This window comes from Labrys miyagiensis, from assembly GCF_030160835.1.
Taxonomy (GTDB): domain Bacteria; phylum Pseudomonadota; class Alphaproteobacteria; order Rhizobiales; family Labraceae; genus Labrys; species Labrys miyagiensis.
Genome location: NZ_BSPC01000052.1, coordinates 1 through 57,671, shown reverse-complemented (window position 1 = coordinate 57,671; position 57,671 = coordinate 1). Strand labels below are relative to the sequence as shown.

Annotated in this window: 49 protein-coding genes (1 of these 49 running past the window's edge); 19 read left to right on the top strand and 30 right to left on the bottom strand. The window is 61.8% G+C overall.

Features of this window, described 5'->3' with window-relative positions:
• A protein-coding gene (locus tag QQL24_RS23085) for a sensor histidine kinase (protein ID WP_284314645.1) crosses the window boundary here: on the bottom strand, nucleotides 1–469 show its 5' portion. The gene continues 899 nt to the left of window position 1, outside the view; 469 of the gene's 1,368 nt are visible here — the first part of the coding sequence; the start codon lies at nucleotides 467–469; the stop codon falls past the left edge of the window.
• 266 nt (nucleotides 470–735) lie between these two features.
• On the opposite strand from QQL24_RS23085, the gene QQL24_RS23080 reads away from it, so the two are divergent.
• From QQL24_RS23080 to tagH, 3 genes are all read left to right on the top strand, one after another.
• Nucleotides 736–2,493 carry a type VI secretion system Vgr family protein gene (locus QQL24_RS23080; protein ID WP_284314644.1) on the top strand — a complete coding sequence of 586 codons (1,758 nt, stop codon included), beginning with the start codon at nucleotides 736–738 and terminating at the stop codon, nucleotides 2,491–2,493.
• A 731-nt stretch (nucleotides 2,494–3,224) separates the two neighbouring features.
• On the top strand, nucleotides 3,225–3,776 hold the full coding sequence (locus QQL24_RS23075) for a DUF6931 family protein (RefSeq protein ID WP_284314643.1): 552 nt from the start codon (nucleotides 3,225–3,227) through the stop codon (nucleotides 3,774–3,776).
• A gap of 42 nt (nucleotides 3,777–3,818) precedes the next feature.
• The gene (tagH, locus tag QQL24_RS23070; RefSeq protein WP_284314642.1) at nucleotides 3,819–5,144 is read left to right on the top strand and encodes a type VI secretion system-associated FHA domain protein TagH; all 1,326 of its coding nucleotides are present in this window, start codon (nucleotides 3,819–3,821) and stop codon (nucleotides 5,142–5,144) included.
• Between the two features lie 127 nt (nucleotides 5,145–5,271).
• Here tagH and QQL24_RS23065 read toward each other — a convergent pair whose 3' ends face one another.
• A complete protein-coding gene (locus QQL24_RS23065) occupies nucleotides 5,272–7,713 on the bottom strand; it encodes a M23 family metallopeptidase (RefSeq protein WP_284314641.1) in 2,442 nt (813 codons plus the stop codon).
• A gap of 131 nt (nucleotides 7,714–7,844) precedes the next feature.
• Nucleotides 7,845–8,306, bottom strand: a complete 462-nt coding sequence (locus QQL24_RS23060; protein WP_284314640.1) for a DUF1036 domain-containing protein — start codon at nucleotides 8,304–8,306, stop codon at nucleotides 7,845–7,847.
• Between the two features lie 277 nt (nucleotides 8,307–8,583).
• Here QQL24_RS23060 and tssK point away from each other — a divergent pair, with 277 nt between their 5' ends.
• The 6 genes from tssK to QQL24_RS23030 all read left to right on the top strand — a co-directional run bounded on the left by tssK (nucleotide 8,584) and on the right by QQL24_RS23030 (nucleotide 19,474).
• Nucleotides 8,584–9,918 (top strand): type VI secretion system baseplate subunit TssK, encoded by a 1,335-nt coding sequence (gene tssK / locus QQL24_RS23055; protein WP_284314639.1) that lies wholly within the window; start codon nucleotides 8,584–8,586, stop codon nucleotides 9,916–9,918.
• A gap of 11 nt (nucleotides 9,919–9,929) precedes the next feature.
• A complete protein-coding gene (gene tssL, locus QQL24_RS23050) occupies nucleotides 9,930–11,405 on the top strand; it encodes a type VI secretion system protein TssL, long form (RefSeq protein WP_284314638.1) in 1,476 nt (491 codons plus the stop codon).
• Nucleotides 11,405–14,965 carry a type VI secretion system membrane subunit TssM gene (tssM, locus tag QQL24_RS23045; RefSeq protein WP_284314637.1) on the top strand — a complete coding sequence of 1,187 codons (3,561 nt, stop codon included), beginning with the start codon at nucleotides 11,405–11,407 and terminating at the stop codon, nucleotides 14,963–14,965. Before tssL ends, tssM begins: the two co-directional genes overlap by 1 nt.
• Nucleotides 14,966–15,077: 112 nt before the next feature.
• Complete coding sequence (tagF, locus tag QQL24_RS23040) at nucleotides 15,078–15,749, top strand: type VI secretion system-associated protein TagF (RefSeq protein ID WP_284314636.1); 672 nt, start codon at nucleotides 15,078–15,080, stop codon at nucleotides 15,747–15,749.
• Nucleotides 15,749–16,516, top strand: a complete 768-nt coding sequence (locus QQL24_RS23035) for a PP2C family protein-serine/threonine phosphatase (RefSeq protein ID WP_284314635.1) — start codon at nucleotides 15,749–15,751, stop codon at nucleotides 16,514–16,516. Before tagF ends, QQL24_RS23035 begins: the two co-directional genes overlap by 1 nt.
• A 123-nt stretch (nucleotides 16,517–16,639) precedes the next feature.
• Nucleotides 16,640–19,474 carry a protein kinase domain-containing protein gene (locus QQL24_RS23030; protein ID WP_348536492.1) on the top strand — a complete coding sequence of 945 codons (2,835 nt, stop codon included), beginning with the start codon at nucleotides 16,640–16,642 and terminating at the stop codon, nucleotides 19,472–19,474.
• 105 nt (nucleotides 19,475–19,579) lie between these two features.
• Here the strand turns inward: QQL24_RS23030 and QQL24_RS23025 are convergent, their stop codons facing one another.
• The 10 genes from QQL24_RS23025 to QQL24_RS22980 all read right to left on the bottom strand — a co-directional run bounded on the left by QQL24_RS23025 (nucleotide 19,580) and on the right by QQL24_RS22980 (nucleotide 31,673).
• Complete coding sequence (locus tag QQL24_RS23025; RefSeq protein WP_284314633.1) at nucleotides 19,580–19,840, bottom strand: PAAR domain-containing protein; 261 nt, start codon at nucleotides 19,838–19,840, stop codon at nucleotides 19,580–19,582.
• Between the two features lie 206 nt (nucleotides 19,841–20,046).
• Entirely contained in the window at nucleotides 20,047–21,126 is a 1,080-nt protein-coding gene (locus tag QQL24_RS23020) for a hypothetical protein (RefSeq protein ID WP_284314632.1), read from the bottom strand.
• Nucleotides 21,127–21,213: 87 nt separating this feature from the next.
• Complete coding sequence (gene tssH / locus QQL24_RS23015; RefSeq protein WP_284314631.1) at nucleotides 21,214–23,847, bottom strand: type VI secretion system ATPase TssH; 2,634 nt, start codon at nucleotides 23,845–23,847, stop codon at nucleotides 21,214–21,216.
• A gap of 29 nt (nucleotides 23,848–23,876) precedes the next feature.
• Entirely contained in the window at nucleotides 23,877–24,881 is a 1,005-nt protein-coding gene (tssG, locus tag QQL24_RS23010; protein ID WP_284314630.1) for a type VI secretion system baseplate subunit TssG, read from the bottom strand.
• The gene (gene tssF, locus QQL24_RS23005) at nucleotides 24,878–26,842 is read right to left on the bottom strand and encodes a type VI secretion system baseplate subunit TssF (RefSeq protein WP_284314629.1); all 1,965 of its coding nucleotides are present in this window, start codon (nucleotides 26,840–26,842) and stop codon (nucleotides 24,878–24,880) included. Before tssF ends, tssG begins: the two co-directional genes overlap by 4 nt.
• Before the next feature lie 4 nt (nucleotides 26,843–26,846).
• Nucleotides 26,847–27,326: a type VI secretion system baseplate subunit TssE gene (gene tssE / locus QQL24_RS23000; protein ID WP_284314628.1), complete on the bottom strand. Its 480-nt coding sequence runs from the start codon at nucleotides 27,324–27,326 to the stop codon at nucleotides 26,847–26,849.
• Between the two features lie 280 nt (nucleotides 27,327–27,606).
• A complete protein-coding gene (locus QQL24_RS22995; RefSeq protein ID WP_284314627.1) occupies nucleotides 27,607–28,095 on the bottom strand; it encodes an Hcp family type VI secretion system effector in 489 nt (162 codons plus the stop codon).
• Between the two features lie 120 nt (nucleotides 28,096–28,215).
• Entirely contained in the window at nucleotides 28,216–29,709 is a 1,494-nt protein-coding gene (gene tssC / locus QQL24_RS22990) for a type VI secretion system contractile sheath large subunit (protein ID WP_284314626.1), read from the bottom strand.
• A 42-nt stretch (nucleotides 29,710–29,751) separates the two neighbouring features.
• On the bottom strand, nucleotides 29,752–30,270 hold the full coding sequence (gene tssB, locus QQL24_RS22985) for a type VI secretion system contractile sheath small subunit (protein WP_431310740.1): 519 nt from the start codon (nucleotides 30,268–30,270) through the stop codon (nucleotides 29,752–29,754).
• 683 nt (nucleotides 30,271–30,953) lie between these two features.
• The gene (locus QQL24_RS22980) at nucleotides 30,954–31,673 is read right to left on the bottom strand and encodes a response regulator (protein WP_284314625.1); all 720 of its coding nucleotides are present in this window, start codon (nucleotides 31,671–31,673) and stop codon (nucleotides 30,954–30,956) included.
• A gap of 545 nt (nucleotides 31,674–32,218) precedes the next feature.
• On the opposite strand from QQL24_RS22980, the gene QQL24_RS22975 reads away from it, so the two are divergent.
• From QQL24_RS22975 to QQL24_RS22965, 3 genes are all read left to right on the top strand, one after another.
• Entirely contained in the window at nucleotides 32,219–32,401 is a 183-nt protein-coding gene (locus tag QQL24_RS22975) for a hypothetical protein (protein WP_284314624.1), read from the top strand.
• A gap of 65 nt (nucleotides 32,402–32,466) precedes the next feature.
• Entirely contained in the window at nucleotides 32,467–32,664 is a 198-nt protein-coding gene (locus QQL24_RS22970) for a hypothetical protein (RefSeq protein ID WP_284314623.1), read from the top strand.
• 187 nt (nucleotides 32,665–32,851) lie between these two features.
• Entirely contained in the window at nucleotides 32,852–33,358 is a 507-nt protein-coding gene (locus QQL24_RS22965; protein WP_284314622.1) for a hypothetical protein, read from the top strand.
• 22 nt (nucleotides 33,359–33,380) lie between these two features.
• Here the strand turns inward: QQL24_RS22965 and QQL24_RS22960 are convergent, their stop codons facing one another.
• Complete coding sequence (locus QQL24_RS22960; protein ID WP_284314621.1) at nucleotides 33,381–33,578, bottom strand: hypothetical protein; 198 nt, start codon at nucleotides 33,576–33,578, stop codon at nucleotides 33,381–33,383.
• Between the two features lie 345 nt (nucleotides 33,579–33,923).
• Here QQL24_RS22960 and QQL24_RS22955 point away from each other — a divergent pair, with 345 nt between their 5' ends.
• Nucleotides 33,924–34,454 (top strand): DUF1269 domain-containing protein, encoded by a 531-nt coding sequence (locus QQL24_RS22955; RefSeq protein WP_284314620.1) that lies wholly within the window; start codon nucleotides 33,924–33,926, stop codon nucleotides 34,452–34,454.
• A 143-nt stretch (nucleotides 34,455–34,597) separates the two neighbouring features.
• Complete coding sequence (locus QQL24_RS22950) at nucleotides 34,598–35,623, top strand: MerR family transcriptional regulator (protein ID WP_284314619.1); 1,026 nt, start codon at nucleotides 34,598–34,600, stop codon at nucleotides 35,621–35,623.
• A gap of 129 nt (nucleotides 35,624–35,752) precedes the next feature.
• Here the strand turns inward: QQL24_RS22950 and QQL24_RS22945 are convergent, their stop codons facing one another.
• A complete protein-coding gene (locus QQL24_RS22945; RefSeq protein WP_284314618.1) occupies nucleotides 35,753–36,016 on the bottom strand; it encodes a hypothetical protein in 264 nt (87 codons plus the stop codon).
• A 122-nt stretch (nucleotides 36,017–36,138) separates the two neighbouring features.
• Nucleotides 36,139–36,642, bottom strand: coding sequence for a class I SAM-dependent methyltransferase (locus QQL24_RS22940; protein WP_284314617.1), 504 nt, complete (start codon nucleotides 36,640–36,642; stop codon nucleotides 36,139–36,141).
• Between the two features lie 166 nt (nucleotides 36,643–36,808).
• Here QQL24_RS22940 and QQL24_RS22935 point away from each other — a divergent pair, with 166 nt between their 5' ends.
• Nucleotides 36,809–37,084 (top strand): DUF982 domain-containing protein, encoded by a 276-nt coding sequence (locus tag QQL24_RS22935; protein WP_284314616.1) that lies wholly within the window; start codon nucleotides 36,809–36,811, stop codon nucleotides 37,082–37,084.
• 218 nt (nucleotides 37,085–37,302) lie between these two features.
• Here the strand turns inward: QQL24_RS22935 and QQL24_RS22930 are convergent, their stop codons facing one another.
• Both QQL24_RS22930 and QQL24_RS22925 read right to left on the bottom strand, forming a co-directional pair.
• Nucleotides 37,303–37,569: a hypothetical protein gene (locus tag QQL24_RS22930; RefSeq protein ID WP_284314615.1), complete on the bottom strand. Its 267-nt coding sequence runs from the start codon at nucleotides 37,567–37,569 to the stop codon at nucleotides 37,303–37,305.
• 435 nt (nucleotides 37,570–38,004) lie between these two features.
• The gene (locus tag QQL24_RS22925; RefSeq protein WP_284314614.1) at nucleotides 38,005–38,847 is read right to left on the bottom strand and encodes a lytic transglycosylase domain-containing protein; all 843 of its coding nucleotides are present in this window, start codon (nucleotides 38,845–38,847) and stop codon (nucleotides 38,005–38,007) included.
• A 164-nt stretch (nucleotides 38,848–39,011) separates the two neighbouring features.
• Here QQL24_RS22925 and QQL24_RS22920 point away from each other — a divergent pair, with 164 nt between their 5' ends.
• Complete coding sequence (locus QQL24_RS22920; protein WP_284314613.1) at nucleotides 39,012–39,638, top strand: DUF4893 domain-containing protein; 627 nt, start codon at nucleotides 39,012–39,014, stop codon at nucleotides 39,636–39,638.
• 57 nt (nucleotides 39,639–39,695) lie between these two features.
• On the opposite strand, the gene QQL24_RS22915 is transcribed toward QQL24_RS22920, so the two are convergent.
• From QQL24_RS22915 to QQL24_RS22895, 5 genes are all read right to left on the bottom strand, one after another.
• Nucleotides 39,696–40,397 (bottom strand): HAD family hydrolase, encoded by a 702-nt coding sequence (locus QQL24_RS22915; protein WP_284314612.1) that lies wholly within the window; start codon nucleotides 40,395–40,397, stop codon nucleotides 39,696–39,698.
• A gap of 131 nt (nucleotides 40,398–40,528) precedes the next feature.
• Nucleotides 40,529–41,920, bottom strand: a complete 1,392-nt coding sequence (gene sthA / locus QQL24_RS22910; RefSeq protein WP_284314696.1) for a Si-specific NAD(P)(+) transhydrogenase — start codon at nucleotides 41,918–41,920, stop codon at nucleotides 40,529–40,531.
• A 481-nt stretch (nucleotides 41,921–42,401) separates the two neighbouring features.
• Entirely contained in the window at nucleotides 42,402–42,533 is a 132-nt protein-coding gene (locus tag QQL24_RS22905) for a hypothetical protein (protein WP_284314611.1), read from the bottom strand.
• A 205-nt stretch (nucleotides 42,534–42,738) separates the two neighbouring features.
• The gene (locus tag QQL24_RS22900; RefSeq protein ID WP_284314610.1) at nucleotides 42,739–43,023 is read right to left on the bottom strand and encodes a hypothetical protein; all 285 of its coding nucleotides are present in this window, start codon (nucleotides 43,021–43,023) and stop codon (nucleotides 42,739–42,741) included.
• A 105-nt stretch (nucleotides 43,024–43,128) separates the two neighbouring features.
• On the bottom strand, nucleotides 43,129–43,407 hold the full coding sequence (locus QQL24_RS22895) for a hypothetical protein (RefSeq protein ID WP_284314609.1): 279 nt from the start codon (nucleotides 43,405–43,407) through the stop codon (nucleotides 43,129–43,131).
• Between the two features lie 512 nt (nucleotides 43,408–43,919).
• On the opposite strand from QQL24_RS22895, the gene QQL24_RS22890 reads away from it, so the two are divergent.
• Entirely contained in the window at nucleotides 43,920–46,712 is a 2,793-nt protein-coding gene (locus tag QQL24_RS22890; RefSeq protein WP_284314608.1) for a metallophosphoesterase, read from the top strand.
• A 1,365-nt stretch (nucleotides 46,713–48,077) separates the two neighbouring features.
• Here the strand turns inward: QQL24_RS22890 and QQL24_RS22885 are convergent.
• The 7 genes from QQL24_RS22885 to QQL24_RS22855 form a co-directional block, all read right to left on the bottom strand.
• Nucleotides 48,078–48,293, bottom strand: a complete 216-nt coding sequence (locus tag QQL24_RS22885) for a tautomerase family protein (RefSeq protein ID WP_284314607.1) — start codon at nucleotides 48,291–48,293, stop codon at nucleotides 48,078–48,080.
• Between the two features lie 119 nt (nucleotides 48,294–48,412).
• The gene (locus QQL24_RS22880) at nucleotides 48,413–49,444 is read right to left on the bottom strand and encodes a hypothetical protein (protein WP_284314606.1); all 1,032 of its coding nucleotides are present in this window, start codon (nucleotides 49,442–49,444) and stop codon (nucleotides 48,413–48,415) included.
• 160 nt (nucleotides 49,445–49,604) lie between these two features.
• Nucleotides 49,605–50,609 carry a rhamnose ABC transporter substrate-binding protein gene (locus tag QQL24_RS22875; RefSeq protein ID WP_284314605.1) on the bottom strand — a complete coding sequence of 335 codons (1,005 nt, stop codon included), beginning with the start codon at nucleotides 50,607–50,609 and terminating at the stop codon, nucleotides 49,605–49,607.
• Nucleotides 50,610–50,652: 43 nt separating this feature from the next.
• Complete coding sequence (locus tag QQL24_RS22870) at nucleotides 50,653–51,684, bottom strand: ABC transporter permease (protein ID WP_284314604.1); 1,032 nt, start codon at nucleotides 51,682–51,684, stop codon at nucleotides 50,653–50,655.
• A complete protein-coding gene (locus tag QQL24_RS22865; RefSeq protein WP_284314603.1) occupies nucleotides 51,681–54,260 on the bottom strand; it encodes an ATP-binding cassette domain-containing protein in 2,580 nt (859 codons plus the stop codon). The genes QQL24_RS22870 and QQL24_RS22865 overlap by 4 nt, the downstream gene beginning before the upstream one ends.
• A gap of 184 nt (nucleotides 54,261–54,444) precedes the next feature.
• On the bottom strand, nucleotides 54,445–55,716 hold the full coding sequence (locus QQL24_RS22860) for an ROK family transcriptional regulator (RefSeq protein WP_284314602.1): 1,272 nt from the start codon (nucleotides 55,714–55,716) through the stop codon (nucleotides 54,445–54,447).
• A 93-nt stretch (nucleotides 55,717–55,809) separates the two neighbouring features.
• Nucleotides 55,810–56,283 carry a group II truncated hemoglobin gene (locus QQL24_RS22855; protein ID WP_284314601.1) on the bottom strand — a complete coding sequence of 158 codons (474 nt, stop codon included), beginning with the start codon at nucleotides 56,281–56,283 and terminating at the stop codon, nucleotides 55,810–55,812.
• A gap of 283 nt (nucleotides 56,284–56,566) precedes the next feature.
• On the opposite strand from QQL24_RS22855, the gene QQL24_RS22850 reads away from it, so the two are divergent.
• Nucleotides 56,567–57,385, top strand: a complete 819-nt coding sequence (locus tag QQL24_RS22850; protein WP_284314600.1) for a lytic murein transglycosylase — start codon at nucleotides 56,567–56,569, stop codon at nucleotides 57,383–57,385.
• Nucleotides 57,386–57,400: 15 nt separating this feature from the next.
• Nucleotides 57,401–57,634, top strand: coding sequence for a glycine cleavage T C-terminal barrel domain-containing protein (locus tag QQL24_RS22845; protein WP_348536493.1), 234 nt, complete (start codon nucleotides 57,401–57,403; stop codon nucleotides 57,632–57,634).
• Nucleotides 57,635–57,671: the final 37 nt, after the last annotated feature.

Genomic DNA, 57,671 nt, shown 5'->3' with positions numbered 1-57,671 from the left:
GAACGAGCTTTTCGAGCGGGCTGATCCGCGCCCCTGCCCTGGTCGCGAGAAAGCCGAGCATCAGCAGCGACACGCATACGCTTGCAAGAGCCACCACCCGCGTGATTTCCAGGCCATGTAACAGGGTTGCAGCTGCGCCGAGTACCAGGGAGGCCAGCGCTACCATTATGACCAGGGGCTGCGGTACGGCCACGCCAAGGAAGCTCGCCGCCAGGCCCAAGGTGGCAAAGAGCAGCGGATAGAGCAGGGCAGACTGGCCAACCGCAAAATCGAAGGGCCAGGCTTCGACAAAAGCCAGGCCATCCAGATTGAACAGAAACCAGGCCAGACCCGCGAATGAAAGCCAGGCCAGGACGGTCTCGTTTTTTCGCAGGAGCCAGCCCATCAAGGCAATGACGGCGATGACGGCAAGGGTATCGGTGGCGAACAGGTGACCCAACTGCCTGAAGCCTTCCGCAACCGGGCTCATCACACCATCCTCAAAGCAAAACCGCGACCCGACCTGATCTCCGCCCAACCAGAACCCTCGATGCAGAGCCAGAATAAGAATAGCAAGAATGTAGAACCGCGCCAGCCCGCCGCCTGAGGAACTATGGCGGAGGACACCCCCTAAATGTGGGAAGCGACAATGCGCTTGTGCGGTAGACGCTGAACTCGAAGAGAGCTAGCCTTCATTGGCCGACCGTGGCTGAACGAGGGCATGCTGTGGCACAAATATTCGCTCAAGACACGCGAATGGGATCTTTCACGAGCAGTCTTGGCAAGGACAAGCTCGTCGTCTCCCGTTTCGAAGGTTCGGAGGCCCTCAGTGAACTTTTCGAGTATCGCCTCGAAGTGGTCAGCGACGACAACGATGTCGACTTCGACAAGATTCTCGGAACCAAATGCGGCCTGCAAATCCAGTCGCACCACGAGGGCGTTACGCGCAACTTCAGCGGCGTGCTGGTGGAGGCGCAGTGGATCGGCAGGGATCAGGACCTGCGCTACTATCGCTTGGTCCTGCGCCCGTGGTTCTGGCTTTTGACCAGGACCACCAATTGCAAGATCTACAGCCATAAGACCGTACCGGACATCCTCAGCGAGGTGCTGGGCAACCGCGGCTTCGTCCAGTTCGAGAAGCGCTTGTCGGAGAGCTATCCCGAGCTTGAATATTGCGTGCAGTATCGCGAGAGCGATTTTGCCTTCATGTCGCGGCTCATGGAGGAATACGGCATCTACTACTATTTCGAGCACAGCGACTCCGACCACAAGCTCATCCTGGTGGATTCGAGCTCGGCGCATCAGCCCAAGCTCGGCGGCGCGGCGCTGGAATTCTCGGCCGTAGGCCTCGACAACATCACCGCCAAGGACAGGCTGAACGAATGGGCGGAAGGCCGGCACCTGCGCTCCGGCAAGGTCACGCTCGAGGATTACGACTACGAGAAGCCCAGCACCGATTTGCTGGCGGAAAAGGCGGCCAGCGCCAAATACCAGCACGGCGACCTCGAGCTCTACGATTATCCCGGCCGCTACACGGAGAAGGGCGACGGCAACACGCTTGCCAATGTCCGGCTGGAAGCAGAGCAGGCCATCGACAAACGCGTCATTGCCGGCGGCGATGCCGTGACGTGCTGCCCGGGTTTCACCATGACGCTGGACGGAACCCCGCCGGCCAGCAAGGGCACCAAATATCTGATCCTGCGCGCCAATCATCTGTTCCGGTCGCAGGCCTATCGTTCGGCCAATGCTTCGGGCGACGAGGGATATTCCGGCAACTACGAGTTCCAGCCGATCGATATTCCTTTCCGGGCGCCGGCGACGACGCGAAAGCCGGTCATCTACGGGCCGCAGACTGCCAAGGTGGTGAGCGACGTGGACGATCAGTGCCGCATCGAGGTCCAGTTCTACTGGGACCGCGACAAGGTCCAGTCGCGCTATGTGCGCATAGCCCAGAGCTGGGCCGGAAATGGCTGGGGCGATGTCAAGATTCCGCGCATCGACATGGAAGTGGTAGTCGAATATCTGGAGGGAGACCCCGACCACCCCCTGGTGACGGGCAGTGTCTACAATGCGGAGAATGTCGCGCCCTACGTGAAGGACAAGCTCAACGCCGTATCGGGCACCAAGACCCAGACACTCAAGGGATCGGGCTACAACGAGCTGATCATGGACGACACGAGCGGAGACGAGCTGATCCGCTTCCACGCGCAGCACGATCTCGAAGGCAAGGTCGAGAACGACGAGCGGCGCGACATCGGGCAGAACGTCAAGGTCACCATCGGCAACAGCCGCGACGAAAGCATCATGTCGACCTGGACGGTGAAGGCCAATGAAAAGATCGAATTCACCGTGGGCAACAGCACTTTCACCATGGACCCGGTCAGCATAAAGCTCAAGTCGACGATGATCACCTTGCAGGCCGATGCCTTGGTCCAGATACAGTCGAACGCAATCGGCCAGGTGACGGCCAGCGCGCCACTCATCATCCAGGGCGCTTTGGTCCTCATCAACTAGAGCAAAACGCGTTTAAGCGTAAACGCTTCTTTTCTCTAACTCTCTGTTTCGACGCGTCTTTGCGATTCTTGCCGATTCCATCAAATCGCAAAACGCTTTAGAGCAAAGCACCTTCTGTCTGCATCGGCCGGCGGGCGAATGTATAGGCGTCATTCCCAGCGATCCCGCCGCAGCGACCAATTATGTAAACCTTGGTAAGGGAATTTTTGAAGCTCCTGCCTTTCGCATCGAATTCGTTGATCTTGGTCATATTGTCTAGGCCAAGCCATCTCAACGCTTTGTACATGCGTCACTGAACAAAGAGCACGTCATCGACGTAATTCGTGCCGTTAAGGCCCACGGTCCCGTCGAGGTTCCAATAGAACAGTTTGGTCCCGTCCCTCACTTCTGCGAATACTGGATACATTGTTGGATTCCCATGAGTCCGAACAATGGTACAGTGGCGGGCGCAAAGGCGGCCGGTGAGCTTCGAACGAGAGTCGGAACCTCCAAGTATCGACCAGACTTTACCGATCTGCCGGACAAGCACGAAGGGGTGTTCGACCGCGGCCGCCGACGCGATGATAGAGACCAACTGCGTCAGAACCGGTTCAGAATGCAACAGAAACGCTGCGACGCATTTTTGGTTGGACGAAATCACCATAAATTGCAAAAATGCGTTTAAACAAAGAGTTAGAGCAGAAAATGTTTCGATCTGAACGCAGTTTGCCTGAGCGGTCGAAGGAGACGAGATGAAGCATCTTCGGTTCTCGACGGCGCGACAAGTGATCGACGCCTTCCCGAACCTGCGTGGCGAGTTTTCCGGCAACCTCGAACTTGACCCCTTCGCGTTCATTGACAGTTTGATAGCGCAAGGAAGCGTGCGGAAGGCGATGGCATTTTGTGCCTTTGTGCTGCCGCGTCGCGAGGCGGTTCAGTGGTTGTGCCTGGCGCTGCGCCAGCAGGCACCGCAGCCGAACGGGGCCGACGCGGCTCTGCTGCGGCTGGCCGAGGAATGGCTGAAGGCGCCCATGGAGGCGACCCGCCGCGCGGCGCTCGACGGCGGCATGGAGGATCCGCTCAAGGGGGCCAGCGCCTGGGCCGCGCTGGCGGCGGGCTGGAGCGGCGGCAATCTGTCGCCCAATACCGAACAGCCTGTCCCCCCGCCGCCGCACCTAACGGGCCATGCCGTGAATGTCGGGCTGACCCTGCTCATCGCCAGCCTGCCCCTGGCGAAGCAGCCCGACAAGATGGAAGAACTGGTTGGTGATGCCGTGGCGCTCCTGCGCCGCGGCAGCGCCTGATTGATTTTCGATAGTTTGTTTAAGTAGGACTCTGCAACGCCAATGCTGACGCTCAGGATCGAGAACTATGATCGCCTGCCCGACGGCGGGCCGTTGGAGTTCACGATCGACAAGCGCGGTTTCGATTTCGGGCGTGACCAGCATCTCGACTGGACACTGCCCGACCGAAACAAGGTGATATCCGGCAAGCATTGCGAAGTTCGCTTCTACGACGGCGCTTATTGGCTGACCGATACGTCGACGAACGGCACCTTCCTCAATGGTGCCGGCAAGCGCCTGCAAAGCCCCTACCGCCTGGCTGACGGCGACAGGCTATCGGTCGGCGACTATGTGCTGGCCGTATCCGTCAAGCTTGCGCAGCCCCCTCCGCCGCTCGCGCAGCCGGTTCCCCCCTCCTTCGTCCAGAGCCCAAGCCTGCCTTCGGGCTCTGGCATCTGGGACAGCCCGCGTGAGCCGCCCCCTCCCATCGATGCCCGCGAACTCTTGCCGCCGTTGCGGGAAGCCGAGCAAGGGCCGGATTTCCTGCATCAGGCAGCCTATGTGCCGCCGCCTTTCGAGAAGCCAGAAGCGATACGCAAGCCGACGCCCGCCTTTCCCACGCCGCTGCCGGCCAACAGCCCCTGGGGAAGCGATGACGACCTGTCGGCCCCGCCGTCCAGGGCCGAGCCGCCTGCGAACGAGGCACCGGTGCCGGCGTTCATTCCCAGGGATCCGATCGATGCACCGAAGCCGGCCATGGCGCGGAACACGCCGGCGCCCTCGCCTTCGGCAGAGGTTGGATCAAGCGAGTTCATTCGCCGGTTTGCAGCCGGCGCCGGAATCCCCGAGGGCCTCCTCACGGGTGCCGATGCCGGCGATGTGGCCGAGGACGCCGGACGGCTCCTGAACCTCGCCTGCCTGCACATCATGGCGATGCTGCGCGCACGGGCCGAGGCCAAGGCCCTGTCGCGCAGCGGCAACCGCACAATGATCAGTGCCGACGACAACAATCCCCTGAAATTCATGCCAACGCCCGAGGAGGCCCTGCGGGTGATGCTTGGTCCGAAGACCCGCGGCTATCTCGACGCCAGGGCGGCGCTCGAGAACGCCTTCGGGGACCTCAAGATGCACCAAGTCGCCTTCCTAGCGTCGATGCAGGCGGCTCTCACGGAACTCTTCGACGAATTGTCGCCCGAGGCGATCAAGAGCGCGGGGGATGCCAAGAAATCCCTGTTGTCCTCCGGCAAGAGCCGATATTGGGATCTCTACACCGAACGCTGGCTCGCCAGGGTGGGCCGCCGCGAGCATGGCATGCTCGGCGCCTTCCTCGATCTCTACGCCGAGCAATATGACAAACTGAGCGCAGCCACGCGCAACAGGCATTCATAGAGCAAAGCGCCTTTAAGCGTAAACGCTGCATTGCTCTAACTCTTTGGTTCGACGCGTTTTTGCGATTCTTGCCGATTCCGTCAAATCGTAAAACGCTTTAGACGAGGGCGCATCCGCTGCTCGATGGCTATTGTAGCAAAGCCGTCACGCCCGTCTTGAGCGCGGCGAAGACGGGATCGCTGGCGAACTTCGCCAGAGGTTCGTTGTTGGCCGTGGCGGTGCCAGTCCCTGAATCCTGGGACGGTGCCGAGCCGCCGGATGGCGCGGCGCCCATCTTCTTGGCGGCCCACGAGATCAGATAGCCGATGGTTTTTCCCGCCTCGAAGGGATTGGCACGCACATGCGCGGCGCCGAACACGTCCGAAATCAGAAGACTCGGCTGGCTGCCCAGCACTTTCACCGCACCGCCGACACCGAGAAAATGGGCCAGATACAAATTGCCGGGGGTGACGGTATGACCGGCCTGCCGGACAACAGCAGCATTGTCACGCGTAAAGGCGGCTGTCATCGCCCGCGAGAGATCGCAATTGGTACGCATCGCCAGCACCTCCTGGCGGGTGTGGCCGACGAGCAAGTCCGGACGATGGAGCTTGATCGTCGTCATCCAGGTGGATTCGATGAACTGGCCGAGCCCAACCGCCGTCGAGAGCGGGTTGCTGGCATTGCATCTGTTGGCGCTTTCAATATGGATGATCTGGCCGACGAACTGGTCGACCGCATTGTTGGTGCCGGTACTGGGCTGCGCTTCTGTGACGGGATCGACCGCCTGGCCATTCTGGCGGACCTCGAAATGCAGGCGCGGTTCGCGGCTCGTGGCTGGCGTACCGACATAGCCGATGACCTGCCCGGCCTTTACCGCGCTGCCGACGGCCAACCCCGTCTCCACACGCGACAGATAGCCGTACATGGAGGTCTTGCCGCCGTCATGCGACAGCCGCACGACCGTTCCGAATTCGCTCTCGTTTCCGATCGCGGTGACCTGGCCGTCGAATGCCGCCACCACGGGTGAACCGATGGGAGCCGTCCAATCCATGCCGTAGTTCGTGTTGTCCCCGGCGGCTGCGCCGTTCGAGTCTTGCGACCCAAACTTTGCGACGATCACGCCGCTGACGGGGGTGACCATGCTGTTGTCCGGGACGCTGGCCTGCCCGCCAGACGACACGCATTGATATTGCGCGCCCGGTTGCGATTGCATCACGTAGCAGTCGAGGCTTTCCGCTTGCTTCCGATTGATTTTCACGAAGACGATACGCCCCAGGCCCTGTTTCGTGTCGCGGGGCGCCGGGGAATAGATGATCGTGATGGTATCGCCCTCCTGTACGTTCTGCTCGAGATCCTGCGCCCGCGACAACAGCATGATCGTTTCGCCAATCACCGGCGTGGGCAGCCGGTTGCGAAGCGCGGCGAGATAGATCGCATCGAGCAAGCGGGGCTGGTCTTCCGGATTGACCTTCAAGGGCATCAGCGGCGCGGCAAAGGGATCGCGCTGGGACCAGGGATCGTCGGATTCGGTATAGGTGCCGGCTTCGCTGAGGGCGATGGAGCCGACCAGGTCGTTCTTGCTGTAGACTGAAACCTGCACGGGCTGGAGGTGATTGGGATCGCTATCCATCGGCACCGCGCGCACCGCGTAGCGATCGCCGCTCTGCAGGGTCTGGCCGCTGTAGAACGAACCGAAGGCCGCTCCCGCCGTGATTGCCTGCTGGGCGTCGAGCCCGAGACCCTTGAGAGCGTCCGACAGGTTGATCGACGCCTTGGCCGTCTGGGCGAAATTCGCCACGCGATCGCCGGGGCCAGGGCCCGACGCGTCAACCGTCGAGGAGCCCACGGCGCCGTCCGTCCCACCCCCATTGCCTGTATCGTCGCTGGAAGCTCGCTGAAGCGCGTCCTGCGCGACGGCGATGTCGTCCTGCGAACCCAGGAGGGCGAGCTGCGCCTTGGGGGTCGGTGCATCGAGCACATCGCTCAGCCGGAAGACATCACCCTTGATGCCCAGATCGCCCGCCGCCTTGCGTTGCGTATCGCTCGCCAGCTTCAAGAGCACACGCGGCGCGCTGGCGAGTTGCGGGATGATCACCGGATCGCCGCTCAGGTCGAAGATGCGCGGCTTGGTCGCGTCCCTGATCAGCTTGGCGTCCTCGTCCTCGCTGCCCTCGGACGGAACCGCGACCAGGTTGGCCTGGAGGTCGCTGTCGGACACCGCGGCCTGCTGCTGATTTCGACCGGGCGAGAAAATGTAGATGCTCGTCAAGGCCGATCCGAAACCAAGGAACAGCAAGGCCACCAGCATCGCACCATAGACCGGAACGCTTGCCCTGCGTTGGGCTGGTGTGGCCGGCTTTTGGACGGGCTTTTCATCCGGCTTGGCCTTGCCCTTCGCTGGTGCAGCGGCCTTCCCGGCCGACCTCGCGGCCTTTCCGAGATCGCGCCCCGCAGCCGGCCGGACAGGCACGATGATGGTGGCGTTGCTGTCTTCCGGGGACGGGTCGGCCTTCGGCTGCGCCGCCTGGTTCTCACCATCGGCCGGCTTGGGATTGGTCTGCCCTACGATGACAGTCTTCTCGTCCATGGCCAGGAAATGGTCTCCGGGAATTTTTCGCTAAAGCGCTTTATGATCCGAGGGAATCGTCAAGTCTCGCAAAGACACGCCGAAGCAAAGAGTTCGAGCAATGCAGCGTTTACGCTTAAGCGCGCTTTGCCCTAGGGTGTCGTGCCGCGTATGAACACCGTCCATGAGCTGGCATTGCCGGTGTCGATCTCCTTGAACTTGACCTGCTGGAAGCCGTGTACCCAGCAATCCCACGGCTGGCCCTGAGTCTTCTCGATCTCGAAGCGCTTGGTATCGACACACATCTCCGAACCGCCCTCGAACGCGCTGTCTCCGGTCGCAGTCATCGCGTAGACATAAACATACTCGGCCTCCAGATCCTCCTTGATAGGGGTGACGCAGGTGCTGGCCGGCAGCGTCCACCAGCCCTGAGTCTTGAACGTCTGGTTCACTTGGGCACCAACGGCGACATTGTACAATGTCACCGATTGGTTGCACACCTTGAGCGCCGCGTGAGCCTCGTTGCGCTGGACAAGAAACAAGGCAAACAGCACCGTGGCAAAGCCAAGCGTGCGCCAATGCCAGTATCCAGGAAACAGGATCAAGCGCGTCAATCTACTGCACCGTGTGACCAGGGAAATTGGTATCCGCAGCGCCCGCTTCTGTCTACCTCTCAATGGGGGAGGAATAAGCCAGACACTTCTTCTAACCTGCGAAGGTCGGTCGGGTGTAAAATGGCGAACAGCTTGACTTCCTCAGGTCCTGTGGCAGAGTTTGGAACGAGCCGTGAGAATTCGCTCGGGCAACGGCCGATAGCTTTTTTGGTGAGGCCTTGCGATACGTTTGCCAGGCTTGGCAATCCCACATCCAGATCCTTCGGGCGGCTCGCAAATGTCCTGGTATAGCAAAGTCGCTTGGTCAGAGGGCCTGTTCCTCCGACCGCATCACTTGCAGCAGGGCGACCGCTATCTCGAGCATTTGCTCGAGAGCCGCACCAGCCAGATCACGCCCTATCCCTGGGGATTCAGCGAGGTCGAGATCGACCGCGATCTGGCGCAGCAAAGCAAGTTCGGCTTGCGCCGCGCCGCCGGAATCCTGCCGGATGGAACCCCATTCCGCTTTCCGGGCGACTGCCCGCCGCCACCTCCTGCCGCCGTGCCCGAGAACGCCGCCGGGCTCTTCGTCTGGCTGTGCATGCCGATGGCCCAACCCAACAGCCGCGAGGTCGATGAACCGGAGTCGGAAAGCGGCAGCCGCTATGTGGTCAATTCGGAGACCCTGATCGATGCCGCGTCCGCGATGCAGATCGAGGAAGAGATCGATATCGCGGTGCCGCGCTTCAGCTATGAGATCCGCAGGACGGCAAAGCCGGGCTTCGTCAATATGCTCTGCGCCCGGATCATCGAGGTCAACGACAAGACCATCGTCTTCGACGAGCGCTTTGCGCCACCCGTCCTGGTGGTCGCCGCGCATGCCGCCGTCACCGGCTGGCTCGACCGCGTGATCGGCTGGGTGGAGACCAAGCTCGACGAACTGGCGCGCTACGCCTCGGACCCGCGCTCCGGCAGCGGCATGCAGAGCGTGGATTATTTCGTTCTGCAAATGCTGAACCGCGAAATCCCGGCCTTGCGGCACATGCGGCGCTCGAAATACACCCATCCCGAGCGGCTCTATCTCGAACTGCTGCGCCTGGCTGGCGAATTGGCCACCTACTCCACTCGCGAGCGGCGCGCCAATGAATACCCGGCCTATGACCACGACAATCCCGGCGGCACCTTCGCGCCGGTTTTGGCCGACATCCAGCGCTTCCTCAGCGTCGACATCAGCCGCGCCATCCGCCTCGAAATCGTCGAAAAGGCAACGAACGCCTTTCTGGCGACGGTCACCGACCGCAATCTGTTCCGGGCCTCGACCTTCATCCTCGAAGTGGCGGCGCAGCGCTCGCTCACCGAACTGCAGACGCAGTTTCCCGCTCTCTTCAAGGTCGGCCCCAATACGCGCATGAACGAGATCGTGCAGGCACACCTTCCCGGCATCGCGCTCATTCATCTGCCGACACCGCCGGCGCAAATCCGGGCGATCACCAGCCACGTCTATTTCGCGCTCGACCGCATGTCGCCGCTCTGGCCCGAATTCAGCACGGCAAGTGGCATCGGCATGCACTTCTCGGGCGACTGGCCCGGGCTTGAGCTCAATCTGTGGGTCGTCAAGGAAGACGTGAAATAGGATGTGGGCCAATGACGAACGGCAAGGGCCCGTTCGGGTCTAACCCCGAATCCGAAAAGACGGTCATCAAGCCGAATCCTGGGGGGCGGCGCGACGGCCGCGCCGTGCCTTATGCCGGCGGGACGCCATCCCCTACCCCTGCTCCCGCCCAGGACATCTGGGGCGGCGCGCGCGTGGCGGCCGGCGCGGGAAATCCACCGCCACCCTATCAGCCGGTGCCTGAAACAGCTCGGCAACAGGCTCCGCTGCCGCTCGGGCCTTCCGCGATCGATCTCGCGTCGCTCGGCGCCAGCGACAAGACGGGCGGCCCCAATCCCATCCTCGAAGCAGCAATGCCGTTGCTCCTCGTGCTCGCCAATATCCGCATTGCAAGACAGGTCCCCCAGGTCGCCCCCATGATGAATACGGTGGCGCTGGGGATCGAGAACTTCGAAACGGTGCTCCACGGGCAGAACATCCCGGAACCGCAGGTTCGCACCGCCAAATATGTCGTGTGCGCCACCGCCGACGACATCGTCCAGAACCTTCCGAGCTCCGATCGGAATCTATGGACGCAGTACAGCATGCTGAGCCGTTATTTCCAGGTTCGCGACAGCGGCGTCGGCTTTTTCGACGAGTTGACCAAGCTGCGGCAAAGTCCGCAGATCAATCACAATCTTCTCGGCCTCATGCATGCCTGCATGTCGTTGGGCTTCGAAGGCAAGTACCGTGTTGCGGGCGGCGACGTCCAGCACCAGCAGATCCGCCGCGACATCTATGAGACGCTGCGGACCCGCGAGGCGCGCCTAACGGACGACATCTCGCCGCACTGGCGGGGCCAGGATATCGCCGCCGCCTATGTGCGGCAGGCCGTCCCGCTCTGGGCAGTCACTTCGGTGGCGGCCGGCCTGCTGCTCGTCAGCTTCCTGGCCTTTCGCTGGCTGCTCGGGGATCTGTCCGATACGGCCAGCGCGACATTGCTGACGCTCCATCCCGCCACCGACATCAACATCTACAGGACCGTTCCGGCGCCGCCGCCACCGCCACCGCCAATCCCGGTCACCACCCAGCTCCAACGCATCCGAGAGCGCCTGAAGGACGACATCGCCGCCAGCAAGGTGTCAGCCGACTATTACGGCAAGGACATCGTCGTGCGACTCCTGAACGATTCCCTGTTCGACAAGGGAAGCACCACGATACGCGCCGACGCCATCCCGGTCATCGGCCATATCGCCGCCGCACTCGACAAGGAGCCAGGCCAGATCCGCATCGTCGGCCATACCGACAACACCCCGGTTCGCGCCACCGTGCGGTACAAGGACAACCAGCAGCTCTCCGAGCAGCGCGCGCAAGCAGTTGAGCAGATCCTCGTCCAGGGCGTCTCTGATCCCAAGCGCCTGACCACGGCCGGGCTTGCCGACACGGCGCCGATCGACATGAGCAACACCGCCGAAGGCAGGGCCAGGAACCGGCGCGTCGAAGTGTTCATCCCGCGCGAGGATATGTGATGAAGCGCTGGATCATCCTTATCGTCAGCATCCTGGCCGTTATCGCCCTGTGCGCGGTGATCTGGTTCGTGCTGCCGCTGGTTGCCGTCGCCGGCGTTGAGCCGTTCGCCAATGACTGGCTGCGGCTGGCGATGATAGGGCTGTTGCTGGCGGTCTATTTCTGCTGGCTGGCCTGGCACATCTACAAGCACAGCCAATCCGCCCGGGCGCTCGCCGAGAATATCGCCGTGCAGGAACCCGAGGACGATGGTTCCGACTCCGTCGTGCTCGCCGAGAAGATGCGGGACGCCCTGCTCACGCTCAAGGGCTCGCGGCGCGCCAAGGGCGACTTCCTCTATGAACTGCCCTGGTATCTGATCGTCGGACCGCCCGGCGCCGGCAAGACCACGGCCCTGATGAATTGCGGCCTCAAATTCCCGCTGGCCGCTCATGCCGGCCCGATCGCGGGTAGCGGTGGCACGCGCTATTGCGACTGGTGGTTCACCGAGGACGCCGTCTTCATCGACACCGCCGGCCGCTACACCACGCAGGATTCAGACACCGAAACCGACCGCAAGAGCTGGCTCGCCTTTCTCGATCTCCTCAAGCGCCATCGCGAGCGCCAGCCGATCAACGGCGTGCTGGTGGCCATCAGCATCGGTGACCTGCTGGGGCTCAAGGAGGCCGAGCTCGGCGCTCACGCCGTCGCCATCCGCAAGCGCCTGGCCGAACTCAACAACCGCCTGCAGGTCGATTTTCCGGTTTATGTCATCTTCACCAAGGCCGACCTCATCGCCGGCTTCATGGAATATTTCGGCAATCTCGACTCCGAAGAGCGCAAGGCCGTCTGGGGAGCGACCTTCCAGACCAAGAACAAGAAGGAAAACCGTGTCGGTGATGTCGGACCCGAGATCGACCTTCTGATCTCGAGACTCACCACCGAACTGCCCGATCGCCTGCAAGAGGAGCCGGATCCCGTGTCGCGTGTGCGGCTCATGGGCCTGCCGTCCCAGTTGGCCACGCTCAAGCCCACCATCACCCGCTTCCTCGCCCAGATCTTCGAGCCGACCCGCTACCAGACCAGCGCGGCGCTGCGCGGCTTCTACTTCTCCTCCGGCACCCAGGAAGGCACGCCGATCGACCAGCTGCTGGGCTCGCTGTCGCGCGATCTCGGGCTGCAGGCCGGCGCCAGCATCGCCTATTCCGGGCGCGCGAAGAGCTACTTCCTCGAACATCTGCTGACCAAGGTGGTGTTCGGGGAAGCCGGCTGGGTCTCCACCAACGCGGCCGCCGTGCGTCGCCGTTTCCTGTTGCGCACCTCGGGCTATGTGCTCGTCGCCGGCGTCACCCTGGCCGCGCTCGCCGGCTGGGCCAACAGCTACTACGCCAACAAGGGGCTGATCGACCAGACCAATGTCGCTTCGGCCAGCTATGCGGGCGACACGGCGGCACTGCTCCAGGAGGATCCCATCAACGACGCCGATTTCCTTCGCGTCATCAAGCCGCTCGACAAGCTGCGCGCCTTCCCGTGGGGCTATGACAAGGTCGACACCGAGCCGCAGGTGAGCGAGACGCTGGGGCTGGGGCAGCAGAAGCATGTGGGCACGGCGAGCGTCGCGGCCTATCGCGACGGCCTCGATCGGCTGCTGCGTCCACGCATCCTCTTCTACCTGGAGAAACACCTGGCGGATCTGCAGGACAAGCCCGACGAACTCTATGATCCACTCAAGATCTATATGATGCTGGGGGGCGATCCCACTATTCCGGTCCAAACAAACCTGATCAAGGACTGGATGCAGGGCGAATGGGAAAGCCTCTATCCGGGCGAGCCCAACAAGGCCGTGCGCGACAGCCTGAACCGGCACCTCGACGCCATGCTCAGCATCGAGAGCACGCCGACGCGCCAGATCGCCCTCGACGGTACTCTGGTGAAATCGAGCCAGGCCGCATTGGCACGGCTACCACTGGCCGAGCGGGCTTTTGCGATCATCAGGTCGGAAGCGCGTGGCACGACCGTGAAGGACTGGATGGTGGAGATACGTGGCGGCCCTGATGCCACCGCGGTGTTCAGCACCAATGATGGCTCGGATATCGCGGCCCTCGGCATCCCGGCGCTGTTCACCTATGACGGCTTTTACAACCTGTTCCTCGACAAGAGGGATGATGTCATCCAGCTTCTGCAGAACGAGCGCTGGGTGTTGGGCGACGTGGGCAGCACCCAGGCCATCGACGAGCAATATCGCAATCTCGAGCCTGATCTCTACAACATCTACGATCGGGAATTCCTCAAGACCTGGACCTCGGTCCTCGGGCGGCTGAAGCTCAACAGTTTCGCCGACGACCAGCAGGACTATGCCACGCTACGCGCCGCCTCTGGCGCGGCCTCGCCGATCAAGCTGCTGCTCGAGTCGATTTCATCGGAGACCAAGCTGACCGAAGCAAGGCAGGCGGCGGGGGGCAACGATATTAACGGCAAGCTCGCGGACGTGGCCGGAAAGGCGGCCATCCGGGCGGCAGGCAGGCTCGGCAGTCTGGCGAATAAGGGCCTCGACGCAGCCAGGAAGTCCGCGGGGCGCGGCGGCAATGTGGATCCCCCCTTCGTGCCGGGCGCCATCATCCAGCAACAATTCCGCCGCTATCAGGATTTCGCCGAGAAGAAGGGCGACAAGAGCCAGATCGACCTGCTCGTCGACCAGTTGAAGAGCCTCTATCAGAGCGTGCTCGATAAGCAGAATGTCGACGGGGCGGCGCAGGGCCAGAAGAACATGCAGGATGCCCTCAGCGGCATCAACACCCTGTCCTCGCAGCTCGACCCGCCTTTCAGCACCATGTTCAAAGTCACCATGGATGAGTTCTACCAAAAGATCCTTGTTGGAAAGGTGGAAGATCTCGAGAGCGACATGAAGGGCACGGTGACCAGCGAATGCCTCAAGATCACCGGCGGCAAATATCCATTCGACCCGAAGAGCAAGCAGGACGTGCCGATGGGGGATTTCGGCCGGTTGTTCGGGCCGCACGGCGTCTTCGACACTTTCTACAGCCAGAAACTCGCCGCGCTCGTCGACACCTCACGCCCGACGGCCTGGGCTTGGAAGCAGACTTCGCAACTCAGCCGGCAGCTCTCGCCCGACACGCTGCAACAATTCCAGAACGCCTCCCGCATCAAGGAGGCCTTCTTCACCGGCGCGGGCAGCGCCCCCAACGTGAAACTCACGCTCGCCACGCTGCCGGCAAGCCAGAAGGCCACGTCAGTGACCTTCGAGGTCAATGGCGCGAAGATGGACAGCGTGTTCGGCGTCCCCACACGCCACGATTTCGAATGGCCTGGAAGCTCGCCGGACGGCACGGCATCGATCACCATGCCGGAAGCCGACGGCAAGACGCCTTCCATGAGTTTTGACGGCGCCTGGGCCCTTTATCGCCTGTTGCAGAAGGGCACTTTTGCCCAATCCAATGGCAAGACGACCGTTAGTTTGGTCGTCGGCGGCACGGGGGTCACCTATCAGCTCACTGTCGATAGTACCGAGAATCCCTTCACACTCCTCTCCAAGTTCAAATTCGCCTGCCCCAAGGATCTTTAGAGCGTTCTCCCGTCAGATCGAATCGCCAGGAATCACAAAATGCTTTGAGGCCGACGAGTTGATCTGGAAGACCGTTTCTCGCTGAACGCATTTTGCTTTAGGGCGTGTCATCATGACGACAACCTGCGCCATGTTCGGAAAGCTGCCCTCGAAGCGCGACTTCGTGTCGTACAACATGCAGCGGCCTTTTCTGGACCAGTGGGAGGAGTGGCTGCAGGCCGCGGTTGCCGCCAGCCGGCACGCGCTCGGCGATCGCTGGCAGGATATCTTCCTGGGCTTTCCGATCTGGCGCTTCTGGTGCGGCCGGCGGATCTTTGGAAGTACGGTGACCGGCGCGCTGATGGCATCCGTGGACGGGGTCGGCCGCTACTTCCCGCTGACGGTCTGCGCCTGCGAACCGGCCGATATGTATCTGGAGCCGCCCCCCTCGCGGGGCCTCGATCATTGGCATGAGGATTGCGAGCGCTTCCTACTTCACATGCTGGACGACCATTTCGAGCGCGAGCCATCAGATCTGCTCGCAAACCTCCCCTTCCCACCGATTGCGCCTCGTGTGGCGCCGCCCCAGCGAGACAGTGGCCTGTTCATATGGCCTGGCGGCGACATCCCGGTCGCGGACGCCTTTAACTCGCTCGACATGGCGGATGGGGAAGCACGAAACGGCGGGCGCAGCTATTGGTGGACGCATGGTGGCGAGGGTGGGCATCCGGCCAGGCTCGTGGTCGTCGAGGGCAAGCCCAGCGCCCAGTTCTTCGCATTTCTGATGACGGGGGAGATGGTCTGATGGACCCGTGGGCCGCTGGTGACAAGCTCAAGTTCGAAACGGCCGCGATCACGCATCCCGGAAATGTGCGCCCTGTCAACGAGGACAGTATTTTTACCGATGGCGAGCGCGGCATCTGGCTCGTAGCCGATGGCATGGGCGGCCATCGCGACGGCAATCTTGCCAGTGCGATGATCGCGGAGACGGCACGGGGCCTCGGCAAGGGCACCTCCCTGATGGAACTCACCGAGGCCTTCCGACGTGGCATCGGCGCGGTCAATGCGGAACTCCTGTCGAGGTCCAATGGCAACGCCGATCGCATCGTCGGTTCGACGGTTGCGGCTCTGCTGATCCACAAGGCGAATTATTGCTGCCTCTGGGCGGGTGACTCCCGCTGCTACCTGGTGCGGGACGCCAGCATAGAACAGCTCTCGCATGACCACACCGAAGTCCAGGAATTGGTGGATCGCGGCGTGATCAGCAAGGCCGAGGCGGCAAGCTGGCCACGGCGGAATGTGATCACCCGCGCGGTCGGCGCCATCGACGATTTTCAACTGGAGCATGCGAGCGGTGTGGTAAGGTCGGGCGATTGTTTTGTGCTGTGCAGCGATGGCCTGACCGGCCACGTGAACGATGAGGAAATCCTCGCAAGAAGCAGCAGGCTCAGCGCAAACCGGGCAAGCCACGAACTTCTCGAGCTCGCTTTGGCGCGCGGAGGCAAGGACAACATCTCGGTTGTCGTGGTCAACGTCGTCGCCAAAGGGGCAACAACGGTTGTGATGCGCTAAAGCAAAATGCGCCCTGGCAGGAGCGGATTTACGAATTAACTCATTGCTATCAAAAGCCTTTTGCGATTGTTGATCAATCATGCTGAAAGTAAGACGCGATAATGATCGCCGATGGAGCCGCATGTGGACGATGACAGAACCCGAATCGCGATGCGCGGCTCGGCCGTGAGCATCGGCACGGAACTCAATCAGACCTACCGCATCGATTCACTTCTCGGCGTCGGTGGTATGGGTGAGGTGTTCAAGGGCCACAACATCCAGACCGGCGATCCGGTGGCGATCAAGATCGTCCTGCCCGAATTCGCGCAAGACGAGACGATCCTTGGCCTGTTCCGCAAGGAAGCCCGCATCCTCAACCACCTCTATCACGACGCCATCGTCCGCTATTATGTCTTCTCGATCGATCCGGCGATTTCGCGGCCTTATCTGGCGATGGAGTTCGTCGACGGGCCGTCGCTCGCGGCGCATGTGAAGAACGCCCCACTCCCCGCATCGGAATTCATGCCGTTGCTGCGCCGGCTCGCCGACGGGCTGCATCGCGCCCATGCTGCTGGTGTCATTCATCGCGACATGTCGCCTGACAATGTCATCCTGCCGGACGGCCTGGTCCAGAACGCCAAGATCATCGACTTCGGCATTGCCCGTTCCGCCAATGTCGGCGGCGAAACGCTGTTGGGCGGCAGCTTTGCGGGAAAATACAACTATGTTTCGCCCGAGCAGCTCGGCCTTTATGGCGGCGAGGTCACGCCCAAATCGGACATTTACAGCCTTGCCCTGGTAATGGCGGCGGCCATGCGCGGCCGGCCACTCGAGATGAGCGGCACGCAGGTCGACATCATCGAAAAGCGCCGCAGCGTGCCCGATCTCAGCGGCATCCCCAAGCAGTTCCATCCGGTGCTATCGGCGATGCTGACGCCGGATCCGGCCAAGCGACCCGCCGACATGGCGGCCATCCGGGATTGGCCCGACGCCCAGCCATCATCGCCCAAGCCGAAAGCCGAAAAACCGAAGGCTGCCGCTGCCAAATCGGTCGAAGTCACGCCGGCACAGCCGTCTTATGCCCTGCGCAACGCGATCTTCGCCATCGCCATTGTCGCGGTGATCGGCATCGGCGCGTTGGGCGGCTGGATCTACACGCATGGCAGTATGTTTTCGAGCGAAACGCCGATCGCCAAACAGCCAGACAATAAACCACCAGACGGCGACAGTCAGGCTGCCCTGGCTGCACGCCACGATCGCCTGGCAGCCCAGCTCTCGGCCGCCGGCCAGGATCGTTCTGCCCTGCAGGGCTTTCTCGACCAGTGCGGCGCCGATTGCCCGAAGGATCTTGCCCAGCAGGCCCAGCAGCGTATCGATACCCTGAAGGAGCAGGGCGCGCGCCGTGATCGCCTTGCGGCGCAGCTTTCGGCCGCTGGCCAGGATAGGTCTGCCCTACAGAGCTTTCTCGATCAGTGCGGCACTGATTGCCCGGATGATCTTGAGAAGCAGGCCCAAGAGCGTATCGATACCCTGAAGGAGCAGGCGGCGCGCCATGATCGCCTGGCGGCGCAGCTTTCGGCCGCCGGCCAGGATGGTTCTGCCCTGCAGAGCTTTCTCGACCAGTGCGGCGCGGATTGCCCGGATGATCTTGCAAAGCAGGCTCAGCAGCGGATCAATACCCTGAAGGAGCAGGCGGCGCGTCATGATCGCCTGGCGGCCCAACTTTCGGCCGCTGGCCAGGACATAACCGCCCTGCGAAGCTTCCTCGACCAGTGCGGCGCCGATTGTCCGGGCGATCTTGCCAAACAGGCCCAGCAGCAGATCAATGCCCTCAAGGGACAGGCTACTCGCCACGACCGGCTGGCGGCTCAACTTTCGGCCGCGGGCCAGGACATGACCGCCCTGCAAAGCTTCCTCAATCAGTGTGGCGCGAACTGCCCGGCTGATCTCGCCCAGCAGGCCCAGCAGCGGATCAATGGCCTGAAGCAGCAGGCGGCGCGCCACGATAGCCTGGCTTTGCAGCTCTCAGGCGCGGGCCAAAATATGGCTGCCTTGCAAAGCTTCCTCGATCGGTGCGGCGCTGATTGTCCGGGAGATCTCGCTCAGCAGGCCCAGGGACAGATCAGTGCCCTGAAGGAGCAGGCTGGGCGCCATGATCGCCTGGCCGCCCAGCTTACAGTTGCCGGCACGAATGTTGCCGCGCTCAAGCGGTTCGTCGATCAATGTGGCGCCGATTGTCCCGAAGACCTTCTGACCAAGGCCAAGGCTACCATAGGCAGCGCCAAACCGCCGCCCATCACGTCGCTCTCTCCGACCGTGCTGCAGGATTTCGTGACCGGCTTCGGCGCGGATAGCTGCTTTGCCGCTACGGCGGACAATGTGAGCGCCACCGCCGCGACCATCACCGCCGTGGGAACGGCTCAGGCGAGCCAAAGCTTCAGCGACGCGTTCAAGCAAAAGGCTGGTTTTGCGCCGGCGGTGACGCTCGATCCCGTTTCCGATCAGCAATGCGCCTTTGTCAGCGCCCTGCGGCGGATGTCGGTTCCGGGGGCGCCGCCACTGAACCTCGCATTGAGCAAGTCCGACATCCGCGGGAGCGACGCCGATACGGGCGCAGCGGGAGATCCCCTCACCGTCTCAGTCACCGGTGCGGGCGAGCGCAATATCTATCTGTTCGCGATGGACTATCAGGGCGGCATCCAGAACATCAACCGCCTTTGCGCTTCCTGCATCACCATGAAGACGGGCGCGATGGAGGCTGGACTCAGCCTTTCCGCACCGGCCAAGGTCGATGGAGAAAGCCGGCCGCCTTTCTATCCCATGCTGGTGTTCGCTGTCGCCTCCTCGAGGCCACTGATCAGCATAAACTCGCAGGATGCCTTCGCGGCGGATGATTTCATCGCGCCCTTCCTTGCGGAGATCGCGAATGCGAAGGACGTGACGACGGCCGTGGGATTCGTGAAGCTGCGCGACCAATAGAGCAAAATGCATTCAGGCCGGAGCGGATTTTCAGATTAACTCGTTGGCACCAAAAGCATTTTCTGTTCGTGGTGATTCAATCCGAACGCACAACGCTCCAGCCAGCTATCCGCCGATGAGGACCGTCGGACACATGCCCACAATGGTGCCGCCATGAGCCGTAAGATCGCCGATGCGTGCCGCCATCTGCCCGCTTACAAGGACGGTCATGGACCCCAATGCGATCACATCCGGTGGGCCGACGCAAATGCAGAGGTCGCCAACGCGCGCCTGCGGTTGCCCGCCGGTGAGGACGGTGAAGGCCCCCATCACGATGGGGCCGCCGACATGCGGCACCAGCACCGTCACCTGCGGACAGACGTGCATATCGCCCAGACGTGAAGCGGGTTGTCCCATGGCGTGAGAATATCAAGGTTGCGCTGCTCTGGACACCCCTGTTGTGGGGATGGAACCTCATATGACGATCTTCAGACGCAGGACCGTCCGGGATCGCTCTCACACTCATGGCGAAAGCTCATATTCGAGGCCGAACCAGAAATGAGGCTCCTCAAAGACTGGCCCGGCGCGGTTCATCACGTGCCGCATCCGTTGTTTCGATCTTGCCTTGGAAGATAGGTCGGTTGCATCGAAACGATGAACCATTCGTAGCAATAAGGGTTCATCAGCGCTTCCTCGGAGGATGTCACGTTTGGATCTCCAAGATGCGGGGTCACGCAGAAGGGATTGTCGCCCGTGCCTGGGTGGCCCTTGGCGCGGAAGATCGTGTGGCAGCGTTCATGAGCCACCGTGACGGCTCGATCGTCCTGCGTCGGCATAATCCGTTCGTCAAAATAGTTGCGAGTGAACCGGACGGTCTCGTCCTTCGGGTTGCGCGCATCGACGAAGGCGGCATAGAAGCTCAGGGGCGCTCCCCGAAACGTTCCCATCGTGTAGAATTCCCGATTGAACGGGCGGTCCAGGCTCGCCTGGAGGTTAGCGAAATTCTCCAACAGAACCGAGAAGTTGATCTGGTCGGAGACGTCACCCGCTTGCGCCGGCAGCCCCCTGAAGCCTGAAAATTCCCGGGTCAGCCGTGCCACAATGTCCTGTGGCGCGGGCAAATCGTCATCGCGAAATGAATTGATGTGGAAGACATTCAGGATCTTCAGCTTCGTTTCATAATAAAGGTAGTTGCGCGGCATGATGAGCAGGCCGCCGTCCGGCCCAATTCCCCCCACCAGCCGAAGCCTCGCCACCACATTGCCCACCATGACTCTGGCGCGGGCAATGTCGGCTTTGACCAATTCCTTTTGCGCGTCCCTGAAGAAGAAATAATCCGGATCATCCTTCTCCTTTTCGACCAGTTCCCCATCGAGCTTGGCCATCGTCATCTTGCCGACGATCGCATCCGGGCTCGACTGATAGGTGTGGTTGATGATCTCCTGGTCCTTGCGCGACTTGTAGGCCTTCACCGTTTTCTCGGTCGAATCGCCATAAGAGGCGTCGCTCAGCTCCGGACGTTCAATGGCCGCTTGGTCGAACAATTGCATGAGAGCCCGCTGAATTTTTGAGACATGCTCGCCGGAGGCCCCTCGCAAAATATGGGCCGGATCGGAAACGGCCGCGGCCTCGAGCTTGCTGTCGCCGCCGAAACTTTTTGATTGCAACGCCATTCCCCGCCCCCTGCCCTTTCATGAGACGCGCTTATTCGCCCGATCGCCCTGCCCGCCGCCATTCATTGTCGGGCCAGGGCGTGTCGTTCAGCTCACTGCGTATGCGAACTCGCCGTCCTTCAGCTCGACCTTCGCCTCCTCGATCTCCTTGCCGGCGATCGCCTTGCCGAGGATCTGCTGCGACAGGGCTGGCAGCAGCGTGTTGGTGACGATGTTGTCCACCATGCGTCCGCCCGAGTCGGGGTCGTTGCACAGGGACACGATCTTCTCCACCACGGCATCGTCATAGACGAACGCCGCGCCGTGATTGTCGCGGATCCGCTTGCCGATCCGGTTGAGCTGCAGCCGCACGATGGCGCCCAGCATGTCCCCGGACAGCGGATAGTAGGGGATGGTGACGATGCGGCCGAGCAGCGCCGGCGGGAAGACCTGCAGGAGATAAGGCTTCAGATCCGTTGCCAGCTCCTCCGGTTCCGGCTTGTCGCCCTCGCGCGCCGCCGCATCCATGATCATCTCGGTACCGGCATTGGTGGTGAGAATGATCAGCGTGTTCTTGAAATCGATACGGCGGCCCGAGCCATCCTCCATCACGCCCTTGTCGAAGACCTGGAAGAAGATCTCATGCACGTCGGGATGGGCCTTCTCCACCTCGTCGAGCAGCACGACGCTGTAGGGCCGGCGGCGCACCGCTTCTGTGAGCCTGCCACCCTCGCCGTAGCCGACATAGCCGGGAGGAGCACCCTTGAGCGTCGACACCGTATGCGCTTCCTGGAACTCCGACATGTTGATGGTGATCATATTCTGCTCGCCGCCATAGAGAGCTTCGGCGAGCGCCAGCGCGGTTTCCGTCTTGCCGACGCCGGACGGGCCGGCAAGCATGAAGACGCCGATGGGCTTGTCGGGATTGTCGAGCTTGGCGCGATTGGTCTGGATGCGCTTGGCGATCATCCTCAGGCCGTGGTCCTGGCCGACCACGCGCTTGGACAGGATATCGCCGAGATTGAGGACGGTTTCCACCTCGTCCTTCACCATGCGGCCAACCGGAATGCCGGTCCAGTCCGAGACCACCGACGCCACGGGCTGCTCGTCGACAAAGGGATAGACCATCCGCTTTTCGGGATCGATGGCAGCCAGTTCGGCCATGACGGTGGCGAGCTTTTCGCGCGCCGCCTCGGCCTCCGGTCCGCCCTCGATGATCTGGCGGCGGGCGGCCATGAGGTTCTCGACAACGGCCTTCTCGTCGCTCCAGGCCTTTTCGAGCTCTTCCTGCCTGGTCTTGGCCTGCGCGATCGCCTCCTTCACTTCCCCGATGCGCTTCTCGTCGACATTGCCGATGTCGCGTTCGCGTTCCAGCGCCTGCAGTTCCCGCTCGCCGGCGGCAACGGCCACGCGCACATCCTCGACGGCCGCCGGCGTCGCATTCTGCGAGACGGCCACGCGCGCCGCCGCCGTGTCGAGCAGGCTGACGGCCTTATCCGGCAGCTGCCGAGAGGGGATGTAGCGGCTCGACAGCTTGACGGCGGCAACCACGGCGTCGTCGGAAATATGGACGTTGTGATGCTTCTCCATCGGTGCCAGCAGGCCGCGCATCATGTTGCAGCATTGCTCGATGCCGGGCTCGCCGACATTGATCGGCTGGAAGCGCCGCGTCAGCGCCGGGTCCTTCTCGATATGCTGGCGATATTCCGACCAGGTGGTGGCGGCGATCGTCCTGAGCGTGCCGCGCGCCAGCGCCGGCTTGAGCAGATTGGCGGCGTCGCCGGTTCCGGCCGCTCCGCCGGCGCCGATCAGCGTGTGCGCCTCGTCTATGAACAGGATGATCGGCGTTGCCGAGGCCTGGACCTGATCGATCACCGAGCGCAGCCGCTGCTCGAACTCGCCCTTCATCGAGGCTCCGGCCTGCATCAGGCCGATGTCGAGCGCGTAGAGCCTGTTGCCCTTGAGGGGCGGCGGCACGTCGCCGGCCGCGATACGCTGGGCAAAGCCTTCGACCACAGCCGTCTTGCCGACGCCCGCCTCGCCAGTGAGGATGGGATTGTTCTGCCGCCGGCGCATGAGGACGTCGATGACCTGGCGGATCTCCTCGTCGCGGCCGACGATCGGGTCCATTTCGCCACTCGCGGCGCGCTGAGTCAGGTCGATCGCGAAACGGTCGAGGGCGGTGGTACCCTTGGGGCCCTGCGCGGCCTCGCCGCCCGCGCCTTTGGCGACCGGCCCGGAACCGTCCATCGGCCGCATATTCTCCTCGGCCGATTGCGCCCAGATCTTGCGATGCTCGTTGGTGAGCTGCTCCACGTCGATCATGCGGAACTGCTTGGAAAGATCATGCAGCCTGCGGGCGAGGCGCGGTTCCTTCAGTATCGCGGCGAGCACGTGGCCGGTCCTGACCTGTGTCTCGCCGAACAGGAGCGTCGCATAGTTCCAGCCCTGGCTGAGGGCATCGAAAATATCGTCCGAGAAGCCCGGCAGCTCGGTCTTGTTCATGGCAAAGCCGGCCGCGGCGGTGCTGAGATCGGACAGCAGCCTGCCGCCGTCGAGCTTGAAATGCTCGACCGTCAGCGCGATGTCGCTTCGATCAGCCTGGAGAACCGCCTGCAGCCAATGCGCCAGCTCCAGATTGCGGTTGCCGGCGCCTTGGGCCAGGCGAAAGGCCTGCATGAAGGTTTCATACCCGAGCGGGTTGAGCTTCCCGGTGAGGACCTCGAGGCTGACATCGGCCATGGAAACGATCCTTCTGAGGATTTGCTGCGCTATGAGGTGCGGATTTCAGCGGGGTGAAAGTGACAGTCCCAACGGATTCGATCGGAAGCGGTGTCAGGGCGACTTTGCTTGCCCATCCAGCAGGTCCAGCCCAGACGGCCAAAGCCGCCGAGCTGCGCGGGTCTGGTCTTGCTCTCCGCCAGGCCGAATTCGACATCGTAGATAAAGCTGTCGCCGAGGTAGAAGCGTATGGCGTCCGCCAGGGGCTCGAAGTGAATGCCATCGGGCAGGAAGGTTTCGAGGTCGGTCAGATCCTCGACTTGCAGCCTGATCCGGAACTTGTCCTTGAGGCTGTAGGCCGACCGGCCGATGATGCTGTCGACGCCCAGCGCGCAACTTCCGGCCGCTAGAACCGCCTGTTCGCGTTCCTCCAGCGGCAGCCAGACGCCGACGAACTCCTGCACCTTGACATTGGCATCAAAGAGCCAGCCAAGCATGCCTTCGATCCGCGAGGCGCTCTTGACCGAAGGCGCCATCAGGCCGGCAAGCGCCAGCTTGGAGAAATCGTGCAGGTGGCCGCGACCGCGCATCGGCGGCGTTCCGATTCCGACCATTGCGCCGATATAGGTGAGAAACTGATTTTCCGCCGGCCGGTCGGCTTGAACCACCGGCCGGGCATTGGCCCAGGCCCGAAAGAACAATTGCTGGAAGCGATTGTTGAAGATGTCCAGGAAGCGCGCGAACGCCACGTCGCGCATATTGGCCCAATGGGTCGCCTCATATGTGGTGTGCAGCGGCAGAGCGCCTTGCGGGCCGAGCATGCCGAGGAAGCGGCTCTCGATTTCGAACCTGCCATCCTCTCGCGTTCCGACGCGGCTGACATTGGAATCGGCAAAATCGATGTGGGGCTGCTGGCCAAGGGTCGTCACGGCCTCGGCGGATGAACCGCTTTCGCCGATACGGGGCTTGGCAGCGGCGAGATGCTCGAGACGACGCAGGAGATCGAGGAGGTCATAGGCCCCCGCCTCTCCTGGAAATTGGCTGGTGTCGCTCATAGGTGATGCCGCCGCCCAAGCTGCGCCGGCCAACGCATGATCTCGCCGCGCTCGGTCGAGCGAATGACGGTCTCGACGACGGTGTTGAGGCCGACATATTCGGCAAAGAACCGATCGAGGATGGCGCCCAGCAGAAAGATGCCGCTGCCTTCGAAATGCTTTTCATCGAGCGTGACGGTAATCTCGAGTCCGCGGACGACGCCCGCGCCATTGCGCTGGCGAATACGTCGATTGATCGGCTTGCTGTCGACCGCAAGGATGCCCTGGATGCGCCGCTCGATGGCGGCGTTGCTGTGATTGGCGAAGAGCGAGAGGATTTCACGCAGCGAGGCGGCCGAATCCTGCGTCCCATAGCCCGTCAGGCCCAGATGGTTGAGGCTCAGCATGCTGATGAGCCGCCAGGCCGACGTACCGCCTGCGGCATGATGCGTCCGTGAATCGGGATCGGTCACGATGGAATCGCGGGGCAAGGTCGGCCCGACGATGCAATTGACCTTGAGCGTGGTCTTGTCTTCGAGAATGAAGTCTGCGCCGCCCTGTCCGACAGGCAGATGCTCGGTCAGGTGGCGGTTCGAACAAAACGCCCGCAGGCTGAGCTCGGCGACATTGAGCCCGTCCTCCCTGTCGCGGTGATTGGTGAGCATGACGAACATGTCGCTGCCCACATATTGGGTCGGCTGGCCGGTACGCCGTTCTTCCTGCGAACGACGGCGGGGCCTGCGCCGCACGGTGTAGAATATCGTCTGCGTTTCGGAGACGCCAAGCGGCGGCGCGGCGTAGAGCGGATATACCTCCATCTTGTCGCCGCTGCCGGTCACGTGCGCTTGCATCTTGATGAGGCGGTGGGCCTCGAAATCGAGGTGGCGCGAGCGGTCGGTGACGACGTGATATTCGTGCTCATTGTCCTTCACGGGCACGCGCGCCAACTGCATCTCGAACAGGTTCGAGGCGGGCGCGGCGTAGAGTGCAAAACTGTCGGCCCTCACCACGGACTGAAGCCGGCTGTCGCCCTGGTTGAAGGCGATGACGATATCGCACCGGTTGGTTTTGATGGCGGTCAGAATGGGCCGCAGATTGGTCAGTTTGAAGCCGAGAAACTTTGCCGGCAGCACGAAATATTCACGCAGCAGATCGAACCCGGTGAAGACGCGCCTGTCGGAGGGAAACAGCGGCTCGTCCTGGTCAAAGCCGAGCTGCCCGAGGCAGGTCTTGGGCAGCGGGACGATAATGGGATCGCCGGCCTCGTCGAGATAGCGAAAGTAAATCCCGGTCGTACTCGCAAACAGCTTCTCATGGAGCCTGACCGCATCGCCTTCGTTACAGACGATATGAAACGGCAGCTCGTCCGTGCGGCAATTGGCGAACCACCAGTCGGCCTTCTGCGGCACTTGCTTGTCGGCGGGCTCCATCTGACGATCAGCGGCCGACCGCCGCAACAGGGAAAGCTTCAGGCCCGATTGGCTCGCTGGGATGGTTTCGATGCCCAGAGCCTGCAACGCCGCCGGCCCGTTCAGGAATTCGGCCTGGGCGAGTTCGAACGGCCACAGGGTAATTTCGGAGGAGAGGCGATATTTGCAGGCGATGCGGCGCTCCCGCTCGACGAAGCGGGCATCCGCATAGGAGCCCGCGGCGATCTTCATGCCATCCTTGAGATTGGGATCGCCGTAAAGCGGTTCGATCCGCAGCAGCGCGGCCGATGGCACGGGCGCCAGATAGTCGGGCACGAGCTGATCAAGCAGATTATCCGTGAACTCGGCATATTCGTGCTTGAGCTTGAGCTGCACGCGAGAGGCGAGATAGGCGGCGCCTTCGAGCAGCCCGCCGATCATCGGGTCGGTATTGTTCTCCAGAAGCCCCCCCAGGCGCTCCGCAACGCCGGGAAACTCGGCCGCGAACTGCCTTGCATCCTCCTTGAGAATGCCAAGCTCGCGATTGTAGAGCTCGAGGAATTCACGGTTCATGGCGTCACAATCTGAAGACCCTGATCTTGCCGCTCTCGACCTCGACATCCGCCACGAACTCTATCGGAACATCGGTGGGCGTCGAATACATTTCGGCGTTGATATGAAAGCGCAGTTGCCCCGAGGCGGTGTCGTCGAGCGGTTCGCTGGAAACGACGATCGTGCCTGGCACCAGCCGGCACTCAAACAGTTCCAGCCTCTGCTTGAGGAGATGTGTCACCCGCCGCGCGGCTTCCGGGCTGGCGGCGATCGCCGTCAGATCCGGAACGCCGAAGTTCAGGATCGAGCTGCCCACCTGATCGAAGCCAAGAAGGTCTTCAATCGCCGCCAGTTCGACGGTGTTGAGCAGGGATGCCAGATCCTCCCCGAGTTCGGAACGCAGCGCTGCTTCGCCTACCGAAGATCGCGGCGATGTGCGCCGGCCCGCGATGACGCGTTCACCCGCATCATTGCGGGTGTCGATCGGCTTGGCCGCATCGCGCATGCGGAACGCCTCGCGGAAGGCATGCATGATAGGAGGTACAAACCGATCGCTTTTGGCAGCCCGGGAACGGCTCACATCAACTTCCGTATTGGATTTCCAAGAAAGGATAGACTGTACTGGGTGAGGCCGGGCAGTATCTCACACCTGTGCGTGAGTGCCCGGCCCACTAAAGCGTTTTGCGATTTGACGGAATCGGCAAGAATCGCAAAGACGCGTCGAACAAAGAGTTAGAGCAAAGCAGCGTTTACGCCTAAACGCGCTTTGCTCCAGGGATAGAGGATTACGAGTCCTTGCCCGTGGCGACGTTGTAGGTGAACTCGATCGGGCCGCCATCGGCGGCGCCGGTCTTGTCCTGGGGCTGATACTCGTCGTGGATCTGTTCATAGGTGACGGAGAAGCTCTCCATGGCGCCGCCGTCGGATCCGCCACTCTTCTGGTAGCTGGTGATGAAGCAGTTGGTCAGGGTGGTGGTGATATAGGTGAGCTTGTCGTCACCGGCCGCCTTGCGCGCGACGAGCTTCACGGAGTCGACGTGATTGCCGAAGGCGCAATATTGGAAGATGGTCGCCGAGGCCTTGTCCACGGCCTTGGTGCAATGCAGGTCCTGCATCACCGACTTACCCTTGCCGCCGCCGGTGCCGCTGCCGAAGGTTGAGGAGTTAGAACCGCCGAGGCTCCAGCTCAGCAGTTCCATATAGCCGTCGAGGCCATCCTGCTGGGTTTCGCCCGTGATACCGTCGATCTGCAGTAGTGCGTCAGATTGTGCCATTTTGCTCTCCTGTGCGTTGGCTGGTTCGGCCCTTGTTGCGATGCGCATGGCCGTTTCACACGGACATGACTCATCATTCGCTCGTCGGAGCGTTGGCGCAGGCCGAATTCTTTCCTATGGTTACTTCTGGCTATTGGGCAGTCGCGAGACGAGACTGATACCGATGTCCATTCCCTCGAGCTGGTAGTGCGGCCTCAGAAAGAACCTTGCGCCGTAATAGCCAGGGTTCTCCTCGTCCGGGAACACTTCGACCTTGGCCGCGGCCAGGGGCCTTTTGGCCTTGATCGCCTCGGTCGAATTCTTGGGATCGCCGTCGACATAACGATTGATCCAGGTCTGCAGCCATTTCTGCAGCTGATCCTGCTCCATCGTAGAACCGATCTTGTCGCGCACCATGCATTTGAGGTAATGCGCAAAGCGCGAGACTGCGAACATGTAAGGCAGCCGGGCCGAAAGATTTTCGGAGGCTGTGGCCTCGTCCGTATCCATCTTGTGCGGCTTGTACAGCGACTGGGCGCCGATAAAGGCGGCCTTGTCGGTGTTCTTGCGGTGGATCAGTGGCAGCAAGCCCGATTTCGAAATCTCGGCCTCGCGCCGGTCGCTGATGGCGATCTCGGTAGGGCATTTGAGATCGATGCCGCCATCGTCGGTCGGGAAGGTATGCGTCGGCAGGTTGACGACCTCGCCACCGGACTGCACGCCGCGAATGCGCACCGTCCAGCCATATTCCTTGAAGGCGCGATTGACATTGGTAGCCATCGCATAGGCTGCGTTCATCCAGGCATATTTCGCGCCCTGGTGGCCGTCGGTGTCCTCCTCGAAGGCAAATTCCTCTACCGGCTCCGACTTGGCGCCATAGGGCTGGCGAGCCAGGACACGTGGCATGCACAGGCCGACATAGCGTGAATCGGGCTGGTCCCGTAGTCCGCGGAAGGCGGCGTAATCGGGCGTATCGAAGACCTTTCCGATATCGCGCGGATTGGAGAGCTCGTTCCAGCTGTCCATGCCGAACAAGGAGGGATTTGCGGCCGCAAAGAAGGGGGCATGGGCCGCGGCAGAGATCTTGCTGATGTCGCGCAGCAGCTGCACGTCGGGCGGCGAATGATCGAAATAATAATCGCCGACAAGGCAGCCATAGGGATCGCCGCCCAATTGTCCGTATTCGGCCTCATAGAGCTTCTTGAAGATCGGGCTCTGGTCCCAGCGCGCTCCCGGATAGACCTTGAACTCGCGGTAGAGTTCTTCCTTCGACACGTTCATGAAGCGGATCTTCAAGGTGACGTCGGTCTCGGAATTGAACACCAGATAGTTGAGGCCGCGCCAGGCGCTTTCGAGTTTCTGGAACTCGGGAGCGTGGATGACTTCATTGAGCTGGATCGAAAGCTGCTGGTCGAGCTTGGCGATCATCGAGTCGATGGTATCGAGGACGTCGTCCTTGACCAGCGAGGTGTCTTCGAGCGCCTGGCGGACCAGGGTCGTCACCGCGTTCTCGACTTCGCTGGCGGCGCTGTCATTGCGCGGCTTGAAGCTTTTCCGCAGCAGGCTGGAAAAAGTGTCGAGGTCACGCGTCTCGACGGCCGTACCGGTTTGATTGGTGGCTGCTGTTTCGGCCATAAGGCTGAACTCCTAAGCTTGGGCTGCTGGCGGGCGGAGCTGTCAGTTCTCTTCGGGCTTGGCCTGCTCGCTGTGATCCTTGAGCAGGCGCATGAGTTCGGGATCCTTCAGCAGCGCCTTGATCTGGTCTTCAGCGGCGACCTTGCCGTCCATGTAGCGCTGGAGGTTGGCGAGTTGCTCGCGCGCCTTCAGCAGTTTTGCGAGCGCCGGCACGCTGCGAACGACCTGAGCCGGATTGAAGTCAGTCATCTTCTCGAAGTTCAGCTTGACCGACATCTTCTCGTCGCCCTTGGCGTCGCCAAGGCGATTGGTCACTTTGAATGCGATGCCGGGCTTGATGGCCTTCATGCGATCGTCAAAATTGTCCATGTCGATGTCGAGATATTTGCGGTCGGCGATCGACGCCTTCTCGACGTCGGATGCATTGCCGGAGAGATCCGACATGACCCCCATCACGAACGGGATCTCGACGAGCTTTTCCGCGTTGTAGGGATCTTCATACTGGATCTGGACGCGCGGCGGGCGATTGCGCTTGATGAATTTCTGACCGCTATCAACCATGATCTTTTGCCTCTCTCATCGACATTGCAGTAGGAATTCCCGCGAAACGAGGAAATACAGCGGAAAACTCCAACCATCGCGCTTCAATTCATCGAGGATTGTGATCGCGGGCCCAATGGGCAAGTATCACCCCCCAGTGATATGCATCTTGCGTCAAACCCCTTCCCCCGTAATCCCCTATTTTGGGGGCTGGTAGCGAGCGACCCTTTTGCTTGCGCTCATTGATCAAACAACCGACACTTTGAACGATCAAAGAACTGGTCTTGCAGCGGGGGTCTCTGGAATTGAGGTTGGCGCTGTCTCCGGATTAATCGATCCAAGTGATTTCGGCGTGACATGCTGGAGAGAAGACCACAGCTAGCGAGGTGACTTCCTATTCCAGACAGGCCAGTACCAGGTTCCGTTCATTAGCCGACTATGCCTTCAATGAAGGCGCCTCACCTGACCGCTCTCGTTCATTGCTCAAATGGTTGGAGAAGCAGGACGACAACGGCAGGGCATACTTATACGGGCATCCTCGCTTAACTTAGTATAGAAAGCAAGATACATTCCAAGTCATAAGATTTGCATCACAAACCTTAGTCTCAACGCATGTAACGTAGCCGATGAAAGCGTCTTCACCGCTTCAAAGACCCTGAGACGTTCCGGTTCGAGCAATCTACCAAATTGCCAAAGCCAGAAACCTAGCGTGGCATATTGATGACACCCATGCTTGACGCTTCGAAGACGGCCTCAGCGCGCGAGTTTACCTCGAGCTTCTGATAGATATTCTTGACATAGGTCGCCACGGTGCTGCGGCCGATCTTAAGAATATCTCCAATCTCGACGAATGTGAATCCGCGTGCGAGAAGCTTGAGCACTTCGAGCTCCCGTTTCGAAAGCAGTTCGAGGCCCTTCTTGTCGGCGTCCTGCTCGCGTGGCTGGAATTCCTTGAGCAATTGCCGCGCAATCACCGGACTGATCGGCGAGCCGCCGCGCCGCACCTCGCGAATACTCTCCGCGAAACTGTCGAAGCGTTCGTCCTTCAGAAGATAGCCCCGCGCACCGGCCTTGATGCTCCCGAGAACCTTATCCTGATCGGCGAAAATGGTGATGACCATGATGTCGACATCGGCGTGCTTCTGGGATGCATGCCGAATGAGGTTCATGCCGGACCCATCGGGCAGGCCCAGGTCGCACAGCAACACGTCAAAAGCGCAACTGTCGATAAGCGCTTTGCCTCTTGCAGCGTTGGGAGCGGTCGCAATCACAGAAATATCCGGCGCCGCCTCAAGTGCCACAGTGATGCGCTCCAGCGCGGCGGGGTCGTCTTCGATGACGGCAACGCGGATGATCGGTGGGGCAGCTTCTGTAGAACTCGTTTCTGTCATGGTATAATTGGTCCACTCCGGCATAGTCTTCATACCGGACGCATCTGTTGAGCCAAATAAAGGCTTCCAAAGGGCAGGATAGATAGCCCCGTAACCCCCTCGTCTTACGCCAGCGTCTTTCGGCCCCCTACCTTCATATACAGGTTTTTATTTAAAAGGATGGTACACAAAAACTATTAAGTCGTTCAATAGAACGTATCAGCTCGCGGTCCGATTGATCAATTTTGGACCGTAGTCCGAAGCTATCTGCCTTGACCGATCATTGTTATTCACTGAAGCAAATCTTAACCTATCTCGTCTGTCGCGTCGAGTGATCGGGCAATCCCCATTTTGGTTGCTCGGCTGGTCAGGCACCCCTCTGGACAGCCGGATCGAACAGCAATGGGAGTTGATGAATTCAGTCCGACGCGTCCTGGTTTGATGAGGGGATCCGGCAAAAGGGGTGGCCATGCGTGGGGCTTCAAGACGATGGAGCCGCGCCCCTTGCACCTTGCCAGGCCTGCGCGGTCTGTGGAATCATTCGCGATAGTTGCAGCAGACGCCATAGTGGCATTTTCCAAGGGCCAGGACCGTAGAGCATGTTCAGCAAGGAACGGTTGTTGCACGGCGCCTGGATAGGCTTCGTCCTGCTGCTCTACGTTGCGTTCACCCTTTATCTGCGCAAGCTGGGTTATCAGTCGGTCCTGACCGAGCTGGTGCTCGGCTTCCTCTGGCTCGGCATCATCGCGCTCGGCGAATATCTGATACGCCGGCGCCGCTAAGCAGCTTCCAAAGCCACGGCAGCGCAAAAAAGGGAACCCTCGGCGCTCTGGCGTGTTCCCGATACATGGCTTTCCTGACCTTCATACTCAGCCCGGCCGCGGAAGAGTGGTGGACCTTCGCCCTGCAGATGCTGCTCGCCGATCTCGTCATCGGCCTTGTCGTGCTGGTCGGACATGGCTGGTACAAGAGGATCGAGCGCAGAACGGCTGCGGAGCACAGCGCGGCGTCGATCGAAGCAGGTATCGAGACCCGCAGGCGCTAGTCGTTGGAGCGCATCGTCCGGCACGGAAAACCAAATCTCCATCCCTCATCCATATTGCTGGAAACGTTGACGAATTCACGCCCCCTCCCCAGCACTCCCAAGCCTGCCGTAACGCCAATTAGACAATGTCCAGCCGCCACCGGCGGAAAGCCGGTATAAGGGTCTCCACCAAGGACGGAGACACCGCATGGCTCAGTCTGAAGATCTCAAGGCTTTCGAGATCAGAATCCGGGCGGCCGAGCGCGCCCATGAGACGCGTGACAAATGGCTCGCCGAGACGAACGACACCATGATCGCCTATGGCGTCGAGGCCCTCAAATCCGCCGCCCTGATCAGCGGCGGCTCGGCGGCAGGCCTGCTCGCCTTCATGGGGGCGCTGGTCGCCCATGACCGCAGCGACGTTGCAGCCTGGTTCCCTTGGCCGCTCAGCCGCTTCGTGGTGGCGCTGCTCTGTGCCTGCCTCGGATCGGGCTCGGCCTATTTCGCCCAACTCTGTTTCACGCAGAGCCTCGGGAAGCACGAAAAGACCTGGACGCCGCCCTATATCGCCGACGGCACGGCCTATCGCCGCTGGCGCCACGGCGGGCTCCTCTTCCAGGGCCTGACGATCGCCCTGGTGCTGGCTTCCTACATTGCGCTGATCATCGGGTATCTGGCGACCTACCGAGCGATCTCGATCGTCGGCTTCCGGTAGATCGGCCCCTCCCCTGTGTGATCTAATTGTCGGGCGGCAGCAGGTCCTCCATATAGATCCAGCAATAGAGGGCGAAAAAGAAGCCGGTGAGACCGCCAATGCCCACCCAAAGCCAGGGAACCGGGCCTGCGGAACTATAAATCGCCCATCCCCATGCTGAAGAGAGCACGAGAAGCGTCAGGATATTGAGCGCGATGGAGGGGCGCGGCCTCATCTTCATATCGCTACCACACTCCGAAGAAAAACGCATCCAGCATCCACAACAGCGCAGGCCCGTCCGCGGTTCAACTTGGCCCAGCTCAAGATGTGATGCGTGACACAATACTTCGCAGGTGCAATTTACGGCTCACCGTAAAGTTGATCGCGGGCCCATGAGCCTTGAGGCTGGCGCCGCCAAGCAGCGCATCATCGTCTTTCCACCATTGCGGGGCCTTCCATCTTTTCACGCGTCGCCGCGGTTTGCAGCCGATCCGTCAAGAAAGCCTCGCATTGCCATCCTATCGTGGACGGTGCAGCTTGTCGGCCCCGCCGGGTGCGGCAAATATTTTCCGTTGAGGAGCTTCTCATGAGCGATCTGGTGTTTATCGCCTTCCCGAACGAGCAGAAGGCCGAGGAGGTGCGCGACCGCATCCTCGGCATGCAGAAGGAATATCTCATCGAACTGGGCGATGCGGTGATCGCGACCAAGGACGAGCAAGGCCGGGTGAAGCTCAACCAGATGGTGAACACCACGGCCGCCGGCGCCGCTTCCGGTGCGATCTGGGGTACGCTGGTCGGCCTGATCTTCATGGCCCCGCTGGTGGGTACGGCGATCGGCGCCGCCTCCGGCGCGCTTGGCGGCTATCTCACCGATACCGGCATCGACGACAAGTTCATGAAGGAGGCAGCCGGGGCGCTGTCGCCCGGCAGCGCCGGCCTATTCCTGCTGATTCGCAAGCTGACCGCGGACAAGGTGCTGGCGGATCTCGAAGGCGTCGGCGGCACGGTGATGCGCACATCCTTCGACCACGAGCAGGAGCAGAAGCTGCGCGACGCCCTAGCCGGCCACGCTGCCGCACCACAGCCCGCACCGGAGAAGACCGACACGGCGGGCTGAGTGGAGTGCCGGTCTCGCCGTCTTCCTTGGTGGCGGACGGCTGACATCCAAGATTGGCAGTCGGAGACTGCCAATCCAATCCTGCTTGACCCGGCCCCTGGGGCCACCCCGATAGAAGGGCGGTCAACCAGGAGGGAGGATTCGTGGTCAGGTCTGCCGAGTTTCTCAATGCATCCGAGGCGGCCCGCCAGCTCGGTGTGTCCGCCAAGGCGCTGCGGCTCTATGAGCAGCGCGGCCTGCTCGCGCCGGTGCGGAGCGCCGCCGGGTGGCGGGCCTATGGCCCCGGCGAGATGGCGCGCGCGGCCGAGATCGCGGCGCTGCGCGCCCTCGGCTTCAGCCTTGCCCAGATCGGACGCGTGCTGAAGGGCGAGGCAAGGGGCCTCGGACCGGCTCTCGCGTCGCATCAGGCGGCCCTCGAAGCCCGCCTTCGGCACTTGGCCGATACGCTGGCCAGGGTGCGCGGCCTCAGGGACGATCTCGCCCGCGGCCATGCGCCCACGGCCAGAGAGCTTGCCGGCGCACTCGGTTCCGGCACGGCCCCCGGCATTGCCTTCGACCTGCCCTGGCCCTGGGGCGGCGAACGCCTCGAACTCTCTGCCATCAGGCCCCTCACCTACATCATCGGCCCGCTTGGCAGCGGCAAGACGCGGCTGGCACAGCGCCTAGCCGAAACCGTACCCGGGGCCGCTTTCCTCGGCCTCGACCGGCTGGCGGAAAGCAGCGTGGCGAAGGTCGCGGCGGACCCGGTCCTGAAGGCGGCGGTGGACGAAAGGCTCGCCTGGCTGACCGAGGACGGCGCCACGGCGAGCGACGCCCTCACCGTCCTCCTCGGCGGCCTCGAAGCAGAGGGGCCGGCAGTGCTGGTGGTCGACATGATCGAGCAGGGGCTGGACCAGGCGACGCAGGAGGCCGTGATCGCCATGCTGCGCCGCCGCGGTCCGGCCGGTCGGCCGCTCTTCCTGCTTACACGCTCCTCCGCGATCCTCGACCTTGCCGTCCTCGGCCCGGACGAGGCCCTTCTGTTCTGCCCCGCCAACCACAGCCCGCCGATGCTGGTGGCGCCCTATCCGGGGGCACCGGGCTATGAGGGCGTCGCCACCTGCCTCGCCTCGCCAGCCGTGCGGGCGCGGACGGAAGGCGTCATCGCCTGGCGGCCGCAGGTGGCATAATTCATTCCGGAGGAAGCCGACCTTACGCCTGGTAGCCAGGGGTTTGCCTGAATTTGAAAGGTGAGTGCCTCGTCATCGGCAATCAGCGGCTGGTAACCGGCCGGTGCCTCGCAACGAGGGCATGCCGCACTATCCTGCTTGCGGTACTTGCTCGCAGGCACGGCCGTGGATCTCGCCTGAGCGACGAAGATAGCGCTCCTCCAGCACCGGGCGATCGAAGCGGATCAACAGGGCCACGACGAGGCCCATCGCCACCAGCAGGGGCGAGATGAAAAAGAAGATAGCGAAACTTGGCCAGAAGAGGACCCAGAACAAGGATCCCCACCTGACGGCAACATAGGCGCACAGGGCGGCACAGCCCGCATCGAACAGGATATTCGCAATCAAAATCACGGAGAGGTCTCACATCGCACGCCTCCTCTTACTCTAGGTGATGTACTAAAGTAAAGGCCGATATGATATGAAAATGTTCTCCATGCCGCTCCGGCAGGCGGGAAATTGGCTCGCGCGGTATCTCAGGCCAGCCGGTAGATGAAATAGCGCCCCTTGGGAACCTCGGGGGTATCGAGTTCCGTGTAGGCCGGCGGCACTTTGCCGTGCACCAGGGAAATGTCGGTGTTGCTGATATAGAGGCCGCCGGGGGCGATCAGGCCGGGCAAATATTCGATGATGCTCGCGACGATCGGCACGGCGCCGTCGCGATCCCTAAGGCCGAGATCGGAATGGGCCATCGCCGCCTTGCGCGGCAGGCGTGCGGCCGCCGTCTTCACGGTCTCATGGATGTCGCCCTCGAACAGGAGCGCTTCGGGCGGGCGGACGAAGACATTGGGGCTGACGACCTTCTCGAAGACATAGACGTCCCGGTCCGGAAATGTCTGCAGGATGTGGTCATAGGTGCGCCCATGCCCGAGCCCGAATTCGAGGATGGGCCCCTCGACATCCCGGATCAGATCGCGGGAGAGGTCGATGCAGGTGCGCTGCGCCATCATGCGGGTAATGAAATTGTCGAGATAACTCATTGATCGATATCACGGGAAAAAGGGACAGGCCCAGCCAGGCCACCGTCATAGAGGCCACCGGCGTGCCCGGCAAGCGAGGCGGAACGACACGCCCGCCGGCGGCGCAACGGCCGCCGCGAGGGAACCGCCGCCGTATCCCGGCCGTTACGGCTGCGGGAGGTATGCCATGGAGAATAAAGCCTGGTCGAAGCCCGTCATGTTCGAGGCTTGCCCCGGGACCTGCCGGGTGGTCGCCAGCACGGACGAGGCCTCGCATTATCTGTTGAACCGCTGGCCGGTGGAAGGCGGACCGCATTATATCGAGGCCCGCAAGATCTGCCTCGACGTCCTCGCCGGCCTGCGCACGCCGGAAGATGCCAGAGCCGCCTTCATCGCCGCCACGGCCGAGGCGGGCATGCCCGTCATCGATGGCAACAAGCCTGCCGCCGAGGCAGGCGGATGATGCCGCGAACGCAGTTGCCCCCATAGCAGTCAGTGGACTACCGGCAAATTTGACGGTGTGCAGAAAATTTGTACCCCGGCTAATCTCTCTTTGCGAGCGGCGCGGTCTCTCCGAACAGACCCTCCCAACGTGTCGTTCGCGTTTTCCCGGCTCGTCTCTCGTCGAACCTCCCAAAGCCCGCGCAAGCGGGCTTTTCTTTGCCCGACAATTTGAGCGGATCAACCGCGCGAATAGGGAATCGGCACTTCGGCCCGCTCCAGAAGCCATTCCCAATTGCCGCGAGAATAGCCCCGCGAGACGTCGGCGAGCAGCTTGGCCATCTCCGCCTCGATCACCGCGATCTCGGCCATGGCATGGGTGTTGGCGACCAGCAGCGTGCGCACGGCGGCGCGGGGATCGCCACCACATTCGGCGATGGCCTCATCGACGCTTTCCTCGAGCTCGGCCGTGGTCTTGAACTCGCTCACCCTCGCCTGCGCCGCCATCGATTCCTCCCGCGTTTCACCGGCCGAAAGCTAAGGTCGGCGGACGAGGCTGTCGAGTCTTTTGTTCGCTGTATGTTCCATAGTAGGGCGAAGTCGAAGGAAGCGTTCCTGGGACCGCAGGCGTCCCGCCTGCTCTTAAACCGTATCGTTTCCAAGAGCAGGCGGGACGCCTGCGGTCCCAGGAATCGGCCTCGTCTTTGACAGCCGCCATGCCCCAATAAAAAAGTGAAAACGCGCTGGAACAAAGCTGCCCGACGCCTGTTGTCACCTCGATCGGATGCCACGAAGCCGTTCCTGGCGTCCGTCGGGGCTTGCTCTCCCCTGCAGCCCTGTCGACTTCGAGCTGTTGACGCACTCGTGGTTTTCCTGGCCTTAACCGGCTATCGTTCTACGACCCCGACTGCCGGGTGCCTCTCGCACCCGGCATTTTTCGTGCTAATTTCGCAGCACCACGCAGGCCCCGCCCGCCTGATGCAGCCTGTCGCACAGGAGACTTGCCTCGCGCATGGTCTTGGCCGGCAGACGCACGCGATAGAAGGCCCGCCGGCCGCGGCCGGCCATGCGCGTGCCGATGATCAGCGTGTCCCTGCCGCCGAGGATGGCGGGAAAGCGCGCCGCCACCCGCTCATAGGAGGCGATGGCCCGGCTCTTGGAGAAATTGCCGGAAAGCTGCACGCCGAAGGGGGCATAGGGCCCCTCAATCAACTCCTGCGGCGCCGTCTTGCGAATGGCGGTGACGATGGCAAGGCAGCCCTGGTCCTTCGGCGGCTCCGGCTCGCGTTTCAGCCCCTCGAGCGAGGCCCAGTCATAGACACTGCGATGGGTAATGAAGCGGACATAATCCTCCGTTTCCGGCGGCAGGAAGCGGCCCTTGTCGAACCAGTCCTGTAGTCGCTTCGGACCGGCATTATAGGCGGCGAGCGCCAGGCCCCAATTGCCGAACTGGTCCTTCATTGCCGTGAGATAGGCAGCGGAAGCCGGAATCGCCTTTTCGGGGTCGAACGGGTCGTCGAGGTTCCACTCCTCCGCCGTGCCGGGCATGAACTGTGCGATGCCCTGCGCCCCCGCTCCACTGATGACATGCGGCCGGAAGCTGCTCTCGCGCCAGATCAGCCGGGTGAACATCTCCGGCGGGATGGATCTGGCCGCCGCCGCCGTCTCGATCAGCCTGCAGATCGCCTGGTCGAAGGTCTCCTGTTGCGCCTGGGCCTTTCCCGGCACGAGGAGAAGGCACAAGCAGATCGCCAGGGCCAGGACAAGGGGAAGGCGCAGACTCATGGATTCCGGTTTCGACAAGGCGTGCCGCGGCGCCGGTTCTATCGCGTGCCAGCGGGACTTACAAACCCCATTGAGCCAGGCGCGTTGACCCATGACAGCGGCAGGCCCTTGCCTGGCAGATCCGGGGCAGGCAAAAGATCGCCATCGTGAAGAGGAAGACTGCCATGAGAATCGATTTGCGGATTGCCGCCACGCTTGCCTGGCTCGCCATTCCCGGCCTCGCCTCGGCGGCCGGCGCCGCGGGTTTCGACCCGACGCCGCGGATCCCGGTCAAGATCGAGGATGCCGATCATGCGCGTTTCCTGGATTTCGACGCCACCCGCCAGCGCACCATCGCCGCGGCCCTCGCCGGCACCACGGGCGATGACGGCGTGGCGCTGCAGAAGATCGTCTTGGGCGAGCCCGTCGCCATCACCAGCGAGAGCGACCTCATCGGCAATTGGCGCTGCCGCAGCGCGCAGCTTTCGGACGGTTCCCAGGCCAGCGACCACAAGGGCGGGGCCTATATCTATACCTATTTCAAATGCGCCATTCACAAGAAGGACGGCAAGCTCTTCTTCGAGAAGCTCAACGGCTCGCAGCGCGTGAGCGGCTTCCTCTACCGCGTGCGCGACGATCGCTACGCCTTCCTGGGCGGCACCGATCTCGCCGAAGATCCGCAAGTGCCCTATGGCTATGCTACGGACAGGAATGTGGTGGCCTACCTCTTCAAGGTCGGCACCAAGCGCCTGCGCCTTGAGATGCCGAAGACCTGCTGCAGCGATCTGGAGATCCTGGAGTTGGTCAAATAGGAGCCTGAGCGACGCGAAGCCTTCTCCGCGAGGCGCGTCCCTCATCGCTGCACCACCCTACCCCGCCTTGCTCAGCGTCTGCACGCCGTAAAAGGCGCTGCGGTCGAGCGTCAGCAGCTCGGCGATGCGGTTGATGGTGACGTCCGGCTTGGGATCGATCACCTTGCCCTCGGCCTCGGCCTCCGCCGAGTAGTGGCCCTGGCGGACATAGATGGTGGTGAGCTTGTCGCCCATCACCTTCTTCATCTTGGCGAGCAGGCGGGGCTTGTCGTCGACCATGGCGTAGTGATCGGCCGGGTAGCGACGCTGCACGGCGTCGAGCACCAGCTCCTTGTGCAGATAGATCATCACATTGCCGTCCATGGCATCCCAGATGCCGGCGTGCTGCACCTTGCGCGGCTGGAAGACCACGTCGCCGTCCGAGAGCACGGCCGGGGTGGCGAAGGCCTTGAGCTGGGCGATCGCCTCGAGCGCGCCCGGGAAGACCCGCTCGGCAAAGGGATATTCGAGCATGAAGCTCGACATCTGCAGGAGCTTGGGATCGTCATCCAGTCCGGCACGGAAGAACTGCAGGGCGCCGAGATAATCGGCATAGCCATGCTCGTCGCGGATCTTCTCATAAAGCTTGCGATAACGGGCCCGCTGTTCGGCCCCGAACAGGCTTTCAAGCTTGTCCATGAGGTCGTCGCCGAAGCGATCATTGTCGAGCAGGGTGTTGTCGACATCGAAGAGTACGACGAGCTGGTGTTCGTTGGGCACGGCAGCCTCCCTGAGGTGTCGGTTGAGATCGTGAAGTAAGGATGATCAGGCTTGCTGATACGCGGCTCTCCGGCTCGAACCAGGCAGCTCAGCTATCAGCAACGACCCGGGTGGAAATCAGTTCCTCCATGTTACCGCCCCATCCGGTTCCAGGCGTCGAGGCCCGCAATCTTGTAGGCTTCGGCCAGCGTCGGGTAGTTGAAGGTGTTCTCGATGAAGTAGTCGATCGTTCCCTTGAGGTTGAGGACTGCCTGGCCGATATGGATCAGTTCGGTCGCTCCCTCGCCAAGGATGTGGACCCCGAGAAGGCGGCGCGTCTTGGTCGAGAAGATCATTTTCATGATGCCGCTGTTGAGCCCCATGATATGGCCGCGCGACGTCTCGCGGAAACGGGCGATCCCCACTTCATAGGGAATGCCCTTCTGGCGCACTTCCTCCTCGGTAAGGCCGGTGGTCGAGATTTCCGGCACCGAATAGATGCCATAAGGGAAATATTCCGGTGGCGGCGGCGGATTGAGGCCAAAGGCGTGGCAGGCAGCCACACGGCCCTGCTCCATCGAAGTGGAGGCGAGGCTCGGAAAGCCGATCACATCGCCCGCCGCATAGATATGCGGCACCTCGGTCTGCAACGTCGCGGGATTGACGCCGATGCGGCCGCGATGGTCGACCTTCAGCCCGGCGGCCTCGAGATTGAGCCTGTCGGTGGCGCCGAAGCGCCCGGCCGCGAACAGCAGCATCTCTGTGGTGACATGGCGCCCATCGCCGAGCTTGGTGGTGATGCGGCCATTCTCGCCCACCTCGATCGAGTTGACCGCCGAGCCGAGGCGCAGGGCGACATTGCGATCGCGCAGTTCATGCATGAACTCGTCGATGAGTTCCTTGTCGATGAAGTCGAGGAAGGTGGGGCGAGGCTCGATCAGGGTGACGGCGACATCGAGCGCGGAGAAGATGGTGGCATATTCGACGCCGATCACGCCGGCGCCGATCACCGCAAGGCTCCGTGGCAGCTTGGGCAGCTCGATGATCTCGTCGGAATCGAACACGGTCGTGTTGTTGAAGGGCACATAATCGGGCCGGAAGGGCTTGGTGCCGCAGGCGATCAGCACATGGGCGGCCGAGACGATGCGCTTCTCGCCGACATCGGACGTGATCTCGATCTCGTGCGGGCTGACGAAGCAGGCCTCGCCGCGGGCGGTGCGCACGGTGTTGCGGCTGAACTGGTGCTCGAGAACCTCGACCTCGTGGTCCAGCGTCTTCTGCAGGCGGGCCATCAGGTCGCCGGCGCCGATATCCTGCTTGACGCGGTAGGAGCGGCCGTAGAAGCCGCGCTCGCGCCAGCCCGAGAGGTTCAGCACCGTCTCGCGCAGGGTCTTGGAGGGGATGGTGCCGGTATGGACGGAAACGCCGCCGACCCGCCTGCCCTTCTCCACCACCAGCACCGACTTGCCGAGCTTGGCCGATTGCACGGCGGCACGGCGCCCGGAAGGGCCGGAACCAATGACGAGCATGTCATAGTCATACATGGAGGGCGTCTCGCGGATGGGCAGGCATCGAGGCCGGCAACGGAGTTTGCTGCGGCACAGCATGAATGCACGTCCGCGACGCTTCTGCCAAGAGAGCTTGGTATCGGCGACGAGAATATGACTGTGCGTGCGAGCGCGCCCCTGTACCATAGGGAAGATCTGGCCGAGATCGATGGCCGATGGCTCCGGCACTGTCATTCCCTCTCACCCCAATGCGCAAACGCTCTCGTTCCCACGCCTCATTCGGCTGGGTTGATGAAGAGAACCGGGCGATGGCGGCTGCCGAGCAGCCGTGAAAGCAGGATCATGGAAGATGCAGGCCGCACTGTCGGTGCAGGCCGCCATCGCCCCGTTCCGGCTGCCTGGCGCGCTGACAAGGCGCGCAAGGCCACCTGTTTTTCCGCCTTGTGCAGGCGGAGGCGAGCCGGGAGCGGATGGCACGGACCATCCGAACCTGAGCCAGCCGGCTCGGTGAAGGGGCTCAGCGCTGCAGTCCTGGCCGGACAGTGGCATGAGCCGTCTTCACCGCATCGGCGGGAGATGGGACGAAGGCGTTGCCGGGCTCAAGCCCTTCACGCTCCGTCCAGGGATCTTGATCGCGTGGTCTTTCCATCGCGAGGCACTTCCATGTGGTGCCGATCCCGTCTGTCCCGCACGTCACCCCCGGAGGCCGGCTTCGAGAGAAGCAGGACCACCGTTTACGCCTGTCGCCTGGACAGGCTGTCGGGGTGGATGGAAGCGTTCGGAGCCGGGTTGTACCTGCGCCGGCTGCTGACACTTCGTTCCAAGAGGGATCAAAGCATGGGATCGAATAAAAATCAAGATCTGTTCATTTTCTGTTCAACGTAATCCAACGCCTCTGTCACCGGGCAGGCGTGATCGTCATCAAGTCGCTTATGAGGAGCGAGATCGTCAGCCTCCGCGATCAGTGAGATTGCGCGCTTGAGCGACAGCTCGGCGCCGTCAAGGAACGCGCCGGCTGCATTAGGGCCCGTCGTTGGAGATAACGCATGGGCGACGCTGTCGAGTGCGCCACCGATTGCCTTCAACGCCATCGCGCCTTTACGGAGCAGCAGGTCGGTTTGAGATGATGTCTTGGGCATTGCAGGCTTTACCGATGGCGAGGTTGGCGGAATTGGCGCAAAGCGCCCCACAGGCCCTCGCCTGTGTGGACGGCCTGGACCTCGACCTCATGGCTGCGGCGTGTATCATGGTCTGAACCCGAAGCTTTTGGCGAATTCTTCACTCAGCAGGTATTTCGCATGCTTTCTCGCGGCTGACATCCCACCAATTGGGTAGTTTACGGTTTCATAGCCGTCGCGATCTTTTAGGATGACGTTGTGTTCGGCCATCATCACCTTCGGGTGTTGGTGTAATTCACGTAGAGGTAGAGCGCCTGGGCGTGGATCGACGGCCTGGGCCAGGTGCTTTGGGTAGGCGGAGACCGGACGCCGCCCGGCCAATGGCCACACGCGGATCGTGATCACGCTGCCCAACGGCAAGGAGTGCGTGTTCTTGGCCGACGTGCCCTTCGCGCTGGCGGAGACCGCGCACCTGGCCAACCCGGAAGGGCCGCGGCGCTCGGTGCAGATCGTGATGACGCTGCCGGAGGGGGGAGCACACGATGAGCTGGACGTTCCTGCCGGCGGGTCCGGTGTGAGGGGCCGCGATGCAGGCCCGGCTAGGCATCCATTTGGGCCACTCAACCTGGTTTGATGACCAGAGTGGAGAATGAAGAACGTCTGCTCTAACAGGACAAACAGAGTGAAGTCGACATTAGCCAGCGAGGAAAATGTAGGATTGCAGTCCGAAGAGTTCGTTGCAATTGACTTACGAGATTATTCTCAACTCGAGAAGGCGGATTATCGCTTGCCACCCTTAAAAACACTCACTGGCAAAGTTTCGATAGACGTTGTACGACCAATTGCTAGTTGAAGCCATCAGCACTAGGTGAGTAAGGCTGCTTACTTCCGATTCCTCGCATGCTGTTTGATCCAGAATGACTGCTTCTTTAGAACATGAAAACAATCGCGCCCTCCGCTGGCTGCATTTCAGCGACCTCCATGTAGGAATGGGTGATCAGACCCAGCTTTGGCCGCGCTTTAAGACGGTCTTTCTGAGAGATCTTCACGCACTCCTCCAGAGAAATGGAACGATTGATCTAGTAGTATTTTCTGGGGATCTGGCGTACCAGGGCGACGCCGCTGAGTTCGAGCGATTTGACGCGATTATCGATGAAATTTTCGATTGTATCGCAGCTCATCAGGAACGACCAAAGCTTGTCACGGTACCTGGCAACCACGATATAGTGCGCCCGCCGCCACTAGCGCCCGAGGCCGTTGCACTCAAACAGTTCTGGAATGATGCAGCCCTCAGTCGGGTTATCTGGGAAGCTGATGGAGCGAGTTACCGCTCGTTCTTACAGCAAACCCTCAGCAACTATATCGATTGGAGGGAGCGTGCGATTAACCGAGGATTACACGCGGTGCCCGATTTGGAAGGCCCCTTTCCGGGAGATGCGTCTTACACTATCGCCACAAGTACTGGTTCCGCTGGAGTTATCGGATTGAATAGCACTTGGCTACAGCTAGGTTCAGGCAATTATGAAGGCGAACTACATGTGGATCCACGCCAACTACTTAGTATCACGAACGACAGCCCTGATGAATGGGCGAGATCAAAGCACGTAAGCCTGCTCATCACTCATCAGCCAGCAAACTGGCTGAAGCTAAACAAGCCTGCAACTTGGGAAAATGACATCAATCCTCCAGGGCGCTTTGATGTACACCTATTCGGACACATGCATCAGCCAACTACCGCCTCAACGCGCCAAGGCGGCGGTCTAAGTCGCATTAGTATGCAAGTAGCCTCCCTCTTTGGCTTGGAGTGGTATGGGGATAGTACCTTCCAACGGATCCAAGGCTATTCGCTGAATGAGATCGTATCGCGTGGCAAACTAAGGACCTTGACGAGTTGGCCTCGACGGCTAATCACCACTACAAGCGGACGAGCCAAACTCGACCGGGATTTCGAACAAGATTTAGACGAGACGACTGGCTCCTTTAGCCTCAATTACGAGGTTGAACGCGAAGATAGGGCTGCCATAGAGCCTGGGGGCGGACTCCCTTCGGGCTCGCCATCCCCTAAACTCGATCTCACGACGACGATAGAATTTGATCTGTCGGTTATTCGCTTCGATGTCGGAGAAAAGCGAGCGCATCGCAATGTCCGGCGCGTCGAACAAGAAACATGCATCCACTCATTTTCTTCCGAGAAGATTGCTTGGATCTCCGCGGACTGGGGCATGGGCTTCGATGGGTTCGTGGCATCTATTCGCGATAAGTTACATGTGCCTTATGACGCTGTCTTCAGCATAGACTTTAGTACTTTTAGAGAACGCGAGTCGTTCTTTGATACCTTACACACGAGAATAAACGCCACGTTTTCACAGATTTGCGAAGCTATTTCTGAAATTGGCCCTTCAATTCTAATTTTCGACGATGTGGACCTAGCTGCAAGTCACCAGGCAAGGGAAATTGAGGCAGATATCGAGAAGCTTGCTTCGGCCGTGACTGACTACGCTGGACAGGCTCACTGCATCATCCGTAGCCGTCGTCAACCAAAAAGTCCGCGCTACAGAGTAATCGAACTACGAGTTCTCGATGAGGCCGATCTGGCCGTCTATGCGTCGGAGAGTGAAATTGGCGGCAGTCGATATGGCAAACCAGATGCGGCGTCGTTGCTTCTCCGTCACACCGATGGTGTTCCAACACGTATCGATGACGCGCTTCGCGATTTAGAGGTTGTGTCACTGCGCGATCTCCTGGCGGCCAACCCAGACTTTGTAACAGCGGGTGAAGTCGTAGTTGGAACACCGCCGGCGCTTATTACTAGTGTACACGAGTTACAAAAGTCGCAGGAGAGGTCAGAACAGCGCGCGTATGAGTTACTGCTTGCGCTGTCTGCCCTTCCTCAAGGTGAGCAACTGGGGCGACTAGCTCGATTCCTCGGCGTGCATCCGTTCGGACCGGTGCATGCACGAGCACTTTTGGAGCGGTCGCTCATCGACGCTGTTGGCCTTTCCACCGTCGATGCTTCTGCTGACAATACAGGCAAGGCCTTGATCGTGCCACGCCCAGTACGCGACTATGTCCGAGCATCTATGGATCCCGCTGCAGCAGCATCCACTGATCGGAAAGCGTTGGATCTCTATTTTGGCAGAGACTGGGCAAGCGGTTCCATAAGCAGCTCCTCCACCGGGAAGCGCGTGCGAGCGGCCCTGTGCGACGGATACGAGATTCAGAATGCCTCAACGCTCGTTCTGCGAAACGCGAGGCGAAGCCTTGATGGCGGAGAGGCGACCGAGATTGAAGCATCAATAAGGCTCGCGACTGCGTTCGTCGAAGCATTGATGCACGGCAGTCACTATAGAGCGGCCTCTGGCCTTTGTGAAGATATGGTTCAGCTACTGCAAAATTACAGTGGGCATGACAAAGAACTTGCTGTCTTCAATTATGAATTTGCACGTAACTTAAGAATGATTGGTCGTATAGAAGAGGCTATAGAAATTTTTGAAAGCCTAAACGAAGATCATTTATCTAAACTTCAGAAGCAACAAGCTGCCTTGGGCCTAGCACTTAGTTATGAGAGCCGCGGCGATGAAATGGCAGCGGCCACTTCTGCACAACGTGTCATCGCGATAGACCAGCATAGTAATTTAGCTCTCCAAGCGCGAGTGATTATTACTAATCAGATGGTAGACGAATTCAAACGTGAAGTAGAGTTGAAATAACGTCTTCGAACCGCGCAATCAAAAGATGCTCATATACTTTCAAATAACATCCGTTTAGACCTTGCGCGCGGAAGCGCCAGACGCGGAGAGGACGTACGAGAACAATTACGCGAGATAGCGAAAGGTGCCAGATCTAACAAGGACTATTATAATTCCGTGAGGGCGGTCGTTGATTATGCTAGTTCCCGATTTACAAATTCGACCATGACCGTTGATGAGAAAGCACGTCTTGTCGAGGCGTATCACTTCTTATACAACGAACGACTCTTCACATTATTTGATAGATGCCACGAAGCACTTTGGCGTATATTTGAAAGATCGGGCGATCTAGTAAACCTACTAAATCTATTCAGGAGAAGTTCATTCATTTGGAGATTGAATGGCAGAGAAGCCCAAGAGTCCAAATACCTTTCTAAGCTTATGAAAAACGTAAGAGATATAATCGCAATGGGCATTACACATTCCAATCGCGACGGAGTTTATTTTGTTGTGCGAGTAACAGTGGTGACAGGCACTGCTCTTTCTGATCTCGCTCTCGGCAAGCCGAGTGAGCGCTCAGACTAGAGCGCCAGAGTTCCAGCAACACTGAGATCTCTCTAATGAAGGCAAGAACGAAAAACAGTCCAAGAGATAGTTGGCACGCCACCTAAGCGTTAAACTCCGTTTCTCAATTCAACTACGGCGATAATTTACTTAATCATACCTCCTCACAGAGTAACATGGTCGGCAAGAAGAGGAATCAAAGTGACCTCTGCAACATGTGCAGGAATATAGGGGCCAGCATGCAATTGATAAACTGTCGCCGTAAATCCAGAATTGTGGCTTAGCCAGCCGTCAACTCGACGGCCTAGAAAGAAATTATTTGCCTGCTTTGGAGTAGTATCGGCGTCGGGAAAAGTCACCGCAGTCTAACGAACCCACTCGTGATCCTAGTGGACGACTTGTGGTACGCTAGTGCACTTCGGTGAAGCCGCCGATTTTTTCACAAATCCAGGCGTCATTTTTCGAGACTACGAAGGAACTGCTCCAACAGCGCGTTGGAAGCGCGGCACGGCCTACGCGACGATCAAGAGGTCGCGGTAGAAGCTCTACTCCTGGACATAGGGCACCCCGAGCGCCACGTGGTCGTGATGGGAGGTGTCGTTGCCCCTGCACTCCAGCCATGGGCTCGTCAAGCTGGCGCGGATGCGCTTATAGTCGTCGATATACAGGCTGTAGCGGGCGATCTCATCTCGCACGACCGGTCGCGCGTCGACTAGGCTTATGTCGCCACAAATGACGCGGGAATGAAGAAAGGGCGGCTCCACGCCGCCCTCCCCGCCCGCGGAGGCCCCATGTCGGGCACATCGGGACCTCCGCCGTCACCTATCGCCCGGCCATCGCCTTGACGTCGGCGGCCGTCAGGGCCTTGCCGCCGATGGCCCATCCGCCGCTGGCGACTTCCTGCACCCGCACTGAGGTCACGCCGCGCATGGCCTCGCCTTCGACGGCGACCATGGCATCCATGACCTTGCGGTTCATGTCCCGCTTCTGGGTTGCATCGAAGACGCCTTCGATGAGCTGAATATCCACGAGGGGCATAGGTTTACCACTTTTCCCCCCAGGTCCCTTTGCTTGCTTCCACTCCCAAGCAAAGCTTGGGAGGACACGCCGGGGATGACAGCTCCCTTCCTGATACGGTCGTCGCGGGGGAAACAGCCTTACGCCGCAAGGGTATGTCCGACCAGGCGATACCCGACCGTGAACGGTGTCCCCGGCTCGATCGTCAGCGCGGTAGCGACCCCCTCTTTCGCGATGGGATTGTCCGCTCCCGCGATCACGCTGCCGAAATCGAAGGCCGAGGCCACCGGCTCGACGCCGACGCAGAGGTTGCGTCCGTTCCAGGGCGCGAATTTGCGGCCGCGATTGCTCATCCACAACAGGCAGGAGGGGAGCTTGGCGGTATCCCAACTCAGATCCCAGGCGACCCTGTCATGCCGGTCGACGAGATGCATGCCCTTCTCGATGCCGCAAAGCTCTATGATATCCTCGCGGTCGTCGGCGAAGGGCAGGCGGTCGAAGCGCTCGTGGCCGCCTCCCTTGAGCGGCACCTCGGCAAGGCTGGCGATCCGGCGGTTCGGCGCGGCGCGGGCCAGCACCTCGTCGACGGGATGGGTCAGGCCGAACCTGTATGGCCCCGGCTCGATATGGAAGGAGCCGGGCGCCCCGCGCAGGGCGAAGTTGGGATGAAAGCCGAAAGGCCTGACGCAGCGCCGCCGCGCCACGATCGACACGGCGACATCGAGGCCGGCCTGCCCGTCGAGCGGCCGGATCGAGCGAGTGATGCGCTGAATGGGCGAATCCGCTGGATAATCCAGGCCGAGGACGATTTCGCGTTCCGTCTTCGATACCAGGCTCCACTCGGCATTGGCGCTGTAGCCGTGCAGCAGAAAATCGCTCTCGGCGAGCGGGGAGGCCGAAGCCGGCACCGGCGCCTCGACCAGACCGTGCCAGGGCTCCACCAGCCGGTCATCGGGCCCGTAGACCCGTCCGAAAGGCAGGCAGGGCCAATCGCCCCTGAGATTCCCTAGCCCCGGCTCGACCGCCTCGCCGGCCGTGATCCAGGGCGCCTCGTGGAAGGGCTCGACCTCGCGGCCGTCCTCGAGGCGAAAGCGCGTGCGACCGATGGCGCCGGCGCCGCTATGGACAGTCACGCTGCCATGGGACCAGTCGAGCGACCAGTTCTCCGTCATAAGGACATTCCTAAAGGGTCTGTGTCATGAGGCGCATCTCCACCGTCATGGGCGCTAGCTTTGCGGAGACAGGCGCGGGAATCCTTCCCCGACTGCGGGGAAGGTTGGCCGCGCCTTATATGCCTTAGGCTAGCGCCTATGGCCTTCACCTCTGCCGCGGTCAGAACTTGAACTCTTCGACATTGGCCGGGGTGACGATCTTCGCCGGCCCGAGCACCACCTCGCCCTTGGCGCCGACCTTGTAGTCACCCAGGCGCCCGGCGGTGAACTTGTCGCCTTCCTTGCCCTTGATCTTGCATTGCGCCAGGGCCTGCGCCCCGTAATAGGTGAGGTAGCCGAGATCCTTGACGTTCCACCAGATATCCTGGACCGAACCGTTCTGGATGTATTTCTTGATCAGGGTCGCCGGCGCGAGGCCGGTGAGCTTGACCTTGCCGAGGCTTCCGGCCTGGTCGAGCGCGCGGGCGGCGGCCGGCAAGCCGATGCCGGCGGGAATGATGATGCCCTTCAGGTTCGGGAAGGCCTGCACCAGGCCGAGCGCCTGCTGCTGGTTGATCTGCTCGCTCTCCTGGCCGTAGGCGATCTGCACCAGCTTCATCTTGGCGTATTTCGGCTCCGTCAGCCGCTTCTTCATGAAGTCGATCCAGGCGTTCTGGTTGGTGGCCGTCGGAGTCGAGGAGAGGATGGCGAAATCGCCCTCGTAGTTGATCATCTGGCCCATGCTCTCCAGCATCATCTCGGCGAGGCTGTCGCCCTTGGCCTGGTTGAAGAACAGGGTGCGGGCGGATTCGGCGACATCGGAATCATAGGAGACGATGCGCACGCCCTGCTTGACGGCGCGCTTCAGGGCCGGCGCTACGGCATTGGCGTCATTGCCCGAGATCGCGATGACATCGACTTTCTGCGACACCAGATTGTTGATGAACTCGATCTGCGCCTCGGCGGTCGCCTGCGAGGGCGCCTGCTGGATGACCTTGCCGCCGATCTCGCCCTGCGCCTCCTCGGCGCCCGTCTTGGCGACCTGGAAATAGGGGTCGGTGTCGAGCTTGGGCAGGAAGCCCACCGTCACCGGTTCCTTGGAGCACTTTTCGGCGGCGAGAGCGCCGGTGGAGATGATGGTCGCGCCGAGCAGCAATGCCGCCGTGGTCAAGAGATGCTTCGTCATTGGGCCGTTCCTCCTTGTTGGCTTTTTCGGTTGGCTTTCTCGTTCAAGTTGCTTTCGACTTGTCCGCCCGGCCGCTTGAACCCGGCCGTCCGGGACGATCCGGTGCCAGTGCGGATTGCAGCACCGTGTAGAAGCGTTGCGCCGTCGTGCTCATCAGCAGCGAGAGGATGAGCAGCAGGCCGATCACCGTGCCCTGCGCATCGCCGCCGATCTGGCTGAGGCCGAGCACGTTGCGCAGGGTGGCGATCAGCACCAGGGCCAGGAACACGCCGGTGAGCTTGCCCTTGCCGCCGAACACGCTGACCCCGCCGAGCAAAGCGATGGTGATGACATCGAGTTCGAGGCCGATGGCGTTGTCGGCGCGGGCATTGGCGAGGCGGGCGGTGAAGACGATGCTGGCGATGGCGCTGACGAGACCGCTGACGATAAAGAGGCACAGGCGGATGCGGGCAACGCGCACGCCGGCGTAGAGCGCCGTATCCGGACTGCCGCCAAGCGCATAGATGCGCCGGCCGATCGCGGTCTTCTGCAGGACGACGGCAAAGACCGGCGCCAGCACCAGGAAGGGCACGATGGTCCAGGGGATCGGCGAGTCACCCAGCGTGTTGATGCCGAAATCGGTGAAGGAATCCGGGAACTCGTTCACCGAATCCGTGCCGAGGATGATGTAGCCGATGCCCCGGAACATCGCCATCGTGCCGAGCGTGACCACCAGGGACGGCAAGCCGAGCCAGGTCACCAGCGCACCGTTGAAGGCGCCGCAGAGGATGCCGGTGCCGAGCGCGCCGAGGATGGCGACCTCCTGGGAGAAGCCGGCCTGGATCAGCACGCCGAACACCACGCTGCTCAGCGCCAGGATGCTAGCGACCGAGAGGTCGATCTCGCGGGCGATGATCAGCAGCACCATGGGCAGCACGATCAGCGCGCGCTCGGAAGCGCCGGCAATCGCCTGGGAGATGTTGAAACTGGTGGCGAAGTTCGGCACCGCCAGCACGGCGTAGGCGAGCACGGCAATCGTGAGCAGACCGAGGAAGTTCTCCCAGGTGGCGAGCCTTTCGAGGAGCCCCGTCTTCATCGCCGCCTCCGTGCCTGCAGAGTGCGCCGGCCGATCACCGTATCGACACCGACGGCGAGGAGGATGACGAGGCCGTAGACGCCCTGGAGCCAGAGCGGATCGACGCGCACCAATGTCAGCCCGTTCTGGATGACGAGCAGGGTCAAGGCGCCGAGCACCACGCCGAGCACCGAGCCGGCGCCGCCCCGGATGGCGACGCCGCCGACCACCACGGCGGCAATCACGGTCAGCTCGAAGCCGAGCGCCACGCGGGCGTCGATGGTGGCATAGCGCGAGGCCCAGAGCGCGCCGTCGAAGCCGGCAAGCAGGCCCGCCAGCATGAAGGCGCCGAGCACCAGGGCGGTCTTGCGGATACCGATGAGGGAAGCCCCGTCCGGATTGGAGCCGATGGCATAGAGCTCACGCCCGACGGGCAAATAGCGCAGCGCTACGCCGATGACGACGACGCAGACAAGGGCGATCAGGATCACGGCGGGAATGCCGGCAAGGCGCGCGCTGGTCATGTCGAGCCAGTCTTGCGGCACCTGGTCGGCGCTGATCTGCTTGCCGCCGGCCCACAGGCTGTTGAGACCGCGAAAGACCGACAGGCTCCCGAGCGTGACGACGATGGCAGGCACGCGGCCGAGGGTGACGACGAGGCCATTCAGCGCGCCGCAGGCCAGCCCGATGCCGCAGGCGACGGCGATGCCGAGCAGGATGGACGCTTCCGGATGGCCATGCATGAAGCTCGCCGCGCCATAGGCGGAGAGGCCGATCACCGAGGCGACGGAGAGATCGATATTGCGGGTGAGCAGCACCAGCATCTGCGCCACCGCGACGATCATCAGGAGCGCCGCGTCCATGGCGACGGCGGTGAGGTTCTCGGCGCTGATCATGCGCGGATTGACTGCCATCACCGGCAGCGCCACCACGGCCATGGCGGCGACGAGGCCGAGCTCGCGTTGTCTTAGCAGGCGCTGCAGGAAGGAAGGCTGCGCCTCGCGGCTCTCGGCCTCGCCGGCATGCGCGGGAGCAGCCAGGGCCCTGCCGGCCTCGACGTTGTCGGCATCGGTAGCGGCGCGGATCACGCGCTCCTGGTCGACATCGCCGCGGGAGAACTCGCCCGTCACCTCGCCCTCGCGCAGCACGACGATGCGGTCGCACATGCTCACGAGCTCGGGCAGCTCGGAGGAGATCAGGATGATCGCCAGGCCCTGCTGGGCCAGTTCGGCGATCATGCTGTGCACCTCGGACTTGCTCTCGACGTCGATGCCCTGGGTGGGCTCATCGAGGATGAGGAGGCGCGGATGGGTGGCGAGCCATTTCGACAGCACCACCTTCTGCTGGTTGCCGCCGGACAAGGTCTTCACCGGCTGGTCGAAGCTGCGGAATTTCAGCTTCAGGCGCTTGAGATGCGGCTCGACCAGCGCCAGCTCTTGCCGGCGCATCACCAGGCCGGCAAAGGTCGCCTTCTCGATGACGGGAAGCGAGGCATTGGCGAGGATGGGAAAGTCCATCACCAGGCTCTGGCCGAGCCTGTCTTCGGAGACATAGGCGATGCCGGCGGCCATGGCGGCCGGCGGATCGGCGAAGGAGACCTCGCTGCCGGCAAGCGTGATGGTGCCTGCGGTCGGCTGGTCGATGCCGAACAGCACGCGGGCGATCTCCGTGCGCCCGCTGCCGACGAGGCCGCCGAGGCCGACGATCTCGCCGGCGCGCACGCTGAAGGAGACATCACGGAAGGCCTCGTCACGCGTGAGGCCGGAGACCGCCAGCACTTCATCGCCCGGCTTGCTCTCCCATTGCGGATAGATCGCCTTGAGCGGGCGGCCGATCATCATCTGCACCGCCTGGTCGCGATCGAGCTCGGCGGCCGGCTTCACGCCGATGAGGTGGCCGTCGCGCAGCACGGCGATGCGATCGGCGATGCGGAAGATCTCCTCCATGCGATGGCCGACGAACATCATCGCCACCTGCCGTGCCCTCAACTGGGCGACCACCGCGAACAGACGCTCCACCTCGCGCTGGGACAGAGCGGCCGTGGGCTCGTCCATGATCAGCACCTTGGCGTTGACCGAAAGGGCGCGGGCGATCTCGACGAGCTGCTGCTCGGACGTGCGTAGCTGGTTCAACCGGTCCTCGGGCGCGCAGGAGAGGCCCACCACCTCCAGCAGCGCCCGCGCCTCCTCGCGCATGCGGTCATAATCGATGCTGCCGAGAGCGCGGCGCGGCATATGGCCGACGAAGATGTTCTCGAAGACGGTGAGGTCGCCGAACAGGCCGGGATGCTGGTGCATCACCGCGATGCCGCGGCGCTGGGCTTCGAGCGGCGACCAGTGATCCACCGGCTGGCCATCGATGATCACGGCCCCCGAATCGGGCCGGTAGACGCCGGCGAGGAGCTTCACGCAGGTGCTCTTGCCCGCGCCGTTTTCGCCGAGAAGGGCGAGCACCTCACCCGGCAGGAGGTCGAAGCTCGCCTCGGCGAGGGCAATCGTGCCGCCGAACCGCTTGGAGGCGTTGCGCAGGCCGGCCGTTGCGGCAGGAGCCACGGCCACCGCCTCGCCCGGTATTTCATTGACGACAGCGCTATTCATCGCAGGAAACTGGATTGAGGACAGCGGAAGCAAGGAGGGCCGGCCCAGCCATGCCTGACCGGATCACCGTGGGAATGTCCCCCATGGCAGCCTCCCCCATGACCCTAATTATTAAATCAAATGGATATATCCATGAGAGAAACGAGTCAAGCAAGGGCGTGGCATCCATCGGTTTCTCCCGCGCCTATTGCGCCAGGATATAGGTCTGCAGATTGATGCGCCCCGAACCGGGCGCCTTGGCCTTGACCAGCGTGCCGCTGTCGGGGGCGAACATGGCATAAAGCGGCAGGATGGCGGCCCCGATCGCCGCTGCCTGGGGGCCGATGGTGCCGACCTCGATGCGCGGCGCCACCAGGCCCTCAGGCACGATTTCCCCAAAGCGCTGCGACACCGCTTCCACCGTCCGCTGCAGGATGGCGGGTGGCAGGATGCCGTCGATGACGATGCCGTCGACATCGACCACGGCAATGGCCCCGACGATCGCCTGCGCCAGGGCATCGGCGCAATCGGCGATCCATTCGCCGAGGAAGGGCTCGGCCTTCTCCCCCATCGCCTCCAATTCGAAGGCGCGCCGGATCGGCACGCCATTCTCGCGCAGATGATGGGTCAGCACATAGATCGAGGCGCGGCGCAGCAGGATCTCGAACGGCCCCTTGGGCGGCGGCACGGTCGAGAGCAGGGAGGGCGTCACCGGATAGGGACCGAAGGCGGCCGAGTTGCCGTGCGGCCCCGTCTCCAGATTGCCATTGATGATCAGGCCGCCGCCGATGAAGGTGGCGATGAAGAGATAGATGAAATCGCGTGTCTCCCGGCCCCGGCCATAGACGAGCTCTGCCGTGGCGGCCCCGGAGGCGTCGTTCTCGAAGAACAGCGGCAGGCTGATATGGTGGGTCAGCGCCTTGGCGAAATCGAAGCTTTCCCAGGCCTCGGTGATGGAACGGGGCATGCCGAGTTCCTTGGTCCAACTGTCCATGAAATAGGGCATGGCGACGCCGACGCCCACGATGCGCTCGCGCAAGGCCGGGGGGAGGCTGGCGCGGAAGGTCTGGACATAGGCGCCGGCGAGATCGGCCACCGCCTTCGGCTCGGGGAACTCATATTCGCAGGTCTCGATGCGCAGGGTCTTGCCGGTGAAATCGACCAGCACGGCATCGAAAGCCCGCCGCCCGATATGCAAGCCGATCGAGAAGGCCCCGTCCGGCGCCGGCGCATAGAGCGTCGAGGGCTGGCCGACCTGGCCGACGCGCTTGCCCTCATGCCTGACAAGACCGACTTCTTCCAGGTGATCGACGATGGCGGCGACGGCCTGGGGCGTCAGATTGGCCGAGCGGGCGAGTTCCGCCTTCGAGGCCTGGCCGAGCCGCTGCAGCGCCTCGAGCACCACGCGCTCATTATAGCGCCGCACCTGGACGGAATTGCTGCCCTTGCGGCTTTCGGAGGCGGGCGGACTGGACATCGCGTGGCATCTCTCTTGATCAGGCGGGCTTGTCGCGCCCGAGAGCTTGCCTCTTTTATTAAAGCATTATGCTTAATTATCAAGCCCCACCGCTCAGCCCTGATAGGGCCCGCCCGGCGGCCCCCAGCCCCAGACCGGCATCGGCGCGCCCGGTGGCGGTGCGCTGGCGCCGTCCTGCGAGTTGAGCACGGCGATGCGGGTGCCCCATTCGAGATAGCCTACCAGGGCGGCGCGGAACTCGGGATCATCGGGCAGGCCGGCCTCGTCAGCCGTCTCCAGGAAGAGGTCGATCCAGCGCTTGCGCTGCGTTTGCGTCAGATGGCGGCCGAGATGCCGGGCGATCATGCCCGCATGCGAACCGCCCACGCCGGTGTAGTTCGGGCCGCCGCCGAAGACCTCCGTGATGAAGGCCGCGACATGTTCGCTGTGATGCCTGTCCATGCCGGCAAAGACAGGTCCCAGCAACGGATCGAGCGGCACTTTCTCGTAGAAGAGCTTCGTCAGCCTGCGAAAGGCTTCGGGCCCGCCGGCCCATTGTGCCAAGGTCGGGGTTGCGTGCTCTGCCATGGCAAGTCTCCTCATTACCCCAGCCGCTTCCAACCATAAGGAGAATCCTCGCTGGTTGCGACCGGCGGGCCGTCTTTCATGATGGAAGCTTCGTCATCGCCGGTTGCGATGTGCGGCCAGACGGAGAGGAAGCCGTCCGGCTATGCACAATCCTGTCGGGGAAGATACATCTATAAGTTGTAACTTTATCGCCAATGCGTTTACGGCTATCGACGAATCCCTGCCCTGCACCGACCCTTCAATCCCTCAATTCCATCAATTTGGTTCCCACCAGAGATACTCCATGCGCCTGTTCATCGCCTGCCTGTGCGCCCTGTTCTCGCTTGCGGTCTTCGCAGCCGCGCCCGCCAACGCCGCCCAATGCGGCAACGATGCCGCCGGCTTCCCGGCCTGGCTCGACGCCTTCAAGCAGGAGGCCGTGAGCGAGGGCATCTCGGAAGGCGTCGTCAATGAGGCGCTGAGCGGCGTGACCTACAACACCACGGTGATCCATCTCGACCGTTCGCAGAAGAAGACCTTCGGTGGTACCTTCGAGCAATTCGCCGCCGGCCGCGTCACCGGCGGGCGCATCGCCAAGGGCAAGGCGATGATGCTGCGTTATGCCGACGTGCTCGCGCAGATCCAGAACCGCTTCGGCGTGCAACCCGAGATCCTGGTGGCGATCTGGGGCATGGAGACGGATTACGGCGTGGTCTCCGGCAAGATGCCGGTCTTCCGCTCGCTGGCGACGCTGGCCTATGACTGCCGCCGCTCGGACTTCTTCCGCAACGAGCTGATGTCGGCCCTCAAGATCGTGCAGCGCGGCGACGAAACCCCCTCCGCCATGATCGGCGCCTGGGCCGGCGAGATCGGCCAGGCCCAGTTCCTGTGCTCGAACTATCTGAAATATGCTGTCGACATGAACGGCGACGGCCGCCGGGACCTCATCCGTACCCCCGCCGACGTGCTCGGATCCATCGCCAACCTCCTGCAGGCCCATGGCTGGTCGGCGGGTAGCAGCTATGAAGTGGGCAGCAGCAATTTCGGCGTGCTGAGCGAGTGGAACAAGTCGACGAATTACCAGAAGGCGATCGTGCTCTTCGCCGAGAAGCTGCGCGGCTGAGAAGGGCTCTTCTCCATCCGGTTTGATTGCAGCATCACCGCCGCTGCCTGGTCTCCCACCGCCAAACGCAACATCGCCCTCGCCTCGCTGCAGCGGCCCTATGGCGAGCGCAACAAGGAGAACCTCTGGGTGGAGATCTATGCGCTACGCGAACTCGTCTACCAGAAGTGCATGGTGCGGGCGCGGGTGGTGAGCAAGCCGTTCTTCAAGCCGGCGAGAAGGACGCAGACGCCGCCAGGGGTATTTTAAGGGATGGGGGAAAGGGCGCGACGCGAGCGCACACAAG

What these genes read in the sequence shown, in the direction of transcription:
- QQL24_RS23080 (WP_284314644.1), top strand. Translation starts at nt 736, where the DNA reads ATGGGATCTTTCACGAGCAGTCTTGGCAAGGACAAGCTCGTCGTCTCC.
- QQL24_RS23075 (WP_284314643.1), top strand. Translation starts at nt 3,225, where the DNA reads ATGAAGCATCTTCGGTTCTCGACGGCGCGACAAGTGATCGACGCCTTC.
- tagH (WP_284314642.1), top strand. Translation starts at nt 3,819, where the DNA reads ATGCTGACGCTCAGGATCGAGAACTATGATCGCCTGCCCGACGGCGGG.
- QQL24_RS23065 (WP_284314641.1), bottom strand. Translation starts at nt 7,713, where the DNA reads ATGGACGAGAAGACTGTCATCGTAGGGCAGACCAATCCCAAGCCGGCC.
- tssK (WP_284314639.1), top strand. Translation starts at nt 8,584, where the DNA reads ATGTCCTGGTATAGCAAAGTCGCTTGGTCAGAGGGCCTGTTCCTCCGA.
- tssL (WP_284314638.1), top strand. Translation starts at nt 9,930, where the DNA reads ATGACGAACGGCAAGGGCCCGTTCGGGTCTAACCCCGAATCCGAAAAG.
- tssM (WP_284314637.1), top strand. Translation starts at nt 11,405, where the DNA reads ATGAAGCGCTGGATCATCCTTATCGTCAGCATCCTGGCCGTTATCGCC.
- tagF (WP_284314636.1), top strand. Translation starts at nt 15,078, where the DNA reads ATGACGACAACCTGCGCCATGTTCGGAAAGCTGCCCTCGAAGCGCGAC.
- QQL24_RS23035 (WP_284314635.1), top strand. Translation starts at nt 15,749, where the DNA reads ATGGACCCGTGGGCCGCTGGTGACAAGCTCAAGTTCGAAACGGCCGCG.
- QQL24_RS23025 (WP_284314633.1), bottom strand. Translation starts at nt 19,840, where the DNA reads ATGCACGTCTGTCCGCAGGTGACGGTGCTGGTGCCGCATGTCGGCGGC.
- QQL24_RS23020 (WP_284314632.1), bottom strand. Translation starts at nt 21,126, where the DNA reads ATGGCGTTGCAATCAAAAAGTTTCGGCGGCGACAGCAAGCTCGAGGCC.
- tssH (WP_284314631.1), bottom strand. Translation starts at nt 23,847, where the DNA reads ATGGCCGATGTCAGCCTCGAGGTCCTCACCGGGAAGCTCAACCCGCTC.
- tssG (WP_284314630.1), bottom strand. Translation starts at nt 24,881, where the DNA reads ATGAGCGACACCAGCCAATTTCCAGGAGAGGCGGGGGCCTATGACCTC.
- tssF (WP_284314629.1), bottom strand. Translation starts at nt 26,842, where the DNA reads ATGAACCGTGAATTCCTCGAGCTCTACAATCGCGAGCTTGGCATTCTC.
- tssE (WP_284314628.1), bottom strand. Translation starts at nt 27,326, where the DNA reads ATGCGCGATGCGGCCAAGCCGATCGACACCCGCAATGATGCGGGTGAA.
- QQL24_RS22995 (WP_284314627.1), bottom strand. Translation starts at nt 28,095, where the DNA reads ATGGCACAATCTGACGCACTACTGCAGATCGACGGTATCACGGGCGAA.
- tssC (WP_284314626.1), bottom strand. Translation starts at nt 29,709, where the DNA reads ATGGCCGAAACAGCAGCCACCAATCAAACCGGTACGGCCGTCGAGACG.
- tssB (WP_431310740.1), bottom strand. Translation starts at nt 30,270, where the DNA reads ATGGTTGATAGCGGTCAGAAATTCATCAAGCGCAATCGCCCGCCGCGC.
- QQL24_RS22980 (WP_284314625.1), bottom strand. Translation starts at nt 31,673, where the DNA reads ATGAAGACTATGCCGGAGTGGACCAATTATACCATGACAGAAACGAGT.
- QQL24_RS22975 (WP_284314624.1), top strand. Translation starts at nt 32,219, where the DNA reads ATGTTCAGCAAGGAACGGTTGTTGCACGGCGCCTGGATAGGCTTCGTC.
- QQL24_RS22970 (WP_284314623.1), top strand. Translation starts at nt 32,467, where the DNA reads ATGGCTTTCCTGACCTTCATACTCAGCCCGGCCGCGGAAGAGTGGTGG.
- QQL24_RS22965 (WP_284314622.1), top strand. Translation starts at nt 32,852, where the DNA reads ATGGCTCAGTCTGAAGATCTCAAGGCTTTCGAGATCAGAATCCGGGCG.
- QQL24_RS22960 (WP_284314621.1), bottom strand. Translation starts at nt 33,578, where the DNA reads ATGAAGATGAGGCCGCGCCCCTCCATCGCGCTCAATATCCTGACGCTT.
- QQL24_RS22955 (WP_284314620.1), top strand. Translation starts at nt 33,924, where the DNA reads ATGAGCGATCTGGTGTTTATCGCCTTCCCGAACGAGCAGAAGGCCGAG.
- QQL24_RS22940 (WP_284314617.1), bottom strand. Translation starts at nt 36,642, where the DNA reads ATGAGTTATCTCGACAATTTCATTACCCGCATGATGGCGCAGCGCACC.
- QQL24_RS22935 (WP_284314616.1), top strand. Translation starts at nt 36,809, where the DNA reads ATGGAGAATAAAGCCTGGTCGAAGCCCGTCATGTTCGAGGCTTGCCCC.
- QQL24_RS22930 (WP_284314615.1), bottom strand. Translation starts at nt 37,569, where the DNA reads ATGGCGGCGCAGGCGAGGGTGAGCGAGTTCAAGACCACGGCCGAGCTC.
- QQL24_RS22925 (WP_284314614.1), bottom strand. Translation starts at nt 38,847, where the DNA reads ATGAGTCTGCGCCTTCCCCTTGTCCTGGCCCTGGCGATCTGCTTGTGC.
- QQL24_RS22920 (WP_284314613.1), top strand. Translation starts at nt 39,012, where the DNA reads ATGAGAATCGATTTGCGGATTGCCGCCACGCTTGCCTGGCTCGCCATT.
- sthA (WP_284314696.1), bottom strand. Translation starts at nt 41,920, where the DNA reads ATGTATGACTATGACATGCTCGTCATTGGTTCCGGCCCTTCCGGGCGC.
- QQL24_RS22905 (WP_284314611.1), bottom strand. Translation starts at nt 42,533, where the DNA reads ATGGAAAGACCACGCGATCAAGATCCCTGGACGGAGCGTGAAGGGCTT.
- QQL24_RS22900 (WP_284314610.1), bottom strand. Translation starts at nt 43,023, where the DNA reads ATGCCCAAGACATCATCTCAAACCGACCTGCTGCTCCGTAAAGGCGCG.
- QQL24_RS22890 (WP_284314608.1), top strand. Translation starts at nt 43,920, where the DNA reads ATGACTGCTTCTTTAGAACATGAAAACAATCGCGCCCTCCGCTGGCTG.
- QQL24_RS22885 (WP_284314607.1), bottom strand. Translation starts at nt 48,293, where the DNA reads ATGCCCCTCGTGGATATTCAGCTCATCGAAGGCGTCTTCGATGCAACC.
- QQL24_RS22880 (WP_284314606.1), bottom strand. Translation starts at nt 49,444, where the DNA reads ATGACGGAGAACTGGTCGCTCGACTGGTCCCATGGCAGCGTGACTGTC.
- QQL24_RS22875 (WP_284314605.1), bottom strand. Translation starts at nt 50,609, where the DNA reads ATGACGAAGCATCTCTTGACCACGGCGGCATTGCTGCTCGGCGCGACC.
- QQL24_RS22870 (WP_284314604.1), bottom strand. Translation starts at nt 51,684, where the DNA reads ATGAAGACGGGGCTCCTCGAAAGGCTCGCCACCTGGGAGAACTTCCTC.
- QQL24_RS22865 (WP_284314603.1), bottom strand. Translation starts at nt 54,260, where the DNA reads ATGAATAGCGCTGTCGTCAATGAAATACCGGGCGAGGCGGTGGCCGTG.
- QQL24_RS22860 (WP_284314602.1), bottom strand. Translation starts at nt 55,716, where the DNA reads ATGTCCAGTCCGCCCGCCTCCGAAAGCCGCAAGGGCAGCAATTCCGTC.
- QQL24_RS22855 (WP_284314601.1), bottom strand. Translation starts at nt 56,283, where the DNA reads ATGGCAGAGCACGCAACCCCGACCTTGGCACAATGGGCCGGCGGGCCC.
- QQL24_RS22850 (WP_284314600.1), top strand. Translation starts at nt 56,567, where the DNA reads ATGCGCCTGTTCATCGCCTGCCTGTGCGCCCTGTTCTCGCTTGCGGTC.